Source organism: Xenorhabdus vietnamensis (assembly GCF_002127535.1).
GTDB lineage: Bacteria > Pseudomonadota > Gammaproteobacteria > Enterobacterales > Enterobacteriaceae > Xenorhabdus > Xenorhabdus vietnamensis.
Map to the genome: position 1 here is coordinate 57672 of NZ_MUBJ01000009.1, position 57671 is coordinate 115342.

At 40.0% G+C, this 57671-nt stretch carries 45 protein-coding genes and 6 pseudogenes (2 of these 51 cut by a window edge); 22 read left to right on the forward strand and 29 right to left on the reverse strand.

Going from position 1 to position 57671, the window contains the following annotated elements; all coding sequences use genetic code 11:
* The 5 genes from adiA to Xvie_RS09845 form a co-directional block, all read left to right on the forward strand.
* On the forward strand, positions 1-2264 hold the 3' portion of the coding sequence (gene adiA, locus Xvie_RS09825) for an arginine decarboxylase (RefSeq protein ID WP_086109153.1). Its footprint begins 10 nt before the window's first position; only the last 2264 of its 2274 coding nucleotides appear in the window; its start codon lies beyond the left edge, outside the window; its stop codon occupies positions 2262-2264.
* Positions 2265-2282: 18 nt separating this feature from the next.
* The gene (gene adiC, locus Xvie_RS09830; protein ID WP_086109154.1) at positions 2283-3629 is read left to right on the forward strand and encodes an arginine/agmatine antiporter; all 1347 of its coding nucleotides are present in this window, start codon (positions 2283-2285) and stop codon (positions 3627-3629) included.
* A gap of 194 nt (positions 3630-3823) precedes the next feature.
* Positions 3824-4210, forward strand: a complete 387-nt coding sequence (locus Xvie_RS09835; RefSeq protein WP_086109155.1) for a GFA family protein — start codon at positions 3824-3826, stop codon at positions 4208-4210.
* Between the two features lie 193 nt (positions 4211-4403).
* A complete protein-coding gene (locus Xvie_RS09840) occupies positions 4404-4832 on the forward strand; it encodes a universal stress protein (protein WP_086109156.1) in 429 nt (142 codons plus the stop codon).
* A 104-nt stretch (positions 4833-4936) separates the two neighbouring features.
* Positions 4937-5374, forward strand: a complete 438-nt coding sequence (locus tag Xvie_RS09845) for a universal stress protein (protein ID WP_086109157.1) — start codon at positions 4937-4939, stop codon at positions 5372-5374.
* A 227-nt stretch (positions 5375-5601) separates the two neighbouring features.
* Here Xvie_RS09845 and Xvie_RS09850 read toward each other — a convergent pair whose 3' ends face one another.
* Complete coding sequence (locus tag Xvie_RS09850) at positions 5602-5784, reverse strand: hypothetical protein (RefSeq protein WP_086109158.1); 183 nt, start codon at positions 5782-5784, stop codon at positions 5602-5604.
* 303 nt (positions 5785-6087) lie between these two features.
* Between Xvie_RS09850 and Xvie_RS09855 the strand changes: the two genes are divergently transcribed.
* The gene (locus Xvie_RS09855) at positions 6088-7128 is read left to right on the forward strand and encodes an endonuclease (protein WP_086109159.1); all 1041 of its coding nucleotides are present in this window, start codon (positions 6088-6090) and stop codon (positions 7126-7128) included.
* A 149-nt stretch (positions 7129-7277) separates the two neighbouring features.
* Here the strand turns inward: Xvie_RS09855 and Xvie_RS25740 are convergent.
* Positions 7278-7517: pseudogene (locus Xvie_RS25740) on the reverse strand (IS1 family transposase); the annotation flags it as partial.
* Positions 7518-7777: 260 nt separating this feature from the next.
* Positions 7778-7984 (reverse strand): hypothetical protein, encoded by a 207-nt coding sequence (locus tag Xvie_RS09865; protein WP_086109161.1) that lies wholly within the window; start codon positions 7982-7984, stop codon positions 7778-7780.
* Positions 7985-8704: 720 nt separating this feature from the next.
* On the opposite strand from Xvie_RS09865, the gene Xvie_RS09870 reads away from it, so the two are divergent.
* A complete protein-coding gene (locus Xvie_RS09870; RefSeq protein WP_086109162.1) occupies positions 8705-9124 on the forward strand; it encodes a helix-turn-helix domain-containing protein in 420 nt (139 codons plus the stop codon).
* A 61-nt stretch (positions 9125-9185) separates the two neighbouring features.
* On the opposite strand, the pseudogene Xvie_RS09875 reads toward Xvie_RS09870, so the two are convergent.
* The 3 genes and pseudogenes from Xvie_RS09875 to Xvie_RS09885 all read right to left on the reverse strand — a co-directional run.
* Positions 9186-9317: pseudogene (locus tag Xvie_RS09875) on the reverse strand (transposase); the annotation flags it as partial.
* 299 nt (positions 9318-9616) lie between these two features.
* Positions 9617-9943, reverse strand: a complete 327-nt coding sequence (locus Xvie_RS09880) for a DUF1493 family protein (RefSeq protein ID WP_086109163.1) — start codon at positions 9941-9943, stop codon at positions 9617-9619.
* Positions 9937-10374: an STM2901 family protein gene (locus Xvie_RS09885; RefSeq protein WP_086109164.1), complete on the reverse strand. Its 438-nt coding sequence runs from the start codon at positions 10372-10374 to the stop codon at positions 9937-9939. The genes Xvie_RS09880 and Xvie_RS09885 overlap by 7 nt, the downstream gene beginning before the upstream one ends.
* An 896-nt stretch (positions 10375-11270) precedes the next feature.
* On the opposite strand from Xvie_RS09885, the gene Xvie_RS09890 reads away from it, so the two are divergent.
* Complete coding sequence (locus Xvie_RS09890) at positions 11271-11615, forward strand: hypothetical protein (protein ID WP_086109165.1); 345 nt, start codon at positions 11271-11273, stop codon at positions 11613-11615.
* A gap of 207 nt (positions 11616-11822) precedes the next feature.
* On the opposite strand, the gene Xvie_RS09895 is transcribed toward Xvie_RS09890, so the two are convergent.
* The 4 genes from Xvie_RS09895 to Xvie_RS09910 form a co-directional block, all read right to left on the reverse strand.
* Positions 11823-13079 (reverse strand): ATP-binding protein, encoded by a 1257-nt coding sequence (locus tag Xvie_RS09895; protein WP_086109166.1) that lies wholly within the window; start codon positions 13077-13079, stop codon positions 11823-11825.
* Positions 13080-13145: 66 nt separating this feature from the next.
* A complete protein-coding gene (locus tag Xvie_RS09900) occupies positions 13146-13304 on the reverse strand; it encodes a DUF2474 domain-containing protein (RefSeq protein WP_086109167.1) in 159 nt (52 codons plus the stop codon).
* Positions 13285-14292, reverse strand: a complete 1008-nt coding sequence (gene cydB, locus Xvie_RS09905; RefSeq protein WP_086109168.1) for a cytochrome d ubiquinol oxidase subunit II — start codon at positions 14290-14292, stop codon at positions 13285-13287. The genes Xvie_RS09900 and cydB overlap by 20 nt, the downstream gene beginning before the upstream one ends.
* Entirely contained in the window at positions 14282-15631 is a 1350-nt protein-coding gene (locus Xvie_RS09910) for a cytochrome ubiquinol oxidase subunit I (RefSeq protein WP_086109169.1), read from the reverse strand. Before Xvie_RS09910 ends, cydB begins: the two co-directional genes overlap by 11 nt.
* A 216-nt stretch (positions 15632-15847) precedes the next feature.
* Here Xvie_RS09910 and Xvie_RS09915 point away from each other — a divergent pair.
* Together Xvie_RS09915 and Xvie_RS24930 are read left to right on the forward strand one after the other, a co-directional pair.
* A pseudogene (locus Xvie_RS09915) lies at positions 15848-16315 on the forward strand (IS6 family transposase); the annotation flags it as partial.
* On the forward strand, positions 16307-16732 hold the full coding sequence (locus Xvie_RS24930; RefSeq protein ID WP_339373949.1) for an endonuclease toxin domain-containing protein: 426 nt from the start codon (positions 16307-16309) through the stop codon (positions 16730-16732). The pseudogene Xvie_RS09915 and the gene Xvie_RS24930, both read left to right, overlap by 9 nt.
* A 76-nt stretch (positions 16733-16808) precedes the next feature.
* Here the strand turns inward: Xvie_RS24930 and Xvie_RS09920 are convergent, their stop codons facing one another.
* From Xvie_RS09920 to Xvie_RS23125, 4 genes are all read right to left on the reverse strand, one after another.
* Positions 16809-17186, reverse strand: a complete 378-nt coding sequence (locus Xvie_RS09920; RefSeq protein ID WP_244175572.1) for a hypothetical protein — start codon at positions 17184-17186, stop codon at positions 16809-16811.
* Between the two features lie 5 nt (positions 17187-17191).
* Positions 17192-17392, reverse strand: a complete 201-nt coding sequence (locus tag Xvie_RS24935; RefSeq protein WP_139838842.1) for a hypothetical protein — start codon at positions 17390-17392, stop codon at positions 17192-17194.
* On the reverse strand, positions 17383-17526 hold the full coding sequence (locus tag Xvie_RS24940) for a hypothetical protein (RefSeq protein ID WP_167376260.1): 144 nt from the start codon (positions 17524-17526) through the stop codon (positions 17383-17385). The genes Xvie_RS24935 and Xvie_RS24940 overlap by 10 nt, the downstream gene beginning before the upstream one ends.
* A 210-nt stretch (positions 17527-17736) precedes the next feature.
* Positions 17737-18093 carry a hypothetical protein gene (locus tag Xvie_RS23125; RefSeq protein WP_086109171.1) on the reverse strand — a complete coding sequence of 119 codons (357 nt, stop codon included), beginning with the start codon at positions 18091-18093 and terminating at the stop codon, positions 17737-17739.
* Between the two features lie 950 nt (positions 18094-19043).
* Between Xvie_RS23125 and Xvie_RS09935 the strand changes: the two genes are divergently transcribed.
* The 4 genes and pseudogenes from Xvie_RS09935 to Xvie_RS23130 all read left to right on the forward strand — a co-directional run.
* Positions 19044-19301, forward strand: a complete 258-nt coding sequence (locus Xvie_RS09935; RefSeq protein ID WP_086109172.1) for a DUF3969 family protein — start codon at positions 19044-19046, stop codon at positions 19299-19301.
* Positions 19302-19798: 497 nt separating this feature from the next.
* Positions 19799-20437 (forward strand): annotated as a pseudogene (locus tag Xvie_RS09940) (recombinase family protein).
* A 443-nt stretch (positions 20438-20880) separates the two neighbouring features.
* Positions 20881-22449: an MFS transporter gene (locus Xvie_RS09950; protein ID WP_086109174.1), complete on the forward strand. Its 1569-nt coding sequence runs from the start codon at positions 20881-20883 to the stop codon at positions 22447-22449.
* A 111-nt stretch (positions 22450-22560) separates the two neighbouring features.
* Positions 22561-22644 (forward strand): annotated as a pseudogene (locus Xvie_RS23130) (hypothetical protein); the annotation flags it as partial.
* A gap of 365 nt (positions 22645-23009) precedes the next feature.
* Here the strand turns inward: Xvie_RS23130 and Xvie_RS09955 are convergent.
* A complete protein-coding gene (locus Xvie_RS09955) occupies positions 23010-23123 on the reverse strand; it encodes an IS1096 element passenger TnpR family protein (RefSeq protein WP_279625678.1) in 114 nt (37 codons plus the stop codon).
* Between the two features lie 256 nt (positions 23124-23379).
* On the opposite strand from Xvie_RS09955, the gene Xvie_RS09960 reads away from it, so the two are divergent.
* The gene (locus Xvie_RS09960) at positions 23380-24684 is read left to right on the forward strand and encodes an MFS transporter (protein WP_244175565.1); all 1305 of its coding nucleotides are present in this window, start codon (positions 23380-23382) and stop codon (positions 24682-24684) included.
* Positions 24685-24752: 68 nt separating this feature from the next.
* Here the strand turns inward: Xvie_RS09960 and fghA are convergent, their stop codons facing one another.
* Both fghA and Xvie_RS09970 read right to left on the reverse strand, forming a co-directional pair.
* The gene (gene fghA / locus Xvie_RS09965) at positions 24753-25607 is read right to left on the reverse strand and encodes an S-formylglutathione hydrolase (RefSeq protein ID WP_086109176.1); all 855 of its coding nucleotides are present in this window, start codon (positions 25605-25607) and stop codon (positions 24753-24755) included.
* Positions 25608-25725: 118 nt separating this feature from the next.
* A complete protein-coding gene (locus tag Xvie_RS09970) occupies positions 25726-26835 on the reverse strand; it encodes an S-(hydroxymethyl)glutathione dehydrogenase/class III alcohol dehydrogenase (RefSeq protein WP_086109177.1) in 1110 nt (369 codons plus the stop codon).
* A 748-nt stretch (positions 26836-27583) separates the two neighbouring features.
* Here Xvie_RS09970 and Xvie_RS09975 point away from each other — a divergent pair.
* Positions 27584-28003 (forward strand): hypothetical protein, encoded by a 420-nt coding sequence (locus Xvie_RS09975; RefSeq protein ID WP_086109178.1) that lies wholly within the window; start codon positions 27584-27586, stop codon positions 28001-28003.
* A gap of 657 nt (positions 28004-28660) precedes the next feature.
* On the opposite strand, the gene Xvie_RS09980 is transcribed toward Xvie_RS09975, so the two are convergent.
* From Xvie_RS09980 to yegD, 5 genes are all read right to left on the reverse strand, one after another.
* On the reverse strand, positions 28661-29527 hold the full coding sequence (locus Xvie_RS09980) for a 2OG-Fe(II)-dependent halogenase WelO5 family protein (protein ID WP_244175566.1): 867 nt from the start codon (positions 29525-29527) through the stop codon (positions 28661-28663).
* 2 nt (positions 29528-29529) lie between these two features.
* Positions 29530-30477: a fatty acid desaturase family protein gene (locus Xvie_RS09985; RefSeq protein ID WP_086109179.1), complete on the reverse strand. Its 948-nt coding sequence runs from the start codon at positions 30475-30477 to the stop codon at positions 29530-29532.
* A 191-nt stretch (positions 30478-30668) separates the two neighbouring features.
* Positions 30669-31760 (reverse strand): amidinotransferase, encoded by a 1092-nt coding sequence (locus Xvie_RS09990; protein WP_086109180.1) that lies wholly within the window; start codon positions 31758-31760, stop codon positions 30669-30671.
* Between the two features lie 335 nt (positions 31761-32095).
* Entirely contained in the window at positions 32096-32962 is an 867-nt protein-coding gene (locus Xvie_RS09995; protein ID WP_086109181.1) for a DMT family transporter, read from the reverse strand.
* A gap of 567 nt (positions 32963-33529) precedes the next feature.
* Positions 33530-34882 carry a molecular chaperone gene (gene yegD, locus Xvie_RS10000; protein WP_086109182.1) on the reverse strand — a complete coding sequence of 451 codons (1353 nt, stop codon included), beginning with the start codon at positions 34880-34882 and terminating at the stop codon, positions 33530-33532.
* Positions 34883-35128: 246 nt separating this feature from the next.
* Between yegD and Xvie_RS10005 the strand changes: the two genes are divergently transcribed.
* From Xvie_RS10005 to Xvie_RS10015, 3 genes are all read left to right on the forward strand, one after another.
* Positions 35129-35380, forward strand: a complete 252-nt coding sequence (locus Xvie_RS10005) for a hypothetical protein (RefSeq protein ID WP_086109183.1) — start codon at positions 35129-35131, stop codon at positions 35378-35380.
* A 165-nt stretch (positions 35381-35545) separates the two neighbouring features.
* Positions 35546-36967, forward strand: a complete 1422-nt coding sequence (locus tag Xvie_RS10010) for an aminotransferase-like domain-containing protein (RefSeq protein ID WP_086109184.1) — start codon at positions 35546-35548, stop codon at positions 36965-36967.
* 125 nt (positions 36968-37092) lie between these two features.
* On the forward strand, positions 37093-37662 hold the full coding sequence (locus Xvie_RS10015) for a HutD/Ves family protein (RefSeq protein WP_086109185.1): 570 nt from the start codon (positions 37093-37095) through the stop codon (positions 37660-37662).
* A 165-nt stretch (positions 37663-37827) separates the two neighbouring features.
* On the opposite strand, the gene Xvie_RS10020 is transcribed toward Xvie_RS10015, so the two are convergent.
* From Xvie_RS10020 to Xvie_RS10050, 7 genes and pseudogenes are all read right to left on the reverse strand, one after another.
* Positions 37828-38487 (reverse strand): 50S ribosomal protein L11 methyltransferase, encoded by a 660-nt coding sequence (locus Xvie_RS10020; RefSeq protein ID WP_086109186.1) that lies wholly within the window; start codon positions 38485-38487, stop codon positions 37828-37830.
* A gap of 765 nt (positions 38488-39252) precedes the next feature.
* The gene (locus Xvie_RS10025) at positions 39253-40431 is read right to left on the reverse strand and encodes an FAD-dependent monooxygenase (RefSeq protein WP_086109187.1); all 1179 of its coding nucleotides are present in this window, start codon (positions 40429-40431) and stop codon (positions 39253-39255) included.
* The gene (locus tag Xvie_RS10030; protein ID WP_167376261.1) at positions 40428-47621 is read right to left on the reverse strand and encodes an amino acid adenylation domain-containing protein; all 7194 of its coding nucleotides are present in this window, start codon (positions 47619-47621) and stop codon (positions 40428-40430) included. Before Xvie_RS10030 ends, Xvie_RS10025 begins: the two co-directional genes overlap by 4 nt.
* Positions 47622-48050: 429 nt before the next feature.
* Positions 48051-49265 carry a CmlA/FloR family chloramphenicol efflux MFS transporter gene (gene cml, locus Xvie_RS10035; protein WP_086109189.1) on the reverse strand — a complete coding sequence of 405 codons (1215 nt, stop codon included), beginning with the start codon at positions 49263-49265 and terminating at the stop codon, positions 48051-48053.
* A 557-nt stretch (positions 49266-49822) separates the two neighbouring features.
* Positions 49823-51208, reverse strand: a complete 1386-nt coding sequence (locus Xvie_RS10040) for an MATE family efflux transporter (protein ID WP_167376262.1) — start codon at positions 51206-51208, stop codon at positions 49823-49825.
* A gap of 68 nt (positions 51209-51276) precedes the next feature.
* Positions 51277-51974, reverse strand: a protein-coding gene (locus tag Xvie_RS10045) for an IS1 family transposase (protein WP_208612550.1) whose coding sequence is annotated in 2 segments (ribosomal slippage) — positions 51277-51725 and positions 51725-51974 — 699 coding nt in all. Because the reading frame shifts where the segments join, the coding sequence is not laid out codon by codon here.
* A 47-nt stretch (positions 51975-52021) separates the two neighbouring features.
* Positions 52022-52570 (reverse strand): annotated as a pseudogene (locus tag Xvie_RS10050) (MFS transporter); the annotation flags it as partial.
* Between the two features lie 179 nt (positions 52571-52749).
* On the opposite strand from Xvie_RS10050, the gene Xvie_RS10055 reads away from it, so the two are divergent.
* The 3 genes in view from Xvie_RS10055 to Xvie_RS10065 are tightly spaced (at most 24 nt apart) and all read left to right on the forward strand, a layout consistent with a single transcriptional unit that may run on beyond the window.
* The gene (locus tag Xvie_RS10055; protein ID WP_086109191.1) at positions 52750-54603 is read left to right on the forward strand and encodes an AAA family ATPase; all 1854 of its coding nucleotides are present in this window, start codon (positions 52750-52752) and stop codon (positions 54601-54603) included.
* Positions 54603-55232, forward strand: coding sequence for a 4Fe-4S single cluster domain-containing protein (locus Xvie_RS10060; RefSeq protein WP_086109192.1), 630 nt, complete (start codon positions 54603-54605; stop codon positions 55230-55232). The genes Xvie_RS10055 and Xvie_RS10060 overlap by 1 nt, the downstream gene beginning before the upstream one ends.
* 24 nt (positions 55233-55256) lie before the next feature.
* Positions 55257-57671, forward strand: the 5' portion of a protein-coding gene (locus Xvie_RS10065) for a protein kinase domain-containing protein (protein ID WP_244175567.1). Its footprint extends 3903 nt past the window's final position; the window shows 2415 of its 6318 coding nt (coding positions 1-2415); its start codon is at positions 55257-55259; its stop codon lies off the right edge, out of view.

Consider the following 57671-nt stretch of genomic DNA (forward strand, 5'->3'; position numbering starts at 1 on the left):
TGATAGCAAAAAATGAAGTAGGTACGCGATATCATAGTCACTATGCTGACAAGGCAATACATAGGTTGTCAGATAAGTTAATCGAGAAAGACGTTGATGTTGTTATTGCTGATTCTTTTGAGGATAGCTATACAATAATTTCAGCCAATGAGCCGTTCGATTGTGTCATGATCAGCTGTGCACTTATGGATGATGATTTATATCTTCATATACAGAAGCTATTGAATAAATTATTTGAGCGACAGGAAAATGTACCGGTCTTTTTGTTAAGTGATCGAGAAAAAACGGTATTTTTGCTAAAGCATGAATTACTTGAAAAATTAACTGAATTTGCCTGGATATTGGAAGATTCAGCAAACTTTATCGCTGGTCGTGCTATTGCGGCCATGCAGCGTTATCGTCAACAATTATACCCTCCTTTAATGTCAGCGTTGATGAAATACAGCAAAACCTATGAATACTCTTGGGCTGCACCTGGGCACCAAGGAGGCGTAGGATTTAATAAAACTCCTGTTGGTCGTTTTTATCATGACTATTATGGGGAAAATCTCTTTCGTACCGATATGGGAATTGAACGATCCTCATTGGGTTCATTGTTAGATCATTCCGGTGCATTTGGTGAAAGTGAAAGATACGCCGCCAGAGTATTTGGTGCAGACCATTCTTATTCTGTCGTGGTAGGAACGTCAGGTTCTAATCGCACGATTATGCAGGCTTGCATGACCGAAGATGATGTGGTCATCATTGACCGGAATTGCCATAAATCCATTGAGCAGGGGTTGATTCTGACAGGCGCTAAACCTGTTTATATGCTGCCGAGCCGTAATCGCTATGGCATTATCGGGCCTATCTATCCACAAGAAATGCAAACCAAAACACTACAGAAAAAACTGAAACAAAATCCAATAACCCAAGGCATGGTCGATCAAAAACTGGTCTATAGCGTAGTGACAAACTGTACTTATGATGGCGTCTGTTATAACGCCAAACGTGTACAGGAATTATTGGATAAAAGCGTTGATAGAATACATTTTGATGAGGCATGGTATGGCTATGCACGGTTTAATCCGATTTATCATGATCATTATGCAATGCGGGGAGAACCGAAAAACCACTCAGGGCCGACAGTCTTTGCTACCCATTCATCCCACAAATTGTTAAACGCTCTATCCCAAGCTTCTTTCATCCATGTGCGGGATGGACGCAATCCAGTGGATTTTTCAAGATTTAACCAAGCCTACATGATGCATGCGACAACATCGCCTTTGTACGCAATTTGCGCCTCAAATGATATTGCGGTTTCCATGATGGATGGTAATAGCGGCTATTCTCTTACTCAGGAAGTCATTGAAGAAGCTGTTGATTTTCGTCAGGCATTAGCGCGTTTGCATCGCGATTTCAACAAGGAAGGAAGCTGGTTTTTTAAATCCTGGAATCAGGAAAAAATAACAGATCCTGCTACTGGCAAGAAAATTGCCTTTGAAGATGCCCCAAGAGAATTACTGACGAAAGAGCAAAGTTGCTGGGTAATGCGTGCGGGAGACAGTTGGCATGGATTTGAAGATTTGCCTGATGACTGGAGTATGCTTGATCCGATTAAAGTCAGCATCCTGACACCGGGCATGGGCGATAATGGAAAATTGAAAAAACAAGGTGTACCGGCTGCATTGGTAACCGCATGGTTAGGCCAGCACGGTATCGTGCCTACCCGTACTACAGATTTCCAAATTATGTTCCTGTTTTCAATGGGGATCACCAAAGGAAAATGGGGAACATTGCTCAACACTTTACTGTCTTTCAAACATCACTATGATGCCAATACGCTTTTGAGCCATGTTTTGCCAGATCTGGTGGAACAACATCCAGAAGTATACAACCATTTAGGATTGAAAGAGTTGGGCGATAAAATGTTCGATTATTTACGTCAGAACAATCCGGGAGAAAAGTTGAATCATGCATACGCTGGCTTACCCAAGATGGAAATGACTCCGCGAGCCGCTTACCAAGCCATCGTGACCAATAATGTGGAAATGGTGGCGCTGGACAATCTGCCTCATCGCATTGCTGCGAATGCTATCATCCCGTATCCACCCGGAATTCCAATGCTGCTTTCAGGCGAAAATTTTGGCGATAAAACCAGTCCCCAGATTGGCTATTTGCACGCATTACAAAAATGGGATCATGAATTCCCGGGTTTTGAGCATGAAACAGAAGGCACTGAAATTATCAACGGTATTTATCATGTTATGTGCATAAAAAAATAAAAACGGGAAGATAAAATTATGTCTACAGTTTCAGAGGTGACAATTTCAGAGGCGAAAAAAGTTGGGTTAATTCCGGTTATTCTGATGGTTGCGGGTAACATCATGGGGTCAGGCGTTTTTCTTCTGCCTGCCAGCTTGGCTGCAACAGGAGGCATCGCCATTTTTGGATGGCTGGTGACTATCATTGGTGCCGTGGGGTTATCGATCGTCTATGCCAAGATATCCTCACTGGATGACAGCCCGGGTGGTTCTTACGCCTATGCACGACGGGCCTTTGGCCCTTTTTTGGGCTATCAGACTAACATTCTGTATTGGTTGGCGTGTTGGATTGGTAACATCGCAATGGTTGTAATTGGTGTCGGCTATCTGAGTTATTTTTTCCCCATCTTGAAAGATCCCATTGTCTTAACCATCACTTGTACCGTAATACTGTGGATATTCGTTATTTTAAATATTATCGGGCCACACGTTATTACCAAAGTGCAGGCAGTAGCGACAACGCTGGCATTGATTCCGATTGTGGCAACTGCGGTATTTGGTTGGTTCTGGTTCAGTGGCAAAACCTATATGGATGCATGGAACGTCAGTGGATTGAATACCTTTGGCGCAATCCAGAGCATTTTAAACGTAACATTATGGTCTTTTATTGGTGTTGAAAGTGCTTCCGTTGCTGCTGGCGTGGTTAAAAACCCTAAGCGTAACGTGCCGATTGCGACTATTGGTGGAGTGCTTATTGCTGCTGTTTGTTATGTTTTATCCAGTAGCGTGATTATGGGCATGATCCCCAACGCGGCATTGAAAATCTCATCTTCACCTTTTGGCGATGCTGCCAGACTGGCATTGGGAGATACCGCAGGAGCAGTAGTTGCTTTTTGTGCAGCGGCAGGTTGTTTAGGGTCCTTGGGGGGTTGGACATTACTCGCAGGGCAAACAGCCAAAGCTGCGGCAGATGATGGGCTGTTTCCTTCCATCTTTGCCAAAGTGGACAAAGCGGGAACACCTGTAGCTGGCTTGCTGATTCTGGGTGTTTTAATGACGATTTTCCAGCTCAGCAGTGTTTCCCCAAATGCAGCGAAAGAGTTTGGGCTGGTTTCTTCCGTTTCGGTTATTTTTACCCTGATCCCTTACTTATATACCTGTGCAGCTTTGCTGCTGATTGGTCATGGTCATCTCGGACAAGAGAAAAGGCAATATATTGTCATTACGTTTATTGCCTTTGTTTATTGCATCTGGGCAGTTCTGGGAACAGGGGCAAAGGAAGTGGTATGGACATTGGTTGTGATGATGGTAATAACGGTTATGTATACCTTTAATTACAATGCAAAACATCCTGTACCTTTTCCATTGGATAATAAAAAAGATTAACTTCAATTTCGTTCGGGTGTCACATACTTTGGTTGTAACTTTGGTGCTGAAATATCAGCACCTTTTTTTATGTTTATCCAGCAAGTCTACTTTTTACTTTCTATATATCTTCTATTATCTCAGATAGTGGATGGATGATTCCCTTCAAATACTGATTCTTCTTGTTAATTAATCAGAGTCTTCAGGAACAGTTTATGAAAAAACATAAATATTGTGGTGGATGTCTTTGTGGCAATATCCGATTTATCGCTACAGGTGAAACCAACAATCCTCATGCATGCTCTTGCACAATGTGCCAGCGGCATACCGGGGCACTGACATCATGTTGGGTTGAGTTTCCCAAGGAGGCAGTACAGTGGAATGGTTCAGGTGGAATTCCCTCATTGTTTCGCTCTTCAGGCTATTCCAGCCGTGCTTTTTGTCAGCAATGTGGAAGTTCTTTGGGGGCAATAGATGATGGCCCAACTATCGGGCTATTATTGGGAAGCTTTGATCGTAAAGGCCAAAAAGAACTTCGCCCAGTTTCGCATTCATATAAGTCATTGTGTCCACGTTGGTGGTCAATTGATGTGCAATCCTGATACGTACCAGCCAAGTTCATGAGCGCAACTATTGCAGGGATGTTTATGAGTTTATCAGGCTAACTCTCTATCTATGAATCTGAATAAGGGCTAACATGTTTTAGGTGTTATATGACTCACAGTAAGTTTCCAGCATTTCAATATACTAAGGAAATCAGGATAACTTGGTATTTCAGTAAGTAGGAGCGTGCATATGTACAAAACTATTTTAGTACCAGTAGATATTTCAGAAGATGATCTAACCAACAAGGCAGTTGACTGCGCGCTTAAAGTCGCCAGAGAAACAGGGGCTAAATTACATTTCTTACATGTATTACCCATTTCATCAGCGATTATTAATGCTTATGCACTAGGCTATATGGAAATTAAGGACAAAGCGACTATCAAGGCAGAACAAGACTTGAAAAAGCTGGTTGATTCCATTGACTTACCAATTGGTCAAATCTCTTATTCGATTGCATTTGGTTCTCCAAGAGACGAAATCACTGCTACAGCGGATGAAATTGGCGCTGATTTGATTGTCATTGGCTCAAGGAGACCCAATATCACGACTCATCTGTTAGGTTCCAATTCTGCTGGGGTTGTCAGATATGCGAAAACATCTGTATTAGTAGTACGATAACTATTAGCAAAGAGAATATTAATTTATTGATTTTTTGTGGTTTTTATCGATTTTGAACTAATGCTTAATAGCTGGCAGTTATATCCGATTACAGAGGAGTGTATATGTATAACACGATTTTAGTTCCAATTGATATTTCAGAAGACATATTAACTGATAATGCAATTAAACATGCTGAATTTTTGGCAAAAATATCTAATGCAAAAGTTCATCTTTTTCACTCTGTGCCAGATATTTCCAGATTTTCCGTAAGTTATAGTTACCATTATGATTTATTGAGTGCTTTTGCCAAAAAAGCAATAGCAAACTCTGAAGAAGAACTTAAAAAAATCGTAGAACGTATTGATTTACCTAAAGATAGAGTGTCTTTCTCCGTTGCTTTTGGTTCTCCACGGGATAAGGTGCTATCTACAGCGCGTGAGATTAATGCAGATTTGATTATTGTTGGATCTCGTCGGCCTGATATCTCGACTCATCTACTGGGTTCAAATGCGTCGGGTATTGTAGGGTATGCCAATATCTCTGTTTTGGTAGTGAGATAATCGGTTGAATCAGGATTAACTTAATGAGTATTTATAAAACCGTGTCAGAAAATGGCACGGTTGTTTTTTTAAAGATATATTTATCATGTGACTGACATGGATGATTGATTTTGCAGTGGGAAAACAGTGGATTGAGAATAAGAACCATTATCCAATAATGAATAATGGTTTATTTTAGTTAGTACATGATTAGTTATTACATAAATACAGGGAAAATTTTGTTTAAGTTAATCAGAAAACGAATTCAGGGTAATATCTAACTGATTCTTGCCGGCAATAATAACCTGAATCTGTAAATTATTTTCTGAATTGTTAGTGGTAATGACAGTCACTTCTTCATTCCCTGAATACTTCTTTACAACTTCCAGCAATTCTTGCTCAAGTTGTTCAGTTTTAGTGCTAATGGTCATTGATCCTACTAAATTTAACTAAATATTTAAAAATGTTTTAATGCTACTTAAATAGATTGGGTTTAATAGTTTAATAAAAGTAATATTTTGACGCTTAATATTCCAATAAAATGTGTTAATGGATGTATGTGTTAATGGATGTACTAAGTCATATTATTAGTTAATACAAATAATGAATTGACGTCTTTCTAATCATTAAAGAAAAATCGACGAATAATATTTGTCATTTCATGATGTTGTCAGGCAGGATAATAGATGGATATTATGCGCAATAGACATTATGAACAATAAATAGGTATTATTTTGAATAGTAAAATCGCCCAGTGGGCACGTTATCTTTTTGTTTTTGGATTAACCATATCTTTTCATGCATGGAGTGCTCCAACCAGTTTTGAACAAGCTAAAGTTGAATCAAGAAAAAATGTTTATGACGGGCAAATAAAATCAGGCATGGGTACACTATATTGTGGTTGTGATTGGCAATGGGTTGGCAAAAGTGGGGGACGTGTTGATTTGGCTTCTTGTGGCTATCATGTGAGATCGCAGCAAACAAGAGCCGAACGTACTGAATGGGAACATATGGTTCCGGCTTGGGTATTCGGGCATCAGCGTCAATGCTGGCAGAATGGTGGGCGAAAAAATTGTGTTGATACTGATCCCGTATTTCGCATGATGGAGTCAGACATGCATAACTTGGCGCCAGCAATTGGTGAAGTTAATGGTGATCGCAGTAATTTTGCTTATGGAATGGTCGCCAGAAATACGCCTAATATGTACGGTTCATGCAGTAGCAAGGTGGATTTTGAATCACGTTTGTTTGAGCCGCGTGATAAAGTGAAAGGCATGGTTGCCAGAGTCTATTTCTATATGCATGACCGCTATAATCTGGCAATGTCACGCCAACAACAACAATTGATGATGGCATGGGATCGCCAGTATCCTGTGGATGGTTGGGAGCGTGAGAGAGATAAACGGATTGCCAAGATTATGGGACACCATAACCCATTTGTGACCGGTAGCAAAAAATGGGAATTGGGACATAAAAATTCAGGTCAGGGCTTATTACCGCAAAAAGGCTTATTACCACAGAAAGAACAAAAGGCACAGAATAGTACGCCAAAGCAAAATAATTTGCATGGGGGAAATAATCAGCTATCAGCCCAGAGAATCACAGCAAAAACAACGAAAAATGGCATGATTAAAGGAAATAAAAATAGCCATATTTATCATTTTTCGCACTGCTCCGGCTATAAAACAGTGTCAGATAAAAACGCAATTTATTTCAGATCAGAAGCAGAAGCCAAAAAATTAAAATATCACTTGGCAGGTAATTGTAAGAATTAGCAATTATAGAATCGTAAAAGATGATGCAATAAAATGACATATTGAAACTGCATTCTCGGTTAGAAACCGGCGTTTGAGATGATATCACGAATGAAAAGTGACGCTCTTAACGCCGGTTTTGGTCATGTATTAAATAATTAGATTTAGTACTAAAAATAGTTTTCATGTTCAATGAAAGTGCCAATGATTTTGTCATGCATTTCTTCCGATTTGCTTTTCCAAATCAAATGAATTTCATCAGGAAAGATATTGTAGAATGCAAAATCATCCGTACAAAAAAATCGAACATTAAAGGAAATCAGTAACTCAAGCAACTGGTGTCGTGTCGCAGAACTTCGATCGCCAAAAACATGGGCTACCACGCGTTTTAGACGAGGTTCCCAGGCATATCAGAGCCAGTGTGGTTACGTTTCTTGGCGTGAGATTTTTAATGTGCGAATGGCCGTATTAATGCCGAGGTTTATGGCAGTAACGACAACTAACATCGACTTTAGCCCTATTTTACTACTAAAAAATGGGGCGTATATCGCAATAACTAATTATTTAATACACTATCGGAATTTGGTTAAAACAAAGTGTCGGTTTTTTTACCCGACACTTTTTGCAATTACTATCCAATGCATTAATTTATTATGACTTTGTTTGTGAATTATTTTTTGGAGCAATGAGTTAGGTGATATTTTGCTGCGTCGATTAAAATGTGTCTTACTATGCGAGCCACGTCACCAAGTCGTTCTAAAACCGTTTTACCAGTCTTTACGCTCTCGATAGGACCACCACTAATGACAGGACCAACAGAATCAATGAAACCCGCACCTGAAACATTATTCAGCAAGCCATTATCAATTTCTTTCATCATATTTTCCTTTTGTTAAGGTTTGAATATAAAAATGACAATCTAATTCACTAAAAAATAAACATTATTGATATAAAATCAATATTGCTATTATCGACCTTGTTTAGTAACAGTAAAAAAATAAAAAATCCATATAATAATGAACAAGGGGGTTTGTTCATTGAATCAATTGACTTTTTATTATCTACCAAGGGGATTATATAACGACTTCTCTATACACTCCTTAAACAGAAATAAATATTTAGATATTTATTGTTAATTTTATAATTCCTGATGTTAATTCGCAAAGCAGCATGAACCACATTGTAATGTATACTGCTTCTCTGATAACTAATTTATTGCTGGTGGACGCTTTGTTTCTACCAGTTTTTTAACCACCATAGAGTTTGTTAAATTCTGCGGTACGTTGGCGTTGCATCTGCACCCCTGAAAGCAATTAGTATTCTATAAATATGGACAGTTACATGAACAATTCAATAAGTAATTTATTTATTAATAAATTAAACAGATAATTAATCAAACATTTGTCAGAAAAAATATCTTCCCTCATTTAAATGAATTCTGTATTTTTATTTTTCTACTTCTGCATACTCAGGCTTATTCCGTAATAGAAAATATATTTATGTCAAAGAGATATAAACAATTCCTTATTTAAAAAGAGAGAGAACTCAATGAAAATGCTTACATTGAAAGAACAACAATTAGTTAGGGGGAGTGGGGATGATAAGAGAACTTACCAAAGAAATTCAAGCAACTATAGCCTTAGTTGCAGCTGTTCCCTTTTTAGGGAATAGCTCTTCTGAAAATGATTACCGAGGTGCACTGGCAATGGTTGATTATCTCCTCGAAAATGATGATGAGAGTCCATTGATCGATATATTAGCCGCAAAAATAGCAGAGTATGAAAACAACAGCGAACACTTTGCTGAATTTAACAAAACGGTTGAAGATATGCCTACTGGTGTAGCAGCACTACGTGTATTGATGGATCAACATGGCCTGCCATATTCAGATTTGCAAAAAGAGATAGGCTCAAAATCACTTATCAGCCAAATTTTTTCAGGCAAACGCCCATTAACTATTGCACATATCAAGAGGCTTTCCGAATGTTTTGATGTGAAACCAGATATCTTTCTGTGACTACTCCCCGCCAGATAGAACGGGGATATAAGGCGAAAAGCCCGTAGGGTTTTAAAACACGTCACTCCGGGGTAGTTTGGTTGGCAACGTATTCTTTAAGAGTTTCTATTGTTGCGCCTCTAGCGCTACAGGCAAAGTACGATCTTGACCACAAAAGCCCAGTTTTGCTCTGCATGCGCAAATGAATATTTTGCTGGAGACAGCGAAGAAATCCCGCAAATACATTTGGCTCAAGGCGTATGATCCCATCGCGTTACAGCAGGCGATAAAGATTAGGTATTTTTACTGGTGCAATTCTGCTTTTTACTGATATTTTGATTCGCATAATTCAGCAAAAACCCCCTGTTTTGGTTGGATTTGTGCGCTTATAAGGCCGATGTTCACATATCGGCTTTTTTCTGAACGGCACAGTCTGTTAGTTGTCACTCAGCTGGTGGTGTGATGTGATCTCGTAACCCATAGAGGGGCTTTATTCCACATATTCCCTTGAAATTATGGGTAAATCCATCTTCCTGTTTTAGCGGATTCAGCGAACATTCGAACAGTTAGAATGGATTTCTTCTGCTTAACAGGTTTGCGGGTAAACCACTTTCTGAAGAACCACGGGATTATCCAAGGATAATAGTTTTCAATGTTCATAGCTGAAATATCGACATTGAATTTATCACTATACAAATCGATGACAGGAACAAGATCATCCACTTCAGAATACTCCTGTAATGAATCATCAAGACCAAGATGTTCCCGTTTCCCTGTCAGGCTTACAATTGTCGGCAATTCTTTTTGGAAGAACGCCAGAATTTCTGCTTCATTCACCATATCTTGTCTCTCTTACGGGCAATTTTGTTATATCTTGTTGTCGCTTTGTATACGATGGCCGTCACGTCATAAGCCAAAATAACCCACCCAACGACAGGTACGGTTCGCCCCACAAAAGCGCCCAGATTATTAACCAACTTAGGTTTCAATGTCTTCAAGCTGGCATTGGTGAATGTCGGTAATTTAAATGGCAATTCTCTATTCAAGTATCTGCGCGAATACACTGATGCTAAGGACGTTCCTTTGGTTGCTCCAGCGAACTTACCGCGAGTTTTTAGTATTGGCTGTCCAAGAATAATGCACACAATAGCAATAATATCCCCCACCCATCCTAATTGTTCGTTAACAGCATCAATAAAAATCCAAAAAAACAGCTCGCTTGCCGAGAGATTAGAAAGTCCGCGATAAAAATAGGTTCCTACTGTCTCCATAACACACCCTCTACAGGCAAATATGCCTGCAATTAAAATGTTGTGAGTACCATATTGGTTTAGCATACCTCTCTTAACGAGAGTGTGGCAAGAAGTGAAATAATTTCTGGTATTCCTTATTCCAATAATCATAAAGTTATGTAAAAAATTTACGTCTATTTTATTTAAATTTGTATATTAAAAAATTTAAAAAATGATTTAAATCACCGATATCTAAATTTATCAATTAAACTCATGTCTATATTAATAGATTGGCTACAACAAATCGCCTATTTCAATCCCGCCTGATTTATGATATTTAGTTAAACATGATTAGTGGCATTTTTATTGATTATATTTTCTTTTTGTAATATCAAATAATTACACGTAATAACAAATACCTCATGTCAAAGTCACATGGTCAGTTTTTTTAAAGAGGAAGTAATAGTGAAAAATTATTTGTCATCATCCTGACGATTTTTTGTGTAGCATTCGGTTCTCTGTCTCATGCGAACTCAGTAGACATTCCAGATAAAAAAGCGTGTAAACATCGAGTTGTCAATAAACTAAGATCATTTAAAAAGAAAAATTATCATTTTGGAAATCAAACTTTTCAATTAGATAGAAGTGCAATGAAACACTTCCTTGATCGGCATCCCTCTTGTTTCTGGAATGGCTCAATCAAAAAGGTACAAAGTTTTTTATCACCTGATATAACAGTGGATGAGATTGTTAACGTCATAACAATTGAGAGTATAATGGGTAATCATCGGAATTTTTAAAAAAACATGGTAGTAAACAATACCAAATTGAGGGTTATTACAAAGGTCACTGGTATAAAGTTGGGTTTAAAAAAGGAAGAATAGGCCAGTTTTATCCAATTGTAGATTTTGAGCCAATCTTAAAATAGAGGTAAGATGGAAAATATAAATATTAATTCATATATTAAAATTGGAGACGAATTCATTGATATTTTTCAATATGAAGGTGGTATAGATGACATTGATTATATTGATGGAGCATTGGAACTAACCATCAATGGCGAATCCCTTATTGATAAGTCCATGTGGGATAATATAGATAGTTTATGGAATTATTTTTCTCATGGGTTATTATCAGTTTATGAAAATAAGGAGTTTAAATGTCATTTTCCTGATCAACCAATAGAAGTAAAGTTCATTCCCTTAAAAGAGAATAGAAAAATACTTGTAAGTGTACGTCTCCCTTTTCATCCCGCGGTTAAAATTTCTATCAAGGGGTAAAAATTAAAGCGCCCGATTTCAATCCCGTAACTCAGTATTAAAATTAACATTTTTTCTATTGCTTCTATAAAGCGTCACATGTATAGCAAAAACATGGACAGTGGTGGTGACAGCAGCAAGAATTTTCTCTAAGCCATCTAACTATTGGAATCATGACCTTTACTCAGTTCCTCGTTCAAGAGAAGCATTTAGAGATCACCGTAACTATTAATCTTTTACCTCATAAGATTTATCTTCTTGTAGCCGGAATTGAATCTCAATCTCAGTACCATTTTTCTTATGTTTTTTAATTTTCATCTGGCCTGAAATCAGAGATACCCGCTCCCGCATAATAGCCAACCCAAATTGCTCTCGTTCCGTTAATGTTTGTGGAATACCACGACCATTATCACTAATAACCGTAATAATCTTTTTCCCTACGGGGTAAATTCGAATACTGATCCAGCTTGCGGAAGCATGTTTATAACAGTTATTCAAAGCTTCCCTAATGATCTGTACCAAATGCCGACTGTGGCTAATGGAAATAATCTGATGAGTAATACGATAATGAAATTCAATATTAAATCCCAGTCGATGATTGAATTCTTTTATCAGAAATTTCAATGAATCATGTAAATCATAATGGTTTTTTTCTGTTCGCAATGAAAGCAACATTTCTCTAAGTTTTTGACTGGCGATTTCCAGCTCTTCTTTAACTATTCTTAAAGAAATTAATCCTTTTCGAGAGAACTTGTCGGTACGAAAGTGCAGGCTATTAATCTGAATCTTCAGAAATAGAAATGATTGTGCGACAGTGTCATGCAGATCCCTGGAAATCGCTTTTCGGTCATCAAGGATACTTTGTTGAATCTGCCTGCGCATCATATTCTTGAGTGACAGGTATTTCGCCAGTGCATCAATAACAGATTGAATGAAGTTACGTTCGTAAGAAGATAAGGCTTGATCTTGATGTATCAGAATTTGAACCATACCGTGAAAAGTATGCTTATCATCTAAATCCCATTTCATCATTCGTGGAAGTTGGGTATTTAGGATGTGATTTGGATATTCAAAACAGTATTTCCTTGGTGGATGATAAAGTATGATTCTTACTTCACTCAACGGAATCAGTTGATTAAGCCGGTAAAATACCATATGGAAATTATCAGATAATGAAGTATTAAGATTAAGTTGAGAGTGAAGGGATATTAAAAAGTGCAGGTATTGTTTTTCCTGTTTCAAAATGGCTATTTTTCTCTGATCCCTTGAAGGAAATAACGTTATACGAAAAGAAAACATCTCTGCTTTATGAAGCAAGATAAATAAATAGATAATATTCAGGCTATTAAAAATTACCCACAATTTTTCGATTAACGTGAGTGGGGTATTAAACCCCAGAAACAGAAGCACAAACAAATTGATAGCGATAGCCGTACTGCATAACCAGCCCGTTGTCGCCACTGGATTGTCAGAGAAGGTTTTCATCAGTTAAACAATCCTCTTATTGTCCTGATCAAAACCTTAGCTCAATTCATTAAAAAAGGTTAGTTATCACTTGATTTTCATTCCCGCCATGGTCATTAAGGCGCGAAATAACGTCGATACGGCGTATAAAGCCAGTACACTGCAAAGCCAAATTGTTACCATCCAGCCCAAGCGTTTCCATAGTGAAGGGCGTTGTGGTGCTATTTTAATGGTAACCTTGTTCATGGGTGATTTTTCCTCGGAAGACATAATAACTCCAAAAAGTATAAGTCAGAATGATCGGGATAATGAACAAAGCGCCAACCAGCATAAAGCCCAATGATTGGGGAGGAGATGCGGCCTCTTCATAACTAATGAAGGGAGGAATAATGTTTGGCCAAATGCTGATCCCTAATCCAGTGAAGCCCATGAAGATTAGTAACAGCGCGGCCAGAAACGGAGTGTAATGGCTTGATTTTTGGTTAGCTTTCAAAAGTTGCCAGCTTGACCACAATACCAGTAATGGTACGGGCATGAAGAAAAATAGATTTGGTAAGCTGAACCATCGCCCAGCAATCGTTGAGTGAGAGAGTGGTGTCCAAATACTGATAATGGTAATAATCGTCAGCATTAGTAGTGCTAAAGGGCGAAGGACGCGATACATCTGTTGTTGCAGATGGCCTTCGGTTTTCATCACCAGCCAGCCACATCCCAATAAAGCGTAGGCAATGGCGAGGCCGAATCCGCAAAATAAAGGAAAAGGTGCCAACCAATCCAAATAACTACCGGTATAAACACGATTTTCGACAGGAAAACCTTCAATCACTACCCCAACGACAACACCCTGCATAAAAGTGGCGAGGATTGAACCGATAATAAATGCCTTATCCCAAAGGTGCTGATGTCTTGGTGTCGCCTTGAAGCGAAATTCGAAAGCAACGCCACGAAATATCAGGCCCAACAACATAATGGTCAATGGGATTGCCAGAGCATCCAGAATCACGGCATAAGCCAATGGAAACGCGCCAAATAACCCTGCGCCTCCCAGAACCAACCAAGTTTCATTGCCATCCCAGACGGGAGCGACAGAATTCATCATCAAATCACGGTCAGATTTTTCCTTAATTGTTGGATATAAAATGCCGATTCCAAGATCAAAGCCATCCATCACGATATACATCATGGTGCTGAATATGATGATCAGGAACCAAATGAGGGGAAGATCAATACCCATTTACTGACTCCTTGTTTGAGATTTGCGGAAGACCTTTACGGATGAGTTTCATCATATAGGCGTAACCAACACCAAAAACGGCTGCATAGACGACAAAGAAAATAAGCAGGCTAATGCTCATGTGGATTTCACCATGTGCTGATACCGCATCTTTGGTACGCATCAAGCCATAGACGACCCATGGTTGACGACCAATTTCTGTGGTGAACCAGCCAGCCAGAATCGCGATAAGGCCAGAAGGTGCCATCAAGAGCATAAAACGGAGGAAGAGTGGATTTTCATACAGGCGCTTTTTATGACGCAACCATAGCCCCCAGATTCCGGCTAATATCATCAAAATCCCTAATCCCACCATGATGCGAAATGACCAAAACACCATAAAAACATTCGGGCGATCTTCCGGAACGAATTCTTTCAGTGCCGGAACCTGTTTATCCAGACTGTGTGTCAGAATCAGGCTGGCAAGATAGGGAATCTTGACTGCATAACGTGTTTCTTCCGCTTCCTGATTGGGAATACCAAACAGAATCAGCGGGGTGGCTTCACCTGGCGGGTTTTCCCAATGACCTTCCATGGCTGCAACTTTAGCCGGCTGATGTTTTAACGTATTCAGTCCGTGCATATCACCAAGCATGGCTTGTAATGGCGCAATAATCAGGATCATCCACATCGCCATTGACAACATTTTTCGCATAGCGGATGAATTATTGCCTTTCAGCAAATGCCAGGCCGCAGAAGCAGCAATGAAAAACGCCGAAGCCAGAAATGCCGCCGTTCCCATATGCAGCAAGCGATAAGGGAAAGAAGGGTTGAAAATCACCGCGAACCAATCAACGGGAACAATTTGATTATCAATAATTTCATGGCCTTGCGGTGTCTGCATCCAACTATTAGAGGCCAATATCCAGAATGTGGAAATAATCGTGCCGAGTGCCACCATACAGGTTGAGAAAAAATGCAACCTTTCTCCGACCCGATGCCAGCCAAACAACATGACGCCAAGGAATCCGGCCTCAAGGAAAAATGCTGTCAGCACCTCATAGACTAACAATGGGCCTGTAATCGTACCGGCAAAATCAGAAAAGAAACTCCAGTTGGTGCCAAATTGATAGGCCATCACCAAACCGGAAACAACTCCCATACCGAAATTGACCGCGAAAATTTTTGACCAGAAGTGGTATAGCGTTTTGTAGTCTGTATTGCGTGTTTTCAGCCATAAGCCTTCCAGTACCGCCAGAAAGCTGGCTAAGCCTATTGTGATGGCAGGAAAGATAATGTGAAAAGAAACCGTGAATGCAAATTGTATCCTTGCAAGTTCCAGGGCAGTTAACCCTAACATAGTGACCTCTTATTGAAATCTATTGGGTATATGGGTAAATGAAGTGAGAAAGTGCAGACAAGTAGAACATAGGGGTTGATGGTATAATAGTGACAGTTTTTTGTTTATTGACTATAACAGTTTGCGCGAAAGCCAGTGATATGACGCACTATAAACGGTTCGTCGCATTAACGTAACATCAGGTAAATTCCTCGTTTTTTGCGCGAGTCCCAAACGATGTCCCTGATCCGAAATGCATTTAAGCGCTTACATTATCCTGCCGATGTTATTGCCCAATGCGTTCGTTGGTATCTGGCCTATACCCTGAGCCTGCGCAATCTGGAGGAAATGATGTCTGAACGGGGAATTGCCGTTGATCACGCTACGCTCTCCCGCTGGGTTCATCGCCGGGTTCCGTTGATCGTGAAACGTTATCGACGGAGCAAGCCTGACGTTGGGCGTCGGTGGCGCATGAATGAGACGTATATCAAAATCAAAGGGCAATGGCGTTACCTCTACCGGGCGGTGGACTCAGACGGTAATACCGTTGATTTTCTGCTGACGGCCTGTCGGAATAAGAAAGCGGCCTTGCGCTTTTTCAAAAAAGCGATAGGTCAGCATGCTCAGCCGGCGGTCGTGACGATGGACAAAAGTGGCGCCAACAAAGCGGCAGTGGACGCATTAAGCCAGGGAAACATGAAACAGGGTACGCAGTGGGAAGATTATGTCGGAACACAGCTACCCGCCGGTTCACGGTTGCCGCCGCGCTTTGAGGTTTTTGACTATCATGATATGAAAACGGATCTGGCAGTGAGCGTGAAGACACTGGATATTCAAACATTGCCAAAACTGAATAAACCAAACGATATATATTACTCGATTAAAGGCAATATTGATAAGACGGTTAGATTTGAAGGAGATACAGTTAAGGTTTTTTTTCTGACTCCAGACATAATTTCCCGTAAGGAAATTCGTTTGGCAGTTCCGATTAATACAAACGCAAGACAGTGGAGTGAGGTCAATCGGGCGATTAGAAAGTTAGTTTGGGGAACGGAAATCCTTGTACGATTAGATCGATTTTTAACCGATAAAGACACGCAAATGATTGATCTAGCGAAATAGAAACAAGGCTAGAGACGCCCTGTTTCTATCCGATAATAGAATACCAATAATCCTTGTGTATTTTTGCTTTCTTAAACTATCCATTTTTACCGCGATGCCCATCATGTCCACCGTTTGGGCCACCCTTACCCCCCTCTCCACCTTTACCCCCTTTGCCACCATTACCCCCATTTCCCCCATTACCAGAACCACTTCCGTTTCCTCCTTTACCACCGTTTCCTCCATCATGTCCCCCATTACCCCCATTACCATTGCTACCTTCTCCTGCATTCCCTCCATTACCGCCATTTCCAGAGCCACTTCCGTGCCCTCCGTTCCCCCCATTTCCGTGACTTGCTGCATGAACTGTTACTGGAAATATGATAGAAAATGTATAAATAACTATGGGGCCTACAAGAAGAAAAACTGACAAAACACTGGATAAAAGTAAGTTATTTTTTTTCATTTTTTTCATAATACTTAGCTCCCTACATTACCACCGTTACCGCCATGCCCACCAGAAGAGAAGACACCATCCCCCCCGTTTCCTCCTTTACCACCGTCTCCGCCAGAGAATTGTGCATCTCCACCGCCATTACCGCCTTTACCACCATCACCGCCGTTAGAACGAAAACCCGAACCACCATTACCACCATTACCACCAAATAGTCTTAAATACACGCCACTTCCACCAGATGCACCGTTACCGCCATTCCCACCTGATTGTCCTGGGTATATTCCATCCCCACCATTGCCTCCATTTGTGCAATTGCTATCAGGTATCCCGTTTTGACCGTTTTGACCAAACTTTCCATTCAAATTATTACAATTATTTATTTTTATAGGTGTTTTGCTTTCAGTCTTTGCATGTAATGGTAAAAAAGGAAAAACGAGTATAGATGCAGCTATCATTATTGTTCCTAGTTTCATCTTTAAATTCCTCAATGAAATGAAATTTATTTTTACAAATAGAATAGAAATAACGCAACTTATCCCTTTAAATAATAAGCTGCGTTTTTTATTTATTACTTTCCATTACCTATTTTATTGCCACTTCCATTATTACTTCCATTGCCACTTCCATTGCCACTTCCACTATGACCACCATTACCACCTTTACCACCTGGAGAATAAAAACCAGATCCCCCATCACCTCCATTGCCTCCATTACCCCCAGATGTATTAGAGTTACTCCCCTTTTTATCATCATTGATATGGTCTATATATGATAATGTTTTATTTAGTGGAATAACCTGTTCCATAGGATTTAGATGTGATAATAAATCACCCATTCCATCTGCTTTTGCTATTGATATTGTTGAAATTAATGTCAATGTTGATATTGCTATAATTATTCCTGATTTCAAGCTCTTAAGTTTCATGATTATTCCTTTTGATAATTTACATTAAATACTTTCTTTTCATTTAGAAAATATTTAAAATAAAACAGTGTGGTTAATATTTTATATTGCAATATGAATTTGACACGCTTTTATTAAGAGAGTGTAAATATAATGTAAATAAATTAAAATAATGTCTAATGTCCATTTTTTTAAAAAAATGGACATGAAGAAATCGGCACTTATATTATTATTTTTACTAATTTTGTATGTAATGTATCTATTGTGACGGTCACGTATTCAAAGTGTGTATTATGAATTTAATTGTATTGCATCTAATGCTGTTTAGTGCATATAAATTGCAGTAAAACCTTAATCGTAGAGTTGTACTGCAATCATAATTTAACCCTTTAACCGCCATGATGGTTCCGTTGCTCCCCAAACCCCATTCTCTTCTATAGATTAAAAATCTGGAAAAACCCGCTCTTTTTAGGTGTAAAAAATATTCTGCAACCGACTCTAAACATGACTACATAATTTTTAATACCCCAGTTAAAAATCGTTAACATATCTAACGAAAAAACACACTTTAAATCATTAAACTTATCGTCATCACAGACTCAACGCTTATTCATATTCATAAATCCACTGCCCAATTTGTTCATTTTACAACCTTCAATTTTATGATATTTCATTAAGTCCGACTAATCGTATAAAGGCATTTAAACATGAAATATCTATTAAACGTAGTATGTAGTTTTCTGTTAATTTCATTTTCCGTTTCTGGATATACAGCCCCCGTCTCAAACCCAACAGTATCAGTCATATCGTGGGACAGTATCTTTCATAACGAAGATAACATTGATGTAAAACCCAGTGACATTAAATACATTTATAATTCCATTAACGTATATCTATTCATTTTTTCCAACATGAGAGAGGTAAGGTTTTTAACGTAAAGTTATAAGCCACTGAAGTAAAAAGGGTAAATTATGACACTCTATTATGGTATTGATGAAAAATACGCCCCTAAATTTTTTAGCTTTTTAATCTTAGGGATCTTGCAATCAATAGATCGAAAACACATTTCTATTGCAGAAGCCGAAGGCTATATATTCCAACCCAATATCCCGGATCTGTTAAAAGAAATTAATGCACCGGAAGAACTGATTGAAATCGCTGAACTTGGTTGTGAACTTGATGATGTAGCTGATATAGCGCCTAGTTCACTGCAAGCATTGATGAGTTAATAGAAAAAACAATATCGGCCATTAAAAATAGTGATGACAATGGAAGAGATGTTTTAGATAAAATAGAAATCAAACTGGTTGGTGGTAATAAATCACCTTCTGTTTGGTAGTAAATGTAATGTGACCACTCTCATTTTAATAAGAGTGCTCATGTCTAAAGATGACATATACAGTAAGGATTAACTATCTTTATCTGATACTTTCATCCAGTTTAGCAACCCCTCGCAAAAATCATCAAATTGCTGATCAACGGGTCCGCTTGGAAAACGGAATTTTTCTACGCTAAGTTTTTTTCTATAGGGGAGTTGGGTGACTGGGCAGATCTACTTACCCAAATCTCCTCTATTGGATTCAAAATGTCATGGTTAACAAACGGCACGTGACATTTATGTATACCCCAATGTCATAGTTTAAAATCCTGTCATTTCCCTTTTGGATCATCACCTATCTGTCATGTACATTATGATCATTACTTAAATGTCATGATTGGGTTAAAAATGTACATTCACGGCTATCTCCGTGCATCAACAAAAGAGCAGGATGCGCTCCGGGCAAAAAATAGAATGAAAGCCTTTGTTGAAGAGAAAGGATTCCGGCTGGCCAGTTGGTATCACGAAAATGTATCTGGTGCATCACTGCAACGGCCAGAACTTTTACGATTGCTCGATGCTGCTGCACCGGGTGACATTATTCTCATTGAACAGGGCGATCGTCTTTCTCGTCTGGATGAAGCGGGCTGGCAGAAACTCAAGCACCTCATTCAGGAAAAGCATCTCGTTGTGGTCAGCCTTGATCTCCCGACGAGCCATATGGCACTTACGGCAAGCGCTGGTAATGAATTCACACACGCTATGCTGAAAGCCATCAATGGGATGATGCTCGATATGTTGGCCGCCATTGCATGGAAAGATTATTAGGATCGCCGCCGGCGACAGGAAGAAGGAATAACGAAAGCTAAAGCGGCCGGTAAATTTCGGGGACGTCAGGCTGACCTGCTGTTGCACGAGAAGATCATCGAGCTAAGGGTTAAGAATAAACAGAGCATCCGTGATACGGCTAGGCTATGCGGGATTTCAGAAAGAACAGTAATACGCATCGTGAAGAATGCTAAATCTGAGCAAGATAGTCAGCAATAAATATAAGCACGTATCTTAGCTACACAGCGCAAGCAATTTAGTGCAGCCGACTTCTGACATTCCGTACAATCGTCTTCTGAAAACTTATCCACAATTTTTGTGGATAAGTGAATCTGTTTTGTGCTGAAACAATAAAATTCACTGTAGGTGTACAAAATATACTATCCATTGCAGGAATTATCGCAGTAGTTATCAGGCCTGGAAAAATCGGGGGAAACAGCCAGACCCTGAGCTTGTTCAGTTCTGTCGCCATGATGGCTCAAAATATTTATACACAGCCTGCTGTAAAAGTGATAAAACATTAAATAATCTTATTATTTAGGTTTCAATCCTTCATACCATTGGTAATGGTAATAGGATAAGTAACTATATTGTCACTAGATGACATTACCTCGAATATAGGACTTTCGTAATTAACATTAAATAAAACAAGGGGTATCTTGATGGAGCATAATAATCTTTCAGGTGTTTCTAATACGTCGGGAAAATGTATATATCAGGATGCAAGGCGGGCTGGTTTGCGTGAATGGGCAGGACTCGCTCTTCTTTCTCTCCCGACTATTTTGCTTGGACTTGATCTAACCTTATTACACCTAACTCTTCCAGTACTGGCAATCGATTTGCGGCCGACAAGTACACAGGCTCTTTGGATTATGGACTCTTATGGCTTCCTTATCGCTGGCTTTCTCATCACAATGGGGACACTAGGCGATCGTATTGGACGCCGTAAGCTGCTGTTGATTGGTGCAGCAGCTTTTGCCATTGCTTCTATGGTTGCAGCGTTTTCCACCAACGCTTTTATGCTCATCTCTGCACGTGCAGCACTTGGTATCGCGGGAGCGACGTTGATGCCTTCAACTCTGGCACTGATTAGTAATTTATTCACCGATCCGCGCCAGCGCGCCCTTGGATTCGGTATATGGGCAACAATGTTTGGTGTCGGCTATGCACTGGGGCCAGTCATGGGCGGGGTATTATTGGAACAATTTTGGTGGGGAGCCGCTTTTCTCATCGCAGTTCCTGTTGTGGGCCTGTTACTTCTTCTAGGGCCTTTTTTGTTACCTGAATATCGAGCACCAAATAGCGGAAGATTAGATCTGTTCAGTGTCGCGCTTTCACTCGCCGCTATACTACCAATAATTTATGGTATTAAGCAGTTTGCTAAACATGGCGTCATGCCAGATACAGTTATTTCAATAGCTGTGGGAACGATTTTTGCCTTTTTGTTCGTAAGACGACAACGCCAGCTCACTGATCCTTTGCTAGATATGACACTCTTTACCAACCGAGTTTTTTCGGCAGCATTGCTCGTGTTATTGATTGGACTAGTGGCTGTTGGAGGAGCGATGTTGCTCATTGCTCAATACCTACAATTGGTAATTGGGTACTCTCCTTTTATGGCAGGTTTATGGATGGGAGTAGCTGCATTGGCTATGATCGTAGGAGGAGTAGTATCTCCTCTGGTTGCTCGACATATTCGGCCAGGTTTTGTAGTTGCTGGTTCGCTTGGTTTATCGGCCGTAGGATATCTTATGCTGACTCAACTGGGGAACAGCACATACGATGTCATGATTGCTGTTATTGGTCTCGCGTTGGCTTATCTCGGAAATGGCACAATTGCAGCTCTAGGCACTGAACTTGTGGTTGGGTCAGCTCCACCAGAGAAAGCCGGATCGGCTTCAGCGATGACTGAAACGGTACAGGATCTTGGTATTTCGCTCGGTATCGCTGTATTTGGCAGTATTGCCAGTGCAGTTTATCGCTATACTGTGATCGATCAGATTCCTGATGACCTTGCAAGCAATATGCGAGAAATAGTCAGCGATAGTCTGTGGTCGGCTTCCTCGATAGCCTCAGAGTTGCCTACTGGCTTACTGGCCGAGGCCCAAACAGCGTTCACTACAGGATTTCATACCGCAGCTGCGATAAGCGCATTCAGTATTGCACTTCTCGCCATATTGGCTGCTATCACCTTACACCGTATTGGTATCTATGATGATAAGCAACAGTAATGTTAGTCAACGTTATGAGCAGGCTAAATAATGTTGTAAAGAAGGTAAGCTGCAAATAGTCATTTTCTGAGTCGAACCGATTTTTTCTTTTTGTACCTCCATATCGGAGGCTTTTTTGCTGATGGCGCTGGACCCAGTGCAAAAACATCTAAGGCGGGCGGTATCAGTTGGTTTTTTACATATCGGCTTGATGGTCCGGCTTACTGGGGTTCTAAGCCGGGCAATGGTATTCGGTTAAATCCTTATCGGAGTATCAAAAGAATTCCATCGTGTTTTGGGTTTCATCGATTTTCGTGGATAGTGCCTGCCTGATCTCACCCGTTGGATCATTCTTACCATATGCGCGTGTAGTATGTAATAAAATGATTTTAAATGTTTTTTTAACTTCCCTTGTATTAGCAGGGAGAGATGCTTGACGACAAAAAAAACAGTTTTTTGAACTCAACTTCTGTTTTTATCCTGCTCCCCTTGTTATCGATACGACTCCCCTTATCATCATCGTTCCTGTGATTAAAATCATTTCCCGATACAACCTGATGAGGGAGGCTACATGGAGCATTCTACCATCCCTGAGCGATCTGAGTGAGATAGTGAAAAGCCGCTAAAGAAGTCTCGCCTGATAGCCTGAAGTGACGCCAGACCATAGGACTGATATCCCGAAGGGCGACTTTCACGACATAGTGAGATGTCTGATAAATATGTTTAGTTGCTTATTCTATCGCTAATTGAGCAGAGTGCCCCAGACTTTTTTATGCTTTCGACACTTTCGATCGAGATCTCTGTGTTAATGCGATAGAACATTTAAAGCGACGAGCAAATTAAAACAATTTTAATTTACTTCCATAACACAATAGACTACAAAAAATTAAATGATAATGACATAAAACTAATCTGAGTATTTAAGAAAGTTTGAATGCTAAAAAATAATTAATGGTAGGAATTAAAATGAAGCAGAATGCGAGTGCGCGTTTTCTAGAGCGGATTGGTATACCCAGCACCCTATCATGGGGATATTTGGGGATTTTAGCCTTTATGGTTGGCAATGGCATTGAAATAGGCTGGCTAAGCCCCTATCTGGTGGGTAATGGGTTAAGTATTCAAGATGTCTCCGTGTTATTTAGTGTCTATGGTGTAGCTGTCGCCATATCTTCTTGGTTTGCTGGTGTATTTTTTGAGACGTTTGGCGCTAAACGAACCATGCTATTAGGCACCATTTTTTGTGTTGTTGGTACAGTCGGTTTCGTCAGCCTGGGCTTAAAAGAAATGTCTTATCCTATCTTGTTGATGACACAGGCTATCAAAGGGTTTGGCTATCCTTTATTTGCCTATTCATTTTCAGTGTGGATTGCCTATCGAAGCCCTGTCGTAAAACTCAGTACTGCATATGGATGGTTTTATTTCGTCTTTTCAGGCGGAATGCAAGTATTGGCCACTTTTTATGCGAGTTGGGCGGTGGAAAAATTAGGCCATATCCATACCTTATGGACGACACTGATATTTATTATTGCTGGCGCTTTTTTTGCCCTGGTTCTCAATCGCGATAACATTAAGCCGCAAGGTCATCATAATGCGCTTGAAAATATCAGGGAGGTTTTAAAAGGCATGACTATTCTTAAAGATCACCCTAAATTATTTATTTCTTGCCTTCTCCGCATCATCAATTCACTTTCTCAGTATGCTTTTCCTGTTTATTTGCCGGTATATATGATTTCTCAGGGTTTTACTACAACTCAGTGGTTAAGCATCTGGGGAACCGCATTTACGAGTAATATTCTATTTAATTTGGTCTGGGGTATAGTAGGAGACAGAATAGGGTATAAAAGAACCATTATTTGGTGTGGCGGCGTTCTGACCGGCGTTGCCTCGTTGCTTCTGTTTTTTGCCCCCCAATTTGTTGGCACAAATTACACCATAGTACTCATGTGTGGGATTTGCTGGGGAGCGGGTGTCGCCGGCTATATCCCGTTGGATGCGATGTCCGCTAATATGGTAGAAAAAGACAAAGGGGCCGTCATGTCCGTACTAAACTTAGGAACGGGGTTATCTGTGGTTATCGGCCCAGCCATTGTTGGTCTATTTATAGACAGCTTTGGGGCAGGTGGGGTCACTTGTATCGTTGCTGCCCTTTATTTTGTCGGCGCCTTGATGACTCATTTTCTGGATGAGCCTGAGAAAGTATCTAAAAATATTATTCAATCCGACGCGATGACCATGAATAAATCTCCAAACTCATAAATGAGTGTTTAATTCAGCGAGTAACCAGACTGTTTTTCAATGATGACTGGTATACGACTACGACTAATTCATTTAATAATTACTTCTTCAGCCCGTTTTTGCATTGCTTTGGCATGATGAGCAATATGTTCTTCGATAAAGCTGGCGATAAAGTAGTAGCTATGGTCATATCCTTCTCGAAGATTTATAGTCACCGGATAACCAACTTCATCGCAAATACCTTGCAATAAATGAGGGCGTAATTGTTCATCCAAAAAGTCATCATTGAGACCTTGATCGATCAGAATAGGGAGCTGTTCTTTTGCATTTTTGATCAGTTCTACAGTGTCATATTGCTTCCAATCAGATATGTTTTCGCCAAGATAGGCTGAAAATGCTTTTATTCCCCAAGGAACCTGACCGGGGGCCACAATAGGTGAGAATGCTGAAATGCTGCAATAACGGCCCGGATTTTTCAATGCAATGATCATTGCGCCATGGCCTCCCATTGAGTGCCCACTGATTGCTCGTATATCAGTCACTTCAAAGTGTGTCTCGACCAAATCAGGTAATTCTGAAACAACATAATCATACATACGATAATGTGAAGCCCAAGGGTATTTTGATGCATTGAGATAAAAGCCGGCACCCTTTCCAAGATCATAAGCTGGATCATCAGAGACATCATCACCTCGTGGGCTGGTGTCTGGAGCAATAATGACGATCCCCTGTTCAGCAGCATAACGTTGAATTCCTGATTTTGTGATGAAATTTTGCTCTGTGCAGGTCAGGCCAGAGAGCCAATAAAGAACAGGCAATCTCTTTTCTTTAATCTGAGGAGGTAAGAAAACTGAAAAACGCATCTGGCAATTCAGAACCGTTGATTTATGTTGATAGACATTCTGCCATCCACCAAAGCAGGCGTGATGTTCGATTCTTTCCATTACGTTCCTCTCTAAGGCCATTTATTATGGCGATTATTTTATTATTTGTCAGATACCGTGCTGATTTACAACACGGTTTTCTTGCTACAATAATTTGTTTTCTGCAATAAAGAATCAGTCAGTAGTGAATGACCGTTCGGATTGATTTACCTTCATGCATCAGTTCGAAAGCTTCATTAATATTTTCCAGAGGCATCGTGTGAGTAACGAAAGGTGCCAGCTCAATTTCACCTTTCATAGCTTCTTCTACCATTCCCGGCAATTGGCTGCGTCCTTTTACTCCACCGAAAGCGGTTCCTTTCCATGTACGTCCCGTAACCAGTTGGAATGGACGGGTAGAAATTTCTTGTCCAGCACCCGCGACACCAATTATCACGGATTGCCCCCATCCTCGGTGTGCGCTTTCGAGAGCGGCACGCATTACATTGACATTGCCAATACATTCGAAAGTATGATCAACGCCCCATTTTGTCATATCCAGAATGACTTGTTGAATCGGCTTGTCATAGTCATTGGGATTGATGCAATCAGTAGCACCAAATTGCTTGGCGAGTTCGAATTTAGTTGGATTGGTATCAATGGCAATAATGCGACCAGCTTTTGCTTGGCGAGCACCTTGAATAACGGCAAGCCCAATCCCACCAAGCCCGAAAACACCTACAGAATCACCTGGTTGCACTTTGGCTGTGTTGTGTACAGCACCGATACCAGTAGTGACGCCACAGCCTAACAGACAAACATGTTCATGGTTTGCGTCTGGATTTATTTTTGCCAGTGATACCTCAGCAACGACAGTGTATTCACTGAATGTGGAGCATCCCATATAATGATAAATAGGTTGCCCATTGTAAGAAAAACGTGTTGTGCCATCTGGCATGAGACCTTTACCTTGGGTTTCACGGACAGCCGTACAAAGGTTAGTCTTTCCAGACTGACAGAACTCACATTTAACACATTCTGCTGTATATAGTGGAATGACATGATCACCCGGCTTTACACTTGTGACACCTTCACCAACCTCGATAACTATTCCAGCGCCTTCATGCCCGAGAACAACAGGGAATATTCCTTCAGGATCACTGCCTGAAAGGGTAAAAGCATCCGTATGGCAGACACCGGTATGGCTGATTTTTATCATTACTTCACCTGCTTTTGGTGGAGCAACGTCAATTTCGACAATTTCGAGTGGTTTGTTTGGCCCAAAGGCAACAGCAGCTCGTGATTTCATATAACCCCTTATTTTTGTTACTAAGATAAGTTGATACAAAAAGTGGATGCTAAATTATCCATTCAATCAGCTTCAGCACCAGAAGATTCTAACACTTCTATTTAGCCGTATCATTTCGTTGGATTTTTGATTTATGGACAAATATTCAAAAACAGTGAAGATTGGGATGTTCACCACATTATTCATTTGACGAACAGGTGGTGTTGGGGATGAAATCGATAACTTGGTGATGCTGTATCCTAATTGTCATCAAGTAATGAGTATGTAACTCCAATTGCTATTCGAGAAAGGGCCTCATGAGATGTAATCATATCTACAGTAATGGATTTGTTGTCCTTGTTAATTTGAATTGATGCACACTTAATTTTAATTAGAGAAGCATAGTTATTTGGTAGATAATTATGATAAATAACTCGTTCCTAAAATGCATGAGGAACTGGCTTAAATTAAAGGTTAAGGAGGATTTAGTTAATAAGCAAAATTTTTCAGGAAAGTGATTAATTTCTATAGCATGCATCTTTCACATTACAGGAAAATGCATTATAACCTGCAATGAATTTCATTGATAATAAATATCAATGTTTTTTTATTTTTAAAGGGGTAAATGATATAAGATTATGATAAGGTGACTAGATGTAAGTGACATATCTATTATTGTAGTGGTGATTTATATAAATTAAAAACTAGGATAAGTATTATAGAGGGACTTAAATAAAAAACGAAAATAACTAACCTAGGAGTATTAATCATGGCAATTGTCTTTGCATCAATAAATCCGAATAGCAGTCCTCTGAAAACATCAAGTCAAAATTATGTTGATATACCGGGTTTGATGCTTGATGTTTCAAAGTATTCTAACTCACCAGGTTTAACAGCATTAATCACGTTAAATATACCAACTCCTTATTCTTCAGGTAATAATTATCCTGGAGGAAACTTTATTATTATAACCGATCAAGGAGAACAATTGGCTTACGGTGGGTTTACTTATAGTAATAAAACTCCAGAAGCTTATGGGCGTATGCCATTTACACTGATCACCAGTTGTTCTCTTGCATCTAATATTTCTATTATAAAGGCTCAGTGGAGTAATGTACGTGGTAGCACGGTACATATCGATTCATATGCATCCATTTCTGCGGTTATTCAGTGTGGTCATCTAGTTTAGTCAGATTCAATGCTTAGATGGTGTGTCATATATAGTGTATAGCATTAAATTTGAGTTAAGCCTCTATTGATATTTTCTATTCAAAAATGAAAATCATCAGTAGGGGCTTATCCTTAGGGTGATGATTTCTGTTAATTAATAAAATAATAGTGGTCAATTTTATTTCATATGGATACATTTCCAATGTGGTGTATGCTTAAATGTATTAGCAGATAATATAAGATTATATTAAAAATATCTTATATTTTAAGTAAGCTATGAACTATTCATATACTGGTTATGGGATATGAGGTTCACTGATATAAAAAACCACGTTAAGAGGCTAATTAATTATTCAAGTTAAAATTTAATGGTTTCAATTGCCTTTTTCTAATATCTTCCGGTAATATTAACGTATAACGTCCTAACATATTGTTATGGCTGTCTATCAGTGAGGATAAGTGCACAATATTCTCATCACACGTATTTTCACCGATACTGCGAAGATGTGACAGAGCCTCATGCGATCGCGTTTGCTGATTTTGCCACGCAGCCCATAACCGTATAGTGTGGCGATGTTATTATTGTTCAATCAATACTCACAGTCTTACTCTACCAAAAACGTTGCTGACCACGTTTACAGGGAATGATTTTTAGTTAAGAATAAAAATCCAAAATTTATGTCCACCAAATAAGTTCATCCTCTTTGTTAAGTCCCATAAAACATGTAATAAGTAGTCGTTTTTCCTGTAATTGGTTAGCATTACCCGTTAAAACAGCATGAATTAAATTCCCATTCAATAAAATTAAATCTCCAGGAACTATATCAATAATCATACTTTCATGTTCTTTAAGAATATCTTCTGGATATGGGAAGCCGCTATGAGATAGTCCAAGTGCTGAACGAGAAGCAGGATCTGGATCTATATTCCACACTTTCAGTTGCCCTCCACCTTGCGGAACTTCCGCATAAAAATTGACTGCCATTACTTGATTAATAGATTGAATTTCAAAATCTTTTTGCAGAGGATCGCTAAGTTGAGCTAAATCATCATGGGGTAATAGGAGAAATTCTCCGGAATTATTCCAGTAAACGGCTTTAGAATTACCAGTTGCAATCCCGAGATGAGTTGCTGGTCGGATATGTAATAACTTTTCTGATTGAGAATTGATTACTTTTCCCACAAAAAACTCAATGGGATTAATTGTATCTCGAAATAATTCATTTATTGCGGAGCGGAAATATTCAACTTGTTCTAAATATTCAAGAGTTGTTTTTTCTATATGAGATGCCCCAATAAAATACCCCTCTACTCCATCAATACCTTCTCCAAAACGAGGTTTTCTAGCAGAGGAATTCCAAAAATTATCGATGATTTTCTGTCGTTTTTCTTTTGATAAAAAATTACGAATACGACACGCTGCAAGATTACCTTCTAAAAGAGATTCTACCGCATTTATATCTATACAATTTTCTGTTTCATGTATAATAAATTCTGATTTTTCCAATTTATTTCCTGTTAAAGAAAATTTTTCGTACATCATGTTTATTCCTTATGCTTATAATTTTTATGCAGTAATTTTCTTTTTATATGTAGAAAACCTAAAATTGCGGGTACTGGACTAATTATTCTATCTTGCTCTTTAAACTTATCATAATATCTCTCTCGTAATTTAGGTAATTGGCTCCAATGAGTACCGCCTGATATATGATGTTCCTGATGATATCCATCATTAAATGCTAGTAAATTATATAATTTTCCATAATAACTAACGGAGTTTGAAAATTTATTTTCTGGATTAGCTCCATAATGTTCATAATAGTTTTGTATGTTTACTAGAATAAAAGAAAATAAAATGGAAGGTAAATAGCAAAGCAATGTCCATTCCCAAGACACACTAAATAAAAAAAGAAAACCAATAAATATTGCAAGTCTATCTAATCGAAGTTGAGTAATTTCTTTTCTGTTCTTAAGTTTGTCTTTTGAAATTAAATTCTCAAAATTACTGTCATATTTACTTAACTTATATCCCCATGAAAATAAAGACCATAATATATGCGGAATTATATTTAATAAAGTTCCTATGCCTCCAATAATGGCATATTTCCATAGTGTGTTATGTTCATTTTTTTTACCATTTAAAAAAGTTGATGATAAATCTTTTATAGGATTTCCATTATCATTGTGATATTTATGATGATTCCTAACATGTGTTAAATGATAAGCCTGAATAGATTGCCCTATATTAATTGAATTCAATATAGAGACAAAATTATTCATTACAGATGATACAAACCATGGATTATGAGTAAAGAAATGAGAAATAACAATGATATTGTAAGTAGTAATTAATGACACTATAATAACATTAACTATCCAGCTGTAAATAGATAATTCATTCCAATTAAATGCCAATGTGATATTTATTATCACATTCAATATGCTTAATAGAAATAATATAGCATCTTTTTTAGAAGATTTCCAAATTTTCATGCTCATCCTTTTACATTAATATGGTGCATTAAAAATCTACTTTATCTTTCAGATTAAATAAATATACTAATCATTAGAAATAAGTAGATCATTTTCGCAACTTATCATGATTGAAATAAAGTAGGAGTGATCTACTAAATTTTATAAATTAAATTCTCTATTTTAAAATAAAATTGGTTAAATTCTAATGTTTAAAAATATGATTGTAGACTGCCTCGACGCCTTACATCTAGAGTTGCGCAGTGGAAAGAACCACCAAAACTATTAAAATGTCTAAAATTACATGGTATTGGTGTAAATCCCCAGCGCTTCATTGCTGCTATCATTGGTTCATCTTGTTTTTCGACAATAACTCTATTTTCATCCAACATCAGAATATTCATATTAATCCATTTGCTAGTCATATACAGAGGATGATCATCAGGTATAATTGGATTTGGTGCATGAAAAACATCCCACCCTTTGAATAAGTCAGGAATTTTTGATACTTTTTTAGGGTTAACTAGTAACTTGCCTGGTGCCATAGGTACAAATGTTGCGTCAATATGCATTGGATTTGGATCGTCAAATTCAAATACATGTATTCTATATTCATTTCCAATATGCCGTCTTAGCCATTCAATACCAAAATCATTTGTTACATGGCTTTTTTGAGCAATAATATCTCTACCACAACGATAGAAATCTGCAGCATCAAAAGTTGGTTCAAATTCAGTAACAGCAAGAGAAACCTTTCCTTGCATATTACTCTCTTTCTCCCAATTTAAATTATATAGCTCATCCGTTAATTGTGGTTTTGGTGCAGCATTCCACTTAGCGCCAGACTTAAAATATTCTTTTAATAAAGTTTTATAAGCAGAAGTTTCAAAATAGCGAGATCTCCACGCTAATGGGCATTCAATTATATTATCACCAATTACCAAAAGTACATCTCTGGGCATAGCGCAATATAAACCAGTACTGGTCCATCCCGGTGCCCCAAAAACCGCTGATTGATCTTGTATATCAGGACGACGAACTTTAACCCCTTCACTTTCAAGTATATGGACGAATTCCTCCAATTCTTTAGAAGCTAATTCTATAAGTTCCTTAGGGAAAGAACGCCCGGAATTTCTCTGGAAATTAACGACTTGATTAGCAGGTAAAACAGGTTCTAGTGCCATATGCCATGAAGGAAATCTGGCGCCATTAACAATACCTACGATAACCTCTTCAAGTGGATCCCACTCAGCAAATGAACTTACTGGAGATTTAGGTAATTCTGAATAATGCATATCTTTCATATTATAACCTTATTTATTAAAGCAAAAATTAAACATTTATTTAATAAAAAAATAATATAATTTAAAAAAATATTAACAATCCCTATTAACAATCATTTTTTAATAGTATTTGAAATTTTGAAAGAATAATTTTTATAATGTTATGATTAGCGAGGTTTCACTTGGGTGAAAGTATACGGAATACGAGCAAGTTACATCATTATAATCTTATGAAATAAATTAATAGAATAGGTGGATGACTGTGATATAAAAAAGGAGTAGCAGGATGAGACGCTAATGTTTTATCCTGCCAGATACTTTTTTTGTTAATATAATTTAATTAACTTGGTAAGTAATTACAAATGTTTTTTTTCTTTCACATGAAAAATAATAACTAGGCCAAATATTATTGCAATCATACCAATAATGCTTAAATTAGATAATTTATTACCCAAAAACAAATAATCCATTATTGCAGTTACACCTGGAACAAGATAAAACAAACTAGTCACATTGACTAAATTACCAGTCATAATCAACCGATAAAGTAATAATTGGGCGGCAACAGAAATAACTAAACCAAGCCATAATACAGGGATGATGAAGCCTATCGTAGGTTCAATATGAAAAGGTTTAAAAGGCACAAACAATAAACACATAAATAGACTAATACCATATTGTAATGGTAAAACTTCAGATGGCGGTTGTTGGATTTGTTTCTGAAATATAGCACCTATACTCATGCAAGTTAGTGCAGATAAAGCAAAAAAAGTTCCCGATAGAGAGAATCTAGCGCTTATTATTCCTTGAAATACAACAAGTATTAGTCCAATCAAAGATATTAGTAATCCTATAAGACGACGGATAGAAAAATGTCTTTCCATAAACCAAAGTGTGATAATTGGTTGTATCCCCATTATTGTTGCTAAAACTCCAGGGGTGATTCCATGTTCTAATGCGAGAAAATAAAAAATAGAATACCCACCGATGATTAATAAACCTACTCCAGCCACTTTTTTGGCGCTTCCTGGTGCAGGAAGATAACGTTTTTTTGATATGCAGAGTAACAATAAAAATAAAAAAGCAATAGAAAAACGTACAGTTAAAATAGCAAATGAAGAACTATGATTTAATCCCCAACGGGAAAATATAGCGCCACTACTCCACAATAAAACAAAAAGAAAAATTGACCCATAGTTACTCCAAAGTGTTTTTGTGTTCATATAAATTTTCCTGTTTATTGGAATAAATACAAATTGTTATTGTAAAAAAATCTACTATTAGGGGATTGAAGCTCAGTGAAACGAAAACTCACGTTAAAGATTTTTTTGTTTCATCAATGACTTTATAGACTGTCGAGCGGGCTATTTTCATCTTGATGAACGCATCCCAAACCCGTAACCCTCGGCACCGTGCTGAAATTGAGAGATGAGGTGTGGATCGGTGAGCTTGACGCAATGATTGACAGGTATGTCAAAGAAAACGATGCCTGTCAACGATTATCCACCATTCCCGGTATTGGGCCGATAAAGCGCAAGTGTGCACATATTCTCAGCAGAAAATAACCTGAAAATACAGAAGCCGAATGTACGAACGCAGTGATGACCGCCACCCAACGAACTTGTCTTGCACATAAGCGGGGGTTCATGTACGAATATAGAGCTGCAATCTACCTTCCATGCCACAACAACTTTTGTCTTGCAAGCGGGATGCGTTCATATAGAAGACCATATGCGAAGCTGAAGTTAATTTAAAGCAGGCTCAGTATTATTGAGCCTGCATGTAGCCTCTCAAGCAAAGCAAATTTTTGCCCAGCGTGCCAGACCTGTCGTTACTGAGCCGAAGTAGTTACCACCAACCAACGGGATACCCGGCAACTCTTGTTCAACGGCCTGACGCAGAATAGGTGAACTGGCTGAGCCACCCGTCATAAAGATCACATCGGGTTGAATTCCACCTTGTGCTACCGCTTCACTGACCAACTTCGCCATTTTCTCTTTAGTGGATGTGATCGCGGCAATCATTTGATCACGTAGGATATTAACTTCAATAATTTCTGATAATAGATTGAGTTTAACTTGATGCTCAGACAGATTTGAAAGCGCAATTTTAGCTTCCTCTGCACTGCGGACAAGGCTGTATCCTAATGTATCTTGGTGCACTTTCAATAAACGGGCTAATTTCTCAGGTTCTTGGGCATCTCTGTACAAGGATTTTAATGCTGTCAAATTTTGACGAGAATAGAACTCTTTCTGAGCCTGTACGTCATTGATGGCAATAGGATTCCAGAATTGCGTCAGTGGCATATCAATACCAGAAGCAACTTTGCTTCCCAATCCAAAAGGGTGCATCAGCTGTTTGAAGGTCAGATTAATATCTAAATCATTTCCCCCAATACGCTGACCAGTGTGTGCCAGTAAACTGTCATTGCGCTCAGATTTACCTCGCCAGCTTGGGCCCATTTGAATGAGGGAACAGTCAGTTGTTCCGCCGCCAATATCAACTACCAATACAGTTTTGTCTTCTGCCAGTGTCGCTTCATATTCCAAACCTGCTGCCACTGGTTCAAATTGAAACTCAATATTACGAAAACCAGCGCGTTTTGCGGCATTAAGTAGAATTTCCTCAGCTTGTTGATTGGATTTATCGCCACCACGTCCATGAAAATTAATTGGACGGCCAATTACGACATCATTGACAACTTGCTGTTTATTAGTTTCGACTTGTTGTTTGATATTCGCCATCATGGCGCAAACCAAGTCCTCAAAGAAACTAATTTGAGTATCTCTTAATCCCATTGCCCCCAGAAAAGATTTTGGTGATTTAACGTAGTAAACATCTTGAGGGTCTTCTAAATATCGAGCCAATGCTTCTTGCCCAAAGACGATATCATCTGGCAGGAGCTCGATACCTTCCTCACGATTTACAGTAATTGCGCTACGAAGTAGCTGTTCACCAGCCTGATTAATTGGATTGATATTCCGGTGGCGAAATAAGTGCTCGGAAACTGATTCTCGGGTTGGTGCAGCCAGAGCAGAAGGCATGTAGAAGTTATCATTTTCGATAGCAATTAGCTGTGGCATATCTCCGATCATCTCTGCTACCGCGCAATTGGATGTGCCATAGTCAAAACCGATGAACATAGGTTTCCTCATTTTTAATCGTGGAAAATTTTGAAAGGGCGACGATGCTATCCTAAATAGCAACCTTGCTGCAACTTGAAATCAATGAAAAATCTTATAGAAAATAACGGTGGAGCTGAATATCATTTATATAATGCACGTAATAATCATGCTGATTTTTATTTAAAGAAATATAGTTCAAGGTTTTATCAATATGTTTCTGGTTTTGTATGTGGAAAAAATGAATTTGATAACAAGTAAAAAATAATGAAAATAAAAAATATCATAGATGAAGATTCAGTTAGTTGTTTATTGCATAGTTGGAATGATTTTCTAAATTTTGAGTCCAATTATAGGCATTTTGATTACAAAAATATTGGTTACCTTAATTATCATTCTGCTATTACTGACTCAGAGTATAGATATGTACAAAAAAGAGGAAGTCAGTATAGAGAGGAAATTCGCGTTAATGATAAAGGTATTCTTAACCATCTTGGAAAATTTATGAATAAAAAATAATAAGCATTGATTATTCCTTACGAAAAATAGCTATGTGAAGTTTCTTTTTTCCGAGCAGGTTTATTTATCCAAATCATAGAATGATTTCTGTTTCTGGGGATACAAAGTATAATATTGAAAATTTTTAATCGATTAACTATAACAATTTAAATAAAGGCCAGACATATGACGCGTTACGAACAATTGGCTGGAATGATCCGCCAACAAATAGAGGACGATATTTGGCAGGTGGGTGATAGGTTACCCTCACTGCGGGAAACGGTGAAATCGTCAGGTTTGAGCTTGATGACTGTACTGCAAGCCTACCAGTTGCTTGAAAGCCAGGGATGGATCGTGGCGCGCCCACAATCAGGATATTATGTTGCCACTCGATTAAAACCTTTTGCGGCGGCAAAGGGAGGGAAGGAACTAAATTTAAGTGAGAATGTGGAGATCAGCGCGTCTATTTTTGATGTTTTACAGGCATGCAAAGACCCGCAAATTATTCCTTTCGGTTCGGCATTTCCTGATCCTTCTTTATTAGTAGAACCTAAGTTGTCAAAAATGCTGGCTTCAGTCGCTCGTCGCTTCGTTCCACACAGTTCACTGGCAAATCTACCGCCGGGAAATGAAAAGTTACGGCGTAATATCTCCCGCCGCTATGCTTCCCACGGTATCCATGTTTCCCCTGATGAAATTGTCATTACTGCCGGGGCAATGGAGTCATTAAGTTTTAGCTTGCAATCGGTAACTTCGCCGGGTGATTGGGTAGTGATTGAATCGCCTGCTTTTTACGGGGCATTACAGGCGATAGAACGGTTACGTTTGAAAGCCATTGCCATTAAAACAAACCCACATTCAGGCATTGATTTGGATACATTAGAAGAGATTGTGCAGAAATATCCAATCAAAGCCTGTTGGTTGATGTCGCGTTTTCAAAATCCATTGTGCAGCACAATGCCAGCTAAAAATAAACAGCGATTAGTAGAGATTTTGAATCAGAATCAGATCGCTTTAATTGAAGATGATGTATATGGTGAATTATATTTCGAACAAGAACCCCCGGCGCCAATAAAAGCATGGGATACAAAAAATAATTTCATGCACTGTTCATCATTTTCAAAATGTCTTGCTCCCGGTTATCGGGTAGGCTGGGTTGCGGCGGGCAAACACGCGAAGAAAATTCAGCAATTACAGATGATGAGTACGGTATCTGCCAGTACACCAACACAATTGGCGATAGCGGATTATTTGGCACAGGGGGGATATGATAACCATCTGCGTCGGTTAAGGCGGCAGTTGGAGCAGCGACAAAGCCGGATGCTGTGGGCAATCAGTGAATACTTTCCTCAATCCGTGAAAGTAAACAGTGCGCGTGGCGGCTATTTTCTCTGGCTGGAATTTGAACCGCCTTTCAATGCCAATCGACTCTATAAACTGGCATTAGCAAAGAATATCAGCATTGCGCCGGGTAGCATGTTTTCCACTAGCTCTCAATTTGATCATGCTTTCCGCTTGAACACTTCATTTGCATGGAATGAAACTCAGGCTTTGGCAATGAAAGAACTGGGGAATATATGCCACATGCTTTTAAGGGAATGCGGGTAGTCAATCACATTTCAACTATCTTGATATTGTCGCAAGGATAATTATTTGCGAGTGTTTCTGTTAATAATTTGATACTAATTATCTTATTGCTCTATAAACAGAATAAAAAATGGTGAGGGAGTAGCATGAAAATGAAATGTTTCGATTATGCAACATTACCAAGGATGCAATGGTCTGAAGGGAAAGGTGAAACAAGGGATATTGTTTGCTGGCCAGTGTCTGATGATTTCGCTTGGCGGGCTTGTTTTACGACCATTCATCAAAATGGAATATTAGGGCAGTTTCCTGATATTGAGCGCTCAATTGTTTTGTTGAAAGGAAAGGGAGTCCGCTTGACCAGTCCGGGTTTTTTGGAGCACGAACTGGTGAAAAAAATGACTCCATTTAATTTTTCGGGTGATGTTTTGGGTCATGCCGAATTACTGGATGGTCCTGTTCAGTGTTTCAATATAATGACCCGCCGTTCTTGTTGGACTTCTGAGGTTTCGGTGGTTTCTGATGAACGTTTGCTGCCGACAGCACACAGTGGCGTACTTTATGTCTTAAAAGGTCGCTGGGAAATGGCAGGAGAGAATTGTGTCCAGCTTGCTTTTGGTCAAGGTGCATGGTGGTTGCCGGATATCCGCGAAGGAGTAATCAAGCCACTGATTGCAGATAGCCAGTTGTTGTGGGTCGATTTACGTCCAATTGGGTGAATAAGATAATTATTTAACATGAGTGAAATAAGCGGCTTGATTTTACATCAAGCTGCTGGCTTTTAAACGTTTATGCTCAACAAATTTCAGGCTGAAATCAAAAAATCTCTTTTAGTAAAAAATAATAATTCCTGAAATAACTACTGCTTCCGTTGTTTATCAGATTTATTTTTTTATTTCGTAAAAACTCCACCATACTCCAAATTTCTTCTCTCTTTTTTCTCTGTATGTAACGGAATTTTGTTGAAGCGTTTTGTAGAATGATTCTGTTGGGCCAAATTCTGCGAATGTCATAAACATTACCCCTTCGTCTGTCAGATAGTGACGGTACTGACTAAACAGAGTTTCTCCGTAACTTAATATGGTATGTCCGGAAAGTTTTTTTTCTGACCAAAATTCAGGAGATATTGGCCCATTAGCGAATATGTAGTCATATTGACCTTCGACAGATTCAAAAAGATTACTATTCATAAAATGGATATTAGTAACCTTATTCAAATAAGCATTACTTTTAGCGTGGTGCAATATATGGTCATCAATATCTGTTGCTATTATTAAAGATGCACCATGAAGAGCGCAGTAAATGGCAAGAACGCCACTGCCAGTTCCTATGTCGAGAACTTTTTTTCTTGTGAAATCATGATGATCAATGTTTTTTATAAGCAATGGTGTGGAGTGCGTTTGTGATGGGGATGGAAGAAATACTTGAGGGATAACAGATAAATTAATTCCTGCCAGTGCCATTTTTACAGGAAGTCCATTATTCGTTCTTAGTTTTTCCTGTTCTAACCACCATTCCATATAATTTTTACAGTTCTTATTCATGGTAAGCCCTTTTTTAAGATAATTTTCAAGTATGAAGGACAGATGCGAACAAGAGATTTTTTATTTCACGTGCTCCACTACACGAGATCTCACATTTATTATAAAACCCTATATTTTCTGCTTCTTAATAATAGAAGTTAATGACCGAACAAAATTTTTGAAAACCAAAATAGTTTCATTTCTAATGGTGACAATAATACTGAATATTTGTTTGCAATCACTAATCACTACCATTTATTGGTACTTTGGTGATTGAGTTAGTATTTATGAATATTTCTCCCATTAAGTTTATCAGCATACTGTTGCTTTTCCCTATTACAGATTTTGTTATAGGTTTTTTTGGGGAAAGTATTTCGTTGTCGGATACCAGCATAAAGCATAATTCGAATACCCTTCTGTAATAGAGATTGGAGAAAAATCCCAGTGATTGGCTAATATACCTTTCAAGAATTATTATAATTTATTCTGTTTATTTTTTTATATAGCATCTGCATTGCTATCATTGTTTTGAATTGTATTTCACTGAAGTGTGGCGGTTTCAGCAATGACGGTCAGCCGGAGTTCTGCTGACCATCGTTCTGTGGTTTAGTCTGCATCGGGTACTGATTTCCCCTTTGCGCTTACCTGATTACGCCTGTTATACAGGATAGCTTCCGATTCAAGATTGATGCTCCGACATGAGTCATTTTATGATTGAATTCGGTGGCTGCTTAAATGGTCATGTTTAATCGTAAACAGCGATTGCACCAAATCGTAAACAAGGTCTCATATAACATGGTGGTCAAAGTCTTCCATAGAAAAATTTAATGATTTTTCGAGGTTTTTCCTGAGCTTTATCGTTGGCACAAATCGTAAGGAAAGATCCCTCTTCAAACAATGAAAGAAACGATCTTCTTGTTCAACTTCACTCAGAACCCTTGATGTATTGACTAACATTTCAGCTCTTGGGATACGAATTTTTTCGTACTGACGCAGAGCCGAAATTGGATCTGGCTGTTGCTTAAGTACATGTCCCAAAACAGCAGCATCTTCGATAGCCATACCTGCACCCTGACCGAGGCTGGTAAGCATGGGATGAGCCGCATCTCCCAAAAGAGTGATCCTTCCTTTTCCCCAGAGAGGTGAAAAAGGTCTATCTTGTGCCGGAACAGCAATGATATCTTCGGGTGGCGTTTGCAGGATGATATCAGAAACAATAGCCGGCCATCCCTGATAATACGCCAGGATATCTTTATTATTTCCTTGCCAGTTATGGGTCTGTTCAGCACACATATTCGCAGTCCCCCACCAATAGACTTCACCACCTCCCACGTCGATCAAACCGATTCGTTTTCCTGCCCCCCAATAATGACCAACGTAACCCGGTGTGATCTGCGGATGTTGATAGCGAGTAATAGCTAACCAACAGATATAATCGGTTGAACGAACGGGTTTGTTCCCTTGAATATAGTCACGGACAAAAGAGTAGATCCCATCAGCACCAATGAGCAAATCACCATCGGTTTCTCTGCCATCAGCAAAACGGACAGAAATGCCATTATCCCTTTCAGTGATCGCGGTGACTTTAGCGCCGACATGGATAATATTCTTATCAAGCTGCTGTAGCAGAGCTTCCTGCAATGCCTTACGAGATATACAAACACTATCAAATCCATTAGAAGATGAGACTTCAGGTATTGGTAATCTGCGTATCAAACGATCTTTGGCATTCCTAATTTCAAAGCATTTAATTGGAGCACCAAAGTGCTCCAATTTCAGATTAATACCAATAGAGGATAAGGCAGCAACAGCATTGGACATTACAGATAAACCTGAACCTGCTGTACGTAAAGTAGGTGCTTGTTCATAAATTTCAACAGAATAGCCAATCTGCCGTAAAACTATAGCAGCAGTTAGTCCGCCAATACCTGCTCCAATTATGATCACTTTCAATGGACGATTCATACTTTCTCCGAAACCAACAATGCTTGTTTTTTAGAGGATTTATTCATTTCTTGAAGGATTACTTTGGCAACTTTTGCCACATACGGCTCTTCCATAATTTCCAAATGATCACCTGGTACATCGATGACATTGATATGGCCATTTGTTTTGCTCTCCCAGCCATTTTTAGGATCTCGATACTTACTTCCTACCGCATCATGCATAGAGCGTAGTACTTCAGGCAATGGACGCGTTGCATGTAATAAAGTCATATTGATATCTGCTGTGTAAGCAGCATAATCCGTCGCTGCTTGCCAATTGGCCTTATACACATCAAATAATCTTTGTACTACAGCACGAGAACTGCCTTGTGGAATGGCTCCTGTGGCAATAGCATGCCCTGTGATATATTCGAATCGCTCCTGCAAAGACGTAATATGTTCCGGTACAATTTGTTCAGGGAGAGTCGCCCCTTTATTAAGCCACAATAATTCCCAAAAAAACCATTTCAGTAGTGCTTCACCATTCATTTTTTCTTGAGGCTCTGTGTTAAGAGCAACAGTATCTAAGACGAAAAGATCTGCAACATCTTCCCCATGCTCTTTCAGTTGACGTGCCATCTCAAATGCGACAAATCCTCCATAAGACCAACCTCCGATTGAATATGGGCCATGTGGTTGAATTTGACGTATGGCTTCCAAATAATTTGCAGCCTGTTCTTGAATACTGGTCAATGGCATAGATCCTGCGTCCACTCCATGAGCCTGCAACGCATAGAAAGGTTGATCCTCAGGGAAATGCTTCACTAAACGTAAATAGGACAATACATTTCCCCCCATTGGATGGACAAAAAACAATGGACGTTTATGACCTGTAGTACGCATAGGGACGAGGGGGCTGAATTTTGGATATCCTCCCTTTTCTCTGACATATGTAGCTAATTGTGCAACAGTTGGGTTACTAACAAAGAGAGACAAAGGAATGCTGGTACCGAAATGTTTTTCCACCAAAATGACCATTCTCATGGCTGTCAATGAAGTGCCACCGATATCAAACAAGTTTTGATGAACAGATAAGCTGGGTATTTTCAACAAGTCCGCAGCCAGATCACACAATACTTGCTCATAGTTGTCTCGTGGAGCAATATCCTCTATATCATTATGCCCATGCATGATCTGTATACTACGTAACGCTGCATCATCACGTTTTCCACTGGGGGTCTTAGGCAGTGATTCCAACCATTCTATTTGGGAAGGGAGCATGTGTTTAGGAAGAATTTTAGACAAATGTTGCTGTACGCAAACAGTAAATGTTTCGTTCTTTTCTCCGATCAGGAAAGCAACCAGGAAACCATCACTTCCATCTCTCTGTTGAACGACGACAGCAACGTCTTTCAGTATTTCGTCAGCACCGGGAGTACTTGATACCGCTAATTCTATTTCCGCCAGCTCAATGCGATAACCACGGACTTTAACCTGCGTATCCTTGCGGCCTAAACAGAGAATATTGCCATCCTTAAGCTTCACGCCCAGATCGCCGGTACGATACAGTGGCTCATCACTGTCTTTAAGCATAATAAAGTGCGCTGTTGTTAATTCTGGCTGGTGGTAATAACCCGACGCCACAGGTAAACCTCGGGCATAAATTTCACCTTGTTCACCAGAAGAGACTTCTTCTAACTGACTGTTAAGGAGTACCACATCTGAATTGTTAATACTTTTACCAATGGGGGGAAGAGCAGGGAAAGACTTTGGATCGCCCTGCATAGTAAATGCAGTGATGACATGAGTTTCCGTGGGGCCATACTGATTCTCAAGGATACCGTTACTTATTTGTTCAATAAACAGACGAATATCTTCGGTAACCCGGAGTTGTTCACCTGATGAAATGACAACTTTCAGATTTTTCGGGTAAGTGCCCAATGCTACTGCTGTTTCCGCTAATTGCTGGAGTGCAATATAAGGCAAGTAGACCCTCTCTATCTGGTAAGTATCAATAATACGCAGTAATTGCAAAGGATCACGTCGTTCATCTTCACTAATAAGGTGTAATTCTCCACCAGAAGTGAGCGTGGAGAAAATTTCCTGAAATGAAACGTCAAAACTCAGAGGGGCATACTGCAAGGTGGAACGGATATTTTTACCAGTATGAGTTCCATTCTGCCAGATAATCAAATTTGACAGGCTACGATGTGGTATTGCCACGCCTTTGGGTTTCCCTGTTGAACCTGATGTAAACAGTAAATAAGCCAACTGCTCAGGGACTATTTTTATATCTGGTACATGCGCATTTCCGTTTATTAACGTGTCAACTCTCATTGTCGGGACTGTAACTACATTGAGTAATGTGTCGGATTTACCATCAACGATAGCCAACATCGGCTGAGCTTGTTCCACCATAGCTTCAATACGCTGAGCCGGATAATTCAGATCTAATGGCAAACATACTCCTCCTGCTCTCATCACACCAATCAGTGATGCAACTAGTGTAGGAGAGCGATCAAGAGCAATAGCGACAGGCGTATTCTGGACAACTCCCTCAGAAATCAGCGCGGAAGCAATTTTTCCAGCCTCGAACCAGAGTTTTTCATAACTCCATTGCTGATCATGATAATGAATTGCTATTGCATCAGGTTGCTCCTGTACATTTTTCACAATCATGGTCAGCGTTGATATAAATTCTTGGGATGGTATTTCCTTGTTTCTTTTTGTGACTGCCTGACTCAGGGTTGCCAATTGATCACCATTATTGACCATTCTGTTCAATATGGTCATATAGGTGTCAAGGTAAGTATCAGCTTGAACTTGTGAGAAAACACTTCCATCAAAGTCACATCGTAGATGATTTTGACCTGTGATGAAGTCAGTCATGACATTGAGTAATACTTCAAAATTAGTTTCTTCCCACGGGTCAAATCCGATTAGAGATAAATCAGGACCATTAAATACTTCAGATAATACGTGGAAGTGAATGTAATTGAAGGCGGAACTTATTCTTGCCCCTTCACCTGCTGCCTGCTGGATAGCGTTAAGCGGATATTTGCGGTATGGTGCATGATACTGTTCAGCGCTGAATACAGCATGAAGGCACTCTTTCCATGTTTTGTCAGATATGGAGAAACGTACCGGTAGTGTATTAAGAAACAAGCCCAGCATCTGCTCTGAATTCTGTGCATCAGGTCTGCCGTGGGTAACCAATCCAGTGGCGATTTCATCCTGATTCGTCACTATAGATACAGTCAAACAATGTGCAGCAAAGAAAACCGATTTAATTGAAACACTTTCTTGTTGTACCAGTATCTTCAGTTTTTCTTCAATTTCTTCTGGAATAACTGCCGTTTTTGTGAAAATCCGATTTTTTGGCAAACTTTCATACAATCGGTAGCTAGGGAATTGAGTTCGGGGAAGTCCATTAAACAGTTCTTTCCAGAACACTCTGTGTTCCTGATCTTGTAGTGCGTGGAGCTCATCTTGTATATATAGAGCAGGTGATGGCAGTACATCAGTTTCAGAAAAATATATACCATCATTAAGGTAACGAGAGAAAAGTTCATGCATCAAATTTGCCACACTACCGCCATCGAGAATGGCATGGTGGAAACTAAATACCACTTCTATGGTGTCTACGGTTCTGAACAGGCAGATGTGGTACAGTGGTGCATAATCAAAATGGTAGTCCTGACAACTTCTTTTTTCCATGTATTCTTTAAGCAGTTGTTCAGATTCAGCCAATGTCAATAAACTAAGATCTTGAATTTCTACTGCATAATCAAGATCGATTCTGTGATTAATGATTTGCAAAGGCTCGCTGAAATCAGCCAAGTTAAAGTGTGAACGAAGAACGGGATGGCGTTGGATAAGTGCTGCTGCACTTTTACGAAAGTTTTCCGGTTTCCATTTTCCTTTCAATGTATAGCGGAAAACATCTTTATAAGTAGCTGAGTCTTTACTTTGCTGACTATGGTATATCAGGCCGAGTTGGAGCTGAGTTGCAGGAAATGCATCAGCATATTGAGAAAGTTTCGCGCGCTCTTTTTCTTTGATCAATGCAAAAGGGGATAATTCAACGGTTCTTTGAGCCTTATGGCCGATATCAATTTGTTGACCCAACTCAACTATTGTCAAATGCTGTGATAACTCAGAAAGAGTCACATTCATTCCCGCTTTTTCAGCTTCAGAACGAACTTTCAACATTAAGATGGAGTCACCTCCCAGAGTATAAAAATTGTCCTGCACACTGAGTTGTTCAATTTTTAGTACACGTTTCCAAATTGCTGCCAATTTATATTCAGTGTCAGTCTGAGCATCATCATGTCTACTCAAAACTTCTGTTTTCACAAATGCGCTAAGAGCCTCACGATCTACTTTACCGTTTGGAGTAAGAGGAATGAAAGGAACCTGAAAAAATTTCAGTGGAACCATGAAATCGGGTAAAAATTCCAGTAAAGTTTTACGCAGTTTTTCAGAAGTAAAACTCTGGTTATTTGTAACCTGATTATTTGTAATCTGATTATTTGTAACATAGTATGCAAAAAGGTAAGTACCATCATTATTGTTCTTTTGTGGTAAAACTTCTGCTTGGGTAATTCCAGGAATGCGCTCGAGAGTGTTTTGAACTTCCCCCAATTCAATGCGATTGCCTCTAATCTTCACCTGATTGTCAATTCTTCCCAAATATTCGATGCTACCGTCAGATAACCACCTTGCTAAGTCTCCTGTGCGATACCAGCGTTGTTCTCCATCCCAAATGAATTTCTCATCAGTTAATTCTGGCTTATTGTGATAACCACGGGCTAATCCAATACCGCTGATCTGTAACTCACCAGCAATTCCTACTGATTGCCGAGTACCATGCTGAGACATGATCCTCAGTGAAATGTTGTTAATCGGAAAACCAATAGGAACCCGGTTGATAACATCATTATTTTCAGGAAGAAACTCGAAATATGATACATCTACAGTTGCTTCTGTTGGACCATATAGATTAATCAGGGTTGGTGCATTTAAGCCAAAGACGGAAAAGATTTTACGGAATTGATTAACCCGTGTCGGAGGAAGTGCTTCACCGCTGGTGAACACCCGGCGTAAGCTGGTTAATTTATCCACTAATTCAGGTTCGCTTTCCAAAATATCTAAGAAAGGCTGGAGCATAGAGGGAACAAAGTGCAATGTAGTAACATGATGTACACTGATTGCTTTTATTATCTCTAATGGATCTTTGTGAGCACCGGGTGGTAATAAGTGGACTGATGCCCCAGAGATCGACCACCAAAATAGTTCCCAAACAGAAACATCAAATGAAATCGGTGTCTTTTGCAGTACCACATCGGTATTATCCAGTGGATAACGTTCTTGCATCCACTCAATCCGATTTACCACTGAATAATGATCGATCATCACTCCCTTAGGTTTCCCTGTAGAGCCTGATGTATAAATCATATATGCCAAGGAATTTGCCGTAGATAAATTGAACTGTTTTACATTCTCTTGAGCAGGAATGCTATTACCATCAATTACAATATAAGATTTGGCGACTAAAGACTGATTAAGTTTGTCAGATACGATGACTTCGACACCGCTATCATTCAACATATAATCAATCCGCTCCTGCGGATAATTAGGATCTATAGGTAGATAAGCAGCACCTGCTTTTAATGCAGCAAAAATAGCTGTTAACATATCCGTGCTACGATCCATTAAGATTGCAACAACGTCTCCTTTTCGTACTCCCTCTTTCAGTAAAACAGTAACCATATTGTCTATACATGTCTGGAACTGAGAATAAGTGAGAGTAGGTTGCTCGCCAGAGTTTGCGATAGCTATCGCTTCCCCATGTAATGAAACCTGAGCATCAAATAGCGTTGATAAAGTTTCTTGTTTCGAGAATTCTGTGACAGGGCCCTGTTCAAAAAGACCTAATTGAGCGGCTTCTTCTGCTGAAGAGAGGCTTACTTCTGAGACAGTTTTTGTTGGGGATGCAATAAGTTGTTCGCTAATATGCTTTATAGAGGCAGTAAGCATTTCAAATGTATAGTTTTCATCGAAAATATCTACAGCCCCAGCGATATCAACAGTGACATCATTATTGTCCCCATAAGTACTTATATGTATCGCAATTGCATCATCTTCGTGAGCTGCCCCATAGTTCTCTACATTTTTATAGGAATAGCAGGAAATATCTCTTATAGGGAAGTGGTTATAAGATACTGTGACATCAAACCATTGACGTTTTATCGTTCCTAGAGACTTAAACAAACGCCCTAGGGGAATATGTTCAAAAGTTTTCAGTTTTGTAATGTCTGTTTTAATGCGAGCTGCTAAGTCAATAAGGGTATCGTTTGCTCTTACCTCAAAGGCAAGTGGTAGAGTATTAGCCCATTGACCAGCAACATTGAGTTGATTAATGCGGCGGTTGAGTAGAGGGACACCTATTATTAACTGGGTATTATTATGTATCCGTGACAATAAGATGATTACCGCAGACATAACAACTTGGTAGGGATTGATTCCTTGAGATATTCCTTTATCAACTTCAGTCTTAGCCAATATATATCGGTGGCGCATGAAACGGGAGAGATTAGTTTTCTTTTTGCGATTAAAAAAAACAGGTTCATTACGTTGTGTTAACGTAGTTAATTCTGCTATTTGTTGTTCTATTTCTGGTTGTGACAGAATTGTTTCTTGTTCAATTATTGCTGAAATATATTCCTGATAATTGTCATGCAATATTTCCTGGTTAATTTCATTGTTCTTATAATATTGGAGGATTTTTTCTGCCAATTGATTTAGTCCCCAACCATCACAAACAATATGGTGGGCACGAAGAAAAATAGCAGTACATCCATTTTGTAGATTTCTTACCAGAGCCGCTTCAAGGAGCGATTTATCCTCCAGATTGAAAATTCGTTCTGACCATTTACTGAGGAGTGCAGTAACATTCTTACCTTCAGCATCAATGATTTCCGCTTGCTTAACTGTAATATCTTGTATCTTTTGATTCAAAACTCCGGCTTGTTCGACAATACGTAATCGGCATGTAACGTCATGGTTAAGGATATTATTAATTGAGTGAAAAAGTTTTTCAAAATTAACATTATCTTTTAACATTCTCGCTACAGATAAAGTAAACTGACCGCTTTCTGGATTACGTTGAGTCTCGTAGTAGATTTCTTTTTGATACTGAGTAAGAGGTACAACTTGTAATTTGTTCATGGCTATTTGCATTATAATTAGAAAGTTTTATTTTATTAATTACACTCTCCTTAACACAATGCCCATTAATTTATATTGAATTACATTTTCTATTCAAGGCGTAACAAAAATCGGCTGTTAGAGTAATCTTTCCATTTCCTGGATACGGGTATCAATACTCAGTGAACGGGATACATCTATAATCCGTTGTTGATGGAGAAAAATTTGCTGAACAGCTTCCTGCCTAATTATATTCATCAGATTAGCAGACCTGTGAGGTGTCAGGAATTCTTGCCCCACTGCACTCCATATATAGTGTAAGTTCAAAATAAATTTTTTCAGTGATAATTACTGATGATAATCATTAAATTAATCGCATTTTCTGGAAAAATGCGACACGTTTTTTCAGAAAGAAGTAATCCGTGTCGCAGTATCTGTCAGTTAATCCGATTAATAACTTGGATCTGACTGTTCTTGCCTTCTATTGTTAATAAAGCAGGACAGACAAAGTACTATTGTTGCCAGAATCAGGCAATAAATGATAATCGGCCAGGTAGTGGCATTGGATAAAAGTGTAATGGTAAGTGTTCCGCCTATTCCCAACAGTAACCCTCCCAGACAGGAGTAGAATGCTGTTACAGTTCCGGCCATATAATCAAAACCTTGTAGTGCGCCATTGGGTGCTACTGAAATCGCCATAGAGATTCCAACACCGACAAGCCACATTGGGACTATGAAACCAAATACCGACTCAGGTATGAGCGTTTCTCCAACAGACAGCAACAGTGCTCCTGCCATCAGGCAGAACATTCCCATCCGTAACGTATTCAGGATTCCCCATCGGGTAATCAAACTCCCCACACTTCGCGCAGTCACCATCATTGCGATAGCCACAGTTGCAAATAGCAAGCTGAAAGTAATTTTTGATAATCCTTGTCGGCTCATCATTACCCACGGGGCAGTTGAAAAGAAGACAAAGAAGCTTCCTAGCCCTGCACTGTAGCAGAGGGTGTATAGCCAGAAATTCAAGCGTTTTACAGGAAGAAGTAGTTGCGACCACTGTAAGTTTGCCGCCCGTTGCCGCCGGGTTTCTGGACAGAGTTTCCAGACCATAATAACCGCAACTGCCATCGCAAATCCTAATAAACCAAAAATTGCACGCCACCCGAGCCAAATGTCAACCAGCGTCCCGAGCAAAGGAGCTACTGCCGGAACCATGGCAAGCATAGAGCCGAGCAAGCCATAGATGACGTTGATTTCTTTACGACCTGAATAGATGTCGCGTACAGCCGAGAATATGGCTACGAGACATGCTGAAGCCCCGCAGGCTTGAATAATGCGGAGACCCAAAAAAACTTCTGGTGATGAAATTATGGCAAGGCCGAATGAAGCAACCGCGTAAGCAATTCCACCGCTAAGCAAAATAGGACGACGACCGAACAGATCTGACAACGGGCCAAATAGAAGCTGGCCGACTCCTAACAAAATCATATATACAGTCAGCGTTAGCTGGATCGTTCCTGCTCCGGCCCCAAGTGCATCAGCGATGAAAGGCATTACGGGCAGATACATATCCATAGCCAGCGATGCCAGTAAATTGAATGGGGATAACAGTAATATTGTGGTGGTAAGAGAATATTGCCAGAAAAAATCTTTTGAGTGCACGAATTCATCTCCTAAAGTGAAGGATTTGACGGCGTACTCATAGAATAGAGAGATTCTTGAGGACGCCGCAACAACCGGTAAAACTATGGTTGCTGCGGCTTATCTATCTGTTGTGTGCTTTTTGAGAATACTCATATATGGGTTATCTTATAGTGAATCGTATCGTAAAATCTCCATGCTGAGATGCAAAGAGCCTTGAATTAAGAGTAATACTTTATAGGTGATTATTCAACTCTTCTAACCATGTTTTCTTGATTGTGACAGAGATGACATTTTATTATAAAAGCCAAAGACACTTATATATCTCGAATTATTGTTTTTAACGAGGCAACGCGATAAATCCCTCTGCCAGCCCATGGATCTCTATACCTTCCGGCATAGCCTCCCCAACAGTTACCTGTCGAGACATAACTTGACGTTTTAAATCCGGGCGCCAATTTATTATTAATTGTCCATTGCTACCATGAGTCAGAATGTCTGGATTTACCAGCTTGTTCAGGGATAAATCTGAAAACCGAAATTCTGGTTATCAACTGAACAAGTGGTTAAATTAAGTTCTATTTTAAGAAGTGAGCAGAAGTATGTATGCGTTTTCGTAACAGCACTTGCAACCGAATTTGCATTATAAAACAAGCGATGAACAGTCCAGAACACATTCCCCACCATATACCCGCAGGGCCGAGAGAATACTGCGATAGCCACCATGCGAGTGGGAGTCCAATTCCCCAATAACTCACCCCAGAAATAATAACCGTAATTTGTGCATCCTTCAGAGCACGGAGAAGTCCACATACCATTGTTTGCCAACCATCCAGTAAACATAGCAGGGCAGCAAACGGTACTAACATTAATGCGATGTTCTTGGCTTCAGTTGCCTGATTTATATCTGAAGGTAGAAAAAGGGATAATAATTCATTTGGGATCAGCAGCAAGACAGATATGGTAAATAATGACCATAACAGGATTAATGTGTTTCCAATCCAAGATAAGTTACGCACTTTATGCCAGTTTCCTGCCCCCGAGGCTTGACCTGCACGCATGGAAACCGCATACATCAGACCCAGTGGTACAGTGAAACTTGCGATGACCAATTGCATAAGGCTTTGATGAGCAGCCAGCGTGATAGCACCCAAGGCTCCCATGAGCCAGGCACAGCCATTAAACAAGCTATTTTCCAGACCAAGGGTTCCCGCTGTAGGTATACCAATTTTAAGTAATTCGGGCATGATGGATAAGTCTTTGCGGGTGAATCGGGTAAAGATTGGATAGCGCTTGTAGTGACGATGTAGGCAAAGAATAACAACGAATGCGATTCCCATATAACCATATGTAATAATAGATGCAATGGCGATGCCATATATCCCCATCATTTGGGATAAAATCCATCCTAAACTACCAGAAAGAATAAGTGCGCTGAACATAATAAAGGGAATGGGACCCGGTTTACCAATGCCAGCGGTGAATCCTCTCAATGCAAGAAATAAAAGACCAAATGGCATACCCCAAACGAGTATGTGCAAAAATTTTTGAGCCACTTCTACCGTCTGAGGGGGTTGTCCAAGCATCAGCATCAGAGGGGTGACATTCCATAAAAGTATTCCCATTCCCAAAGATAAAAGCAGAGCAAGAAGTAATCCACAACGAATGGCCGATACAATATCACGACGGCGCCCCGCGCCATGATAGATAGCAACCAGATTGCCGGCAGCAGAAATAACACCGAATGACAATATGTAGCATAAATAGAATGCCGAAATAGCCAATGCGCCTGCTGCAAGTGCCTGTGGTCCGAGTTGCCCCATCAGCAATGCATCGATAAAGAAAATTCCACTTTGAGCACATTGGGAAATAATTAATGGTGTCGCAAGCGTCAGAATAGAACGCACATCGTCCAGCCAATTAGGAGACTTAATAATGTTCTTTGTTTGAAGGTTTATATTCAAATTTACATCCTTGCTCAGCTTGATAAATCTGCCCCACAGAAAGGTCATGCTCCCAATGATTAGATCTGTTATGAAATATAGTATTCACGTTCAATGAACGTACCTACCACTTTGTCATGCATCTCTTCGGATTTGGAATAACCTATTGTTTTTCTATTCAGCCTCTTTATCCGGATACGAAGCGTAAGATTTGTTCTCTCGATACGTTGGGTAAATTTCTTTCCCGTGAGGTGTTTTTCCTGAGGCAGGCAATCGTAAACGGCATAATCATCTGTACAGTAAAACCGGATAGTAAAAGGAGACAAGAGTGCCAGCAGCTTTTTCAACGTTTTCCTGCTGCGATCCCCAAACACATGTGCCACTACCCGTTTCTTATTCGGCTCCCAGGCATACCAGAGCCAGCGTTGATTTTTCTTATTACCGACAAATGACCACTGCTCGTCTATTTCACAGACAAGATGAATCTCACTGCCCGTAAGCGGCAGCGTAGTCACTTGTCTTGGTGTGAGTTTTTTAATGTGCGAATGACTGTGTTAATGCCGACTTTCAGAACCCGAGCCGTGTCCCTGACACCGGCGTTATTCATGGACATATCAATAATTTGCTCTTTCATGCCGGGCTGGCAAGCTTGATAGGTATAATTCAGTTGGAAGGTCTTACGGCAAGCATAGCAGTGATAGCGGGGATGCCCAGTACGCCCTTTTCCATGCCCTTTAACCTCGTCTGTTTTATGACAGTAACGACAAACCACATCCACTTTAGCCATATCTCACCCAGAATAAAAAGCAGGGAGTTTATCACAAGATCTAATCATTGGGAGAATGACCGAATAAAAACAATAGGAATAGAAGCGGAAATTGCTGCCAACCAGAACGGAAGATTGATGCTGTACATCAAAAGCCATGTACCTATTGGTGGGCCGATAGTCCAACCTATATTAATAAAAGTGTAGTTCAGCGAAAAAATCTTTGCTTTCATTGACGTTGACAGTGTATCGGCAAAATAACCTTTCAGTACTGTTGAAAACACAGAATAGGCACAGTTTATTAACGAGATAAAAACTACAACCAAGCCTGCGTGGTTAATCAGGGGAATCGAAATAAAACCACAGATAAACGCAATAATGGCTAACAGCATGTAGCGTTTTTTATCGAACTTATCCGCCAGAATCCCGAACCCCATACTGAAGAGTACACCAATAGTTAAAGCAACGGAGATAGCAATCCCGACCATATCAACCGGCATCTGATACTGATGGGTCAGATAGATGGCCATAAAGGGAAGTGTAGCCCCACGCCCTATGGTCAACAGCAGAGAAGAAACCAGTAATGCACTGGTTGAGATATTTGATTTGGAAAACATTTACTCATTCCCTGAAAATAGTTTTTGTTATTATGCTGAAACGCACTGTCCTGCAAGATAATTTTCTTAAATGCTGACCTATTTGAATCACGAAACTGACGTTTTTCCTGCTTTGTTTTTATCTGAATACGGTAAACTGATTCATTATTTTTATATGATAAGAAAAAAAGAAGAATATCATGGATAACGCCTTCCAGAAAGCGCGCTGGTTACGGGACTTACAACGTTTTTTACCTCTGAAAAGTCAGTTTGTACTGTCCGGTAATGTCAGGGATCTGCAATCGTATGAGATTGCGCCGAAAATTATCACACCACTGGCATTGAATCAGGCTCTGCAAAATACGTTATTTGATATGGGTTATGTGCATATCATGACATTTAATCCGCTTTCTGGATTTACCTTGACTAGTCATTCGTCACAGTCGGAAGGACAAGGGCAGGCATTATTACAACGACTGGGACTGTCGATGAATGCCAATCGTATTCCCGGTGGTATCGATTTGCTAAATAACGTATTGGAGAAATGGGTAGAATACCCGAATGAGCCAATAGCATTATGTGTGGACTTTGCTTCCTGCTTGATCTCCCAGCGTGAAAATCTCTCTGTGGTTGAGCACCATCTGTTTACTCGCGCCTTAATTCTTTCTCATCAGGCGAAAGCCCGTCCGGCAGGGGCACAACGCCAGCCATTTTTTAATACCATTTTCTGGATAGTCGAAAAAGAAACCGATTTACCGGACTGGTTTCTGATTAATAATCCCCGGATCCGTCATATTCTGGTTGCTAAACCTGACGGACAGGTGCGCCGGGCACTGGCACCGACTTTATTGCGTTCACTGCCGGGCTTTGAACTGTTGACGGCTGATGAACAGATCGCCTTACTAAATGAATTTATTGATGAAACCGAAGGGCTGTTACTGTTCGATTTAACCGCTATCGTACAGCTTGCCCGTCTTGAGAGTGTCCCGGTCATACGTATCAGTGATGCGGTCAGGCGTTATAAAGTCGGTATTACAGAAGATCCGTGGCAAAAGATTAATAAAAATAAAATCCGTAATGCCTATGACATCATACAACGGCGTGTAAAAGGACAATATCACGCTGTCACACATTTACTGGATATTATTAAACGGGCTGTAACCGGCGTCGGCAGCAATAAAAACGGACGCCCGCGTGGTGTATTGTTTCTTGCCGGTCCTACTGGTGTCGGGAAAACTGAGTTGGCAAAAACTGTTACTCAGATGTTGTTTGGTGATGAAAGTGCCTATATCCGCTTTGATATGTCGGAATTCAGTGCCGAACATGCCGATCAGCGTCTTATCGGTGCACCTCCCGGCTATGTCGGCTATAACACAGGAGGCGAACTGACTAACGCCATCCGTGAAAAACCGTTCAGTGTTGTGTTGTTTGATGAAATTGAAAAAGCCCATCCACAACTGATGGATAAGTTTTTGCAGATTATTGATGATGGTGTATTGACATCCGGTCGCGGTGATCGTGTCTATTTTTCTGAATCGTTGATTATTTTTACCTCGAACCTCGGCATTTATCGGCTGAATAATGAAGGAGAGCGGGTCGCTAACATCACATCGGATGAACCGTTTGAAACCGTACAACAAAATGTGAAACGGGAAATTGAACGCTACTTCAAACTGGTGCTGAACCGCCCGGAATTGTTGAACCGCATTGGCGAAAATATCATTGTATTTGATTTTATCCGGCCGGATGTGGCAGAGCAGATTTTCAGTCAAATGGTGGATAATATTCTGCGCGGGCTAGAGAAACAGGCGCTAACTATCACGATAGCCGATAAGGCAATGGTAACCCTCAAATCCCGCTGCCTTGCGGATTTATCTAATGGTGGACGAGGTATCCGTAATCAGCTCGAAATTCATCTTATCAACCCGTTATCACGGACTATCTTTGATCAGAATGCCCGGCCAAACGACGCTTTTTGTATCACCGAGATTGCATTAGACGAAACAGGCGGAATGACAACGGTGCAACTGACGCGAGTTACGGAGTCAGTTTGATGGAGATCAATCTGTCGCGTCTGCATTATCCCGTGACCTCCCTGGGGCCTGGAAAACGTATCGGGATTTGGACACAAGGATGCAGTATTCGTTGTAAGGGATGTATGTCACCTGACACATGGCGACCAACACAACAACGCATTGCCGTCAGTACCTTGATAATAAAGCTCAAACCATGGCTGACAGAAGCCGAGGGTATCACCATTTCCGGTGGTGAACCTTTTGAACAGCCGGATGCACTTTATACATTGTTAAAAATGTTACGCGGTCATTTTTCTGGCGACATTCTGGTTTTCAGTGGATATGAATATAGCGCGTTAAAAACTATGTTACAGACAATGGAAGGTTTGATTGATGCGTTGGTATCCGGCCCGTATCAACAAGAAGCGACACAGAATTTGCGTTTACGGGGCAGTGACAATCAGGAACTTCATCTTCTGACTCCGTTGGGCAGACAGCGTTATCACACTTATCATCTGCCGCTGGACGAAACGGACAAGGTTTTAGATCTCGCTTTGGATGCACAAGGCAGAGTGTTTATTGCCGGTATTCCGGGAAAGGGCGACATGGGGCTGTTCAGAGATCTGCTTATGCAAGGGGATCATCAGGTAATACAGATTAAAAAATAGAATAACAACAGGTATGTAATGGTTATGATGCGTTTTTGCCCACATTGTCAGACAGAGCGACCACTGACCGAAATTTTCTGTGAAGGTCATATCAGCACACAGCCGTGCAGATGGGATTTATCTGCTGAACCTATCCATGAAACAGGCTGGCGTCCGCAAGCACCGGACAGCGTACCAACGGCAGAATCCGCAGATGCAGAGCTTCAGGAACATATTTATGTTTGTGTAAACGGTCACCCGATGGAAGAAGGTGATCTTATTTGTCTGCAATGTGGTGAGGATGCTGCCGAATTTTCTGTGGAAACCCCCATTGCTCAGAACACAACGCTTTTACCCGCAGAGCCAGTACCGGCATATATCGGGGACTGGATGCTGGGTGAACGGATCAATGGCAGTGATAGTCCGCGTGAGCGCTACTATGTGACTCATCAGAAAACCGGTCAACAGGGGATTTTAACGCTTTATCTGTTGGGTGAAGAACCCGATCAATCTGTCTATGATGTATTTCGGCTTTTGCCGAAAAGCCACGTACCAGAGTTGCTGGACACAGGCCGTCAACACGGCAGACCGTGGCATGTGACAGAACATATTCCCGGAGGCTCGTTAGAGGTATTTATTGTCCGGGGCGACTATTGGCAATCAGAAGAGATCCCTCTGCTTATCCGGGAAATGGGGCAGGCACTGGCCGCCTTTGCAGAGCATGGTTTACGCCACCGTGATCTGAGACCTTCCCATCTTATGATCCGTCAGCGTTCGCCACTGGATCTTGTGATTATCGAATTTGGTTCTGCCTGTTTGTCGGAGTTCGACCTTGATATCGTTTCACCGCTAGATATCAGCCGTTATAGTGCACCGGAAATCTTAGCAGGAGGAGTGTCCGCTGCTTCTGATTGGTGGAGTTTGGGCATTATTTTGCTCGAACAACTCACTCAGGGACGCTGTTTTGAACAGGTTCACACCAATGCGTTTTTGATTCAGGTGATGACTCACGGTGTCACCATCCCGGATGATTTGGATGAGAATATCCGCATTCTGCTGAGTGGATTATTAACCCGTGATCGCACACAGCGTTGGCAATGGCCGGAGGTATCAGCATGGCTGGACGGGCGACCGATGGCTGCGCCGGTTGAGGCGAATCAGCAGCAGCCACAACATGGGCGACAGATTACGCTTGCCGGACAGGCATATGGCCAACCAGCACAGTTTGCTCTGAAAGCGGCAGAAACCGCGCAATGGGATGAAGCCTTGTCCTTGTTACTGCGTGGTGAACTTTTCTCATGGCTTGCCGGAATGAGTCACTATGAAGCAATCCACCCGCAATTGCGTCTTTTTGCCGATACCCAAGAGATTGATGACAACCTGCGCCTGATGCTGACCTTAAAGGTACTGAATCCGGATATGCCGTTTATTTACCGGGGTGAGCTCATCACGCCTTCTTGGTTATTAGAACATACGGATATCAGTTACAGTTTGATTAATGCTCCACTGGCACAACTGTTACGGAAAATCGATCCTGAGCACTGGTTGGTGCAGCTTTATTCACGTCAGCAGCAGATCCGTAGCCGGGCAGCGACGCTGGAAATCACCCTGAATGAAAATATACTGAAAATTTATCTGCTGATTACCTCCCATAGTCAGCTTATTGCCCGCTGGCAGGCACATCATCAGTTGTTTCCCGATACACATCACAGTGGCTTACGGACATTGATTGACAGGCAGAATCTACAGAACGAAGACCTTATTCTATTATTGAGTGCCGACATCGGACAGTTTATTGCACGCCAGACATTACTGGATCAGGCAATTAAACTGGCGAAACGCTATCGTATCAGTACATTTGAGCGTACGAAGGCAGAAGAGTTATTGCAGTTACCCCGTCTGACACTGTATCAGCAGTTAAGAGAGCGGATCGGTAATTTTTGTCGGTGTGGAATCGCAGATATTGATGAATGGACAGAACAGTTTTTACTGACACAGCGTCTGCCGCTTGAACAGATCATTGTGATGCTGGCGATTGCTGCGGAACACTGGGTCGTACCAGAAAAACAGCGCTATATTCAGCAGGTCATGCAGTTTTTTACCCGGAAAATTACCGCAAATACACAACGGGGCTCTTTAGTTCGTATGCGTCTGACCCCATCGGCAGGCCGGATTGATCTAACTGAACTAAATGGTGTCCAGAAAAATGGTATTCAGAAAAGTGCGCAGGATCTGTTACAACATTTAATTAACAGGCCGAAAAATGCTATTACAATCGATAGCCAGACCTTATTGCAAATGCCCAAAGTCAACGACAGGCTGAGGATATTGCAGTCAAAAACTGAACTATATCAACGTGATACTGGTATAAATGGCATGTATCTGGGATTTCCGTTTTTGCTTATTCATACCTGGCCTTTACAGATGAAACCCCGTATTGCTCCACTGTTTCTCTGGCCG

What these genes read in the sequence shown, in the direction of transcription:
- Xvie_RS09895 (WP_086109166.1), bottom strand. Translation starts at nt 13,079, where the DNA reads ATGAAAACCTTCTCTGACAATCCAGTGGCGACAACGGGCTGGTTATGC.
- yegD (WP_086109182.1), bottom strand. Translation starts at nt 34,882, where the DNA reads ATGTTCATCGGTTTTGACTATGGCACATCCAATTGCGCGGTAGCAGAG.
- Xvie_RS09900 (WP_086109167.1), bottom strand. Translation starts at nt 13,304, where the DNA reads ATGAACAAGGTTACCATTAAAATAGCACCACAACGCCCTTCACTATGG.
- Xvie_RS10060 (WP_086109192.1), top strand. Translation starts at nt 54,603, where the DNA reads ATGGAGATCAATCTGTCGCGTCTGCATTATCCCGTGACCTCCCTGGGG.
- Xvie_RS09985 (WP_086109179.1), bottom strand. Translation starts at nt 30,477, where the DNA reads ATGAAAATTTGGAAATCTTCTAAAAAAGATGCTATATTATTTCTATTA.
- Xvie_RS09835 (WP_086109155.1), top strand. Translation starts at nt 3,824, where the DNA reads ATGAAAAAACATAAATATTGTGGTGGATGTCTTTGTGGCAATATCCGA.
- Xvie_RS10020 (WP_086109186.1), bottom strand. Translation starts at nt 38,487, where the DNA reads ATGAATAAGAACTGTAAAAATTATATGGAATGGTGGTTAGAACAGGAA.
- Xvie_RS09950 (WP_086109174.1), top strand. Translation starts at nt 20,881, where the DNA reads ATGGAGCATAATAATCTTTCAGGTGTTTCTAATACGTCGGGAAAATGT.
- Xvie_RS09995 (WP_086109181.1), bottom strand. Translation starts at nt 32,962, where the DNA reads ATGAACACAAAAACACTTTGGAGTAACTATGGGTCAATTTTTCTTTTT.
- Xvie_RS23125 (WP_086109171.1), bottom strand. Translation starts at nt 18,093, where the DNA reads ATGAAACTTAAGAGCTTGAAATCAGGAATAATTATAGCAATATCAACA.
- Xvie_RS24940 (WP_167376260.1), bottom strand. Translation starts at nt 17,526, where the DNA reads ATGGAAAGTTTGGTCAAAACGGTCAAAACGGGATACCTGATAGCAATT.
- Xvie_RS24930 (WP_339373949.1), top strand. Translation starts at nt 16,307, where the DNA reads ATGAAACAGGGTACGCAGTGGGAAGATTATGTCGGAACACAGCTACCC.
- Xvie_RS09885 (WP_086109164.1), bottom strand. Translation starts at nt 10,374, where the DNA reads ATGGAGACAGTAGGAACCTATTTTTATCGCGGACTTTCTAATCTCTCG.
- Xvie_RS09920 (WP_244175572.1), bottom strand. Translation starts at nt 17,186, where the DNA reads ATGAAAAAAATGAAAAAAAATAACTTACTTTTATCCAGTGTTTTGTCA.
- Xvie_RS09910 (WP_086109169.1), bottom strand. Translation starts at nt 15,631, where the DNA reads ATGTTAGGGTTAACTGCCCTGGAACTTGCAAGGATACAATTTGCATTC.
- Xvie_RS09960 (WP_244175565.1), top strand. Translation starts at nt 23,380, where the DNA reads ATGGTAGGAATTAAAATGAAGCAGAATGCGAGTGCGCGTTTTCTAGAG.
- Xvie_RS10010 (WP_086109184.1), top strand. Translation starts at nt 35,546, where the DNA reads ATGACGCGTTACGAACAATTGGCTGGAATGATCCGCCAACAAATAGAG.
- Xvie_RS10015 (WP_086109185.1), top strand. Translation starts at nt 37,093, where the DNA reads ATGAAAATGAAATGTTTCGATTATGCAACATTACCAAGGATGCAATGG.
- Xvie_RS09990 (WP_086109180.1), bottom strand. Translation starts at nt 31,760, where the DNA reads ATGAAAGATATGCATTATTCAGAATTACCTAAATCTCCAGTAAGTTCA.
- Xvie_RS10055 (WP_086109191.1), top strand. Translation starts at nt 52,750, where the DNA reads ATGGATAACGCCTTCCAGAAAGCGCGCTGGTTACGGGACTTACAACGT.
- Xvie_RS09840 (WP_086109156.1), top strand. Translation starts at nt 4,404, where the DNA reads ATGTACAAAACTATTTTAGTACCAGTAGATATTTCAGAAGATGATCTA.
- Xvie_RS09975 (WP_086109178.1), top strand. Translation starts at nt 27,584, where the DNA reads ATGGCAATTGTCTTTGCATCAATAAATCCGAATAGCAGTCCTCTGAAA.
- Xvie_RS09970 (WP_086109177.1), bottom strand. Translation starts at nt 26,835, where the DNA reads ATGAAATCACGAGCTGCTGTTGCCTTTGGGCCAAACAAACCACTCGAA.
- Xvie_RS09845 (WP_086109157.1), top strand. Translation starts at nt 4,937, where the DNA reads ATGTATAACACGATTTTAGTTCCAATTGATATTTCAGAAGACATATTA.
- Xvie_RS10005 (WP_086109183.1), top strand. Translation starts at nt 35,129, where the DNA reads ATGAAAATAAAAAATATCATAGATGAAGATTCAGTTAGTTGTTTATTG.
- Xvie_RS09865 (WP_086109161.1), bottom strand. Translation starts at nt 7,984, where the DNA reads ATGAAAGAAATTGATAATGGCTTGCTGAATAATGTTTCAGGTGCGGGT.
- Xvie_RS10025 (WP_086109187.1), bottom strand. Translation starts at nt 40,431, where the DNA reads ATGAATCGTCCATTGAAAGTGATCATAATTGGAGCAGGTATTGGCGGA.
- Xvie_RS09980 (WP_244175566.1), bottom strand. Translation starts at nt 29,527, where the DNA reads ATGATGTACGAAAAATTTTCTTTAACAGGAAATAAATTGGAAAAATCA.
- cydB (WP_086109168.1), bottom strand. Translation starts at nt 14,292, where the DNA reads ATGGGTATTGATCTTCCCCTCATTTGGTTCCTGATCATCATATTCAGC.
- Xvie_RS09880 (WP_086109163.1), bottom strand. Translation starts at nt 9,943, where the DNA reads ATGGTGAATGAAGCAGAAATTCTGGCGTTCTTCCAAAAAGAATTGCCG.
- fghA (WP_086109176.1), bottom strand. Translation starts at nt 25,607, where the DNA reads ATGGAAAGAATCGAACATCACGCCTGCTTTGGTGGATGGCAGAATGTC.
- Xvie_RS10030 (WP_167376261.1), bottom strand. Translation starts at nt 47,621, where the DNA reads ATGAACAAATTACAAGTTGTACCTCTTACTCAGTATCAAAAAGAAATC.
- Xvie_RS09870 (WP_086109162.1), top strand. Translation starts at nt 8,705, where the DNA reads ATGATAAGAGAACTTACCAAAGAAATTCAAGCAACTATAGCCTTAGTT.
- Xvie_RS09890 (WP_086109165.1), top strand. Translation starts at nt 11,271, where the DNA reads ATGGAAAATATAAATATTAATTCATATATTAAAATTGGAGACGAATTC.
- Xvie_RS09850 (WP_086109158.1), bottom strand. Translation starts at nt 5,784, where the DNA reads ATGACCATTAGCACTAAAACTGAACAACTTGAGCAAGAATTGCTGGAA.
- Xvie_RS09935 (WP_086109172.1), top strand. Translation starts at nt 19,044, where the DNA reads ATGACACTCTATTATGGTATTGATGAAAAATACGCCCCTAAATTTTTT.
- adiC (WP_086109154.1), top strand. Translation starts at nt 2,283, where the DNA reads ATGTCTACAGTTTCAGAGGTGACAATTTCAGAGGCGAAAAAAGTTGGG.